This is a genomic window from Marinitoga sp. 1154, from assembly GCF_013363285.1.
Taxonomy (GTDB): domain Bacteria; phylum Thermotogota; class Thermotogae; order Petrotogales; family Petrotogaceae; genus Marinitoga.
Genome location: NZ_LBFB01000020.1, coordinates 1 through 42,528 on the forward strand (window position 1 = coordinate 1; position 42,528 = coordinate 42,528).

The 42,528-nt window shown below is 28.0% G+C and carries 39 protein-coding genes; 8 read left to right on the top strand and 31 right to left on the bottom strand.

Annotated elements, in window-relative coordinates; all coding sequences use genetic code 11:
• Positions 1 to 1,029: AAA family ATPase (locus XO12_RS08595; RefSeq protein WP_175420129.1), on the bottom strand; the 1,029-nt coding region annotated here is incomplete at its 3' end.
• 799 nt (positions 1,030 to 1,828) lie between these two features.
• On the opposite strand from XO12_RS08595, the gene XO12_RS08600 reads away from it, so the two are divergent.
• Together XO12_RS08600 and XO12_RS08605 are read left to right on the top strand one after the other, a co-directional pair.
• Entirely contained in the window at positions 1,829 to 4,000 is a 2,172-nt protein-coding gene (locus XO12_RS08600) for a TIM-barrel domain-containing protein (RefSeq protein ID WP_047265858.1), read from the top strand.
• A 140-nt stretch (positions 4,001 to 4,140) separates the two neighbouring features.
• Positions 4,141 to 4,806 (top strand): HesA/MoeB/ThiF family protein, encoded by a 666-nt coding sequence (locus XO12_RS08605; RefSeq protein WP_052913194.1) that lies wholly within the window; start codon positions 4,141 to 4,143, stop codon positions 4,804 to 4,806.
• Between the two features lie 148 nt (positions 4,807 to 4,954).
• On the opposite strand, the gene XO12_RS08610 is transcribed toward XO12_RS08605, so the two are convergent.
• The 21 genes from XO12_RS08610 to XO12_RS08710 form a co-directional block, all read right to left on the bottom strand.
• Complete coding sequence (locus tag XO12_RS08610; RefSeq protein WP_047265856.1) at positions 4,955 to 6,664, bottom strand: NADH-dependent [FeFe] hydrogenase, group A6; 1,710 nt, start codon at positions 6,662 to 6,664, stop codon at positions 4,955 to 4,957.
• A 46-nt stretch (positions 6,665 to 6,710) separates the two neighbouring features.
• Positions 6,711 to 7,919 (bottom strand): NADH-quinone oxidoreductase subunit F, encoded by a 1,209-nt coding sequence (locus tag XO12_RS08615; RefSeq protein ID WP_047265855.1) that lies wholly within the window; start codon positions 7,917 to 7,919, stop codon positions 6,711 to 6,713.
• Positions 7,920 to 7,931: 12 nt separating this feature from the next.
• Positions 7,932 to 8,351, bottom strand: a complete 420-nt coding sequence (gene nuoE / locus XO12_RS08620; protein ID WP_052913193.1) for an NADH-quinone oxidoreductase subunit NuoE — start codon at positions 8,349 to 8,351, stop codon at positions 7,932 to 7,934.
• 224 nt (positions 8,352 to 8,575) lie between these two features.
• Positions 8,576 to 10,534 carry a peptidylprolyl isomerase gene (locus XO12_RS08625; RefSeq protein WP_047265853.1) on the bottom strand — a complete coding sequence of 653 codons (1,959 nt, stop codon included), beginning with the start codon at positions 10,532 to 10,534 and terminating at the stop codon, positions 8,576 to 8,578.
• A 75-nt stretch (positions 10,535 to 10,609) separates the two neighbouring features.
• Positions 10,610 to 11,584, bottom strand: coding sequence for a thiamine pyrophosphate-dependent enzyme (locus XO12_RS08630; protein ID WP_047265852.1), 975 nt, complete (start codon positions 11,582 to 11,584; stop codon positions 10,610 to 10,612).
• 16 nt (positions 11,585 to 11,600) lie between these two features.
• Positions 11,601 to 12,770: a pyruvate ferredoxin oxidoreductase gene (porA, locus tag XO12_RS08635; protein WP_047265851.1), complete on the bottom strand. Its 1,170-nt coding sequence runs from the start codon at positions 12,768 to 12,770 to the stop codon at positions 11,601 to 11,603.
• A gap of 15 nt (positions 12,771 to 12,785) precedes the next feature.
• Positions 12,786 to 13,094, bottom strand: a complete 309-nt coding sequence (locus XO12_RS08640; RefSeq protein ID WP_047265850.1) for a 4Fe-4S binding protein — start codon at positions 13,092 to 13,094, stop codon at positions 12,786 to 12,788.
• Positions 13,087 to 13,662 (bottom strand): 2-oxoacid:acceptor oxidoreductase family protein, encoded by a 576-nt coding sequence (locus XO12_RS08645; protein WP_047265849.1) that lies wholly within the window; start codon positions 13,660 to 13,662, stop codon positions 13,087 to 13,089. Before XO12_RS08645 ends, XO12_RS08640 begins: the two co-directional genes overlap by 8 nt.
• 26 nt (positions 13,663 to 13,688) lie before the next feature.
• The gene (locus XO12_RS08650; RefSeq protein WP_047265848.1) at positions 13,689 to 15,278 is read right to left on the bottom strand and encodes a glycoside hydrolase family 57 protein; all 1,590 of its coding nucleotides are present in this window, start codon (positions 15,276 to 15,278) and stop codon (positions 13,689 to 13,691) included.
• Positions 15,275 to 16,072: a DUF4912 domain-containing protein gene (locus XO12_RS08655; RefSeq protein ID WP_047265847.1), complete on the bottom strand. Its 798-nt coding sequence runs from the start codon at positions 16,070 to 16,072 to the stop codon at positions 15,275 to 15,277. The genes XO12_RS08650 and XO12_RS08655 overlap by 4 nt, the downstream gene beginning before the upstream one ends.
• Before the next feature lie 151 nt (positions 16,073 to 16,223).
• A complete protein-coding gene (locus XO12_RS08660) occupies positions 16,224 to 16,838 on the bottom strand; it encodes a ComF family protein (protein WP_047265846.1) in 615 nt (204 codons plus the stop codon).
• Positions 16,825 to 18,099 carry a HEAT repeat domain-containing protein gene (locus XO12_RS08665; RefSeq protein ID WP_047265845.1) on the bottom strand — a complete coding sequence of 425 codons (1,275 nt, stop codon included), beginning with the start codon at positions 18,097 to 18,099 and terminating at the stop codon, positions 16,825 to 16,827. Before XO12_RS08665 ends, XO12_RS08660 begins: the two co-directional genes overlap by 14 nt.
• 1 nt (position 18,100) lies before the next feature.
• The gene (locus XO12_RS08670) at positions 18,101 to 18,538 is read right to left on the bottom strand and encodes a hypothetical protein (RefSeq protein WP_175420130.1); all 438 of its coding nucleotides are present in this window, start codon (positions 18,536 to 18,538) and stop codon (positions 18,101 to 18,103) included.
• Positions 18,535 to 19,083, bottom strand: a complete 549-nt coding sequence (locus XO12_RS08675; protein ID WP_047265843.1) for a hypothetical protein — start codon at positions 19,081 to 19,083, stop codon at positions 18,535 to 18,537. The genes XO12_RS08670 and XO12_RS08675 overlap by 4 nt, the downstream gene beginning before the upstream one ends.
• A 1-nt stretch (position 19,084) precedes the next feature.
• Positions 19,085 to 19,327, bottom strand: coding sequence for a DNA-directed RNA polymerase subunit omega (locus XO12_RS08680; protein ID WP_047265842.1), 243 nt, complete (start codon positions 19,325 to 19,327; stop codon positions 19,085 to 19,087).
• 2 nt (positions 19,328 to 19,329) lie between these two features.
• Positions 19,330 to 19,953 carry a guanylate kinase gene (gene gmk / locus XO12_RS08685; protein WP_047265841.1) on the bottom strand — a complete coding sequence of 208 codons (624 nt, stop codon included), beginning with the start codon at positions 19,951 to 19,953 and terminating at the stop codon, positions 19,330 to 19,332.
• Positions 19,950 to 20,243 carry a DUF370 domain-containing protein gene (locus XO12_RS08690; RefSeq protein ID WP_014297016.1) on the bottom strand — a complete coding sequence of 98 codons (294 nt, stop codon included), beginning with the start codon at positions 20,241 to 20,243 and terminating at the stop codon, positions 19,950 to 19,952. The genes gmk and XO12_RS08690 overlap by 4 nt, the downstream gene beginning before the upstream one ends.
• A gap of 59 nt (positions 20,244 to 20,302) precedes the next feature.
• On the bottom strand, positions 20,303 to 21,178 hold the full coding sequence (locus XO12_RS08695; protein ID WP_047265840.1) for a YicC/YloC family endoribonuclease: 876 nt from the start codon (positions 21,176 to 21,178) through the stop codon (positions 20,303 to 20,305).
• Between the two features lie 58 nt (positions 21,179 to 21,236).
• On the bottom strand, positions 21,237 to 22,568 hold the full coding sequence (locus tag XO12_RS08700) for a cell wall metabolism sensor histidine kinase WalK (RefSeq protein WP_047265839.1): 1,332 nt from the start codon (positions 22,566 to 22,568) through the stop codon (positions 21,237 to 21,239).
• A complete protein-coding gene (locus XO12_RS08705; RefSeq protein WP_047265838.1) occupies positions 22,543 to 23,205 on the bottom strand; it encodes a response regulator transcription factor in 663 nt (220 codons plus the stop codon). The genes XO12_RS08700 and XO12_RS08705 overlap by 26 nt, the downstream gene beginning before the upstream one ends.
• A gap of 12 nt (positions 23,206 to 23,217) precedes the next feature.
• Positions 23,218 to 23,667: a hypothetical protein gene (locus XO12_RS08710; protein ID WP_047265837.1), complete on the bottom strand. Its 450-nt coding sequence runs from the start codon at positions 23,665 to 23,667 to the stop codon at positions 23,218 to 23,220.
• Between the two features lie 159 nt (positions 23,668 to 23,826).
• On the opposite strand from XO12_RS08710, the gene hslV reads away from it, so the two are divergent.
• The 3 genes from hslV to ispE are packed head-to-tail and all read left to right on the top strand — an operon-like array spanning position 23,827 to position 25,702.
• On the top strand, positions 23,827 to 24,360 hold the full coding sequence (gene hslV, locus XO12_RS08715; protein WP_047265836.1) for an ATP-dependent protease subunit HslV: 534 nt from the start codon (positions 23,827 to 23,829) through the stop codon (positions 24,358 to 24,360).
• Positions 24,357 to 24,941: an NUDIX domain-containing protein gene (locus tag XO12_RS08720; protein ID WP_047265835.1), complete on the top strand. Its 585-nt coding sequence runs from the start codon at positions 24,357 to 24,359 to the stop codon at positions 24,939 to 24,941. The genes hslV and XO12_RS08720 overlap by 4 nt, the downstream gene beginning before the upstream one ends.
• Positions 24,941 to 25,702, top strand: coding sequence for a 4-(cytidine 5'-diphospho)-2-C-methyl-D-erythritol kinase (ispE, locus tag XO12_RS08725; RefSeq protein ID WP_047265834.1), 762 nt, complete (start codon positions 24,941 to 24,943; stop codon positions 25,700 to 25,702). The genes XO12_RS08720 and ispE overlap by 1 nt, the downstream gene beginning before the upstream one ends.
• Before the next feature lie 164 nt (positions 25,703 to 25,866).
• On the opposite strand, the gene purB is transcribed toward ispE, so the two are convergent.
• Genes purB through XO12_RS08740 form a run of 3 tightly spaced genes read right to left on the bottom strand, consistent with a single transcriptional unit; the run spans position 25,867 to position 29,497 of the window.
• Positions 25,867 to 27,162, bottom strand: coding sequence for an adenylosuccinate lyase (gene purB, locus XO12_RS08730; protein ID WP_047265833.1), 1,296 nt, complete (start codon positions 27,160 to 27,162; stop codon positions 25,867 to 25,869).
• 17 nt (positions 27,163 to 27,179) lie between these two features.
• On the bottom strand, positions 27,180 to 27,833 hold the full coding sequence (locus XO12_RS08735) for an MBL fold metallo-hydrolase (protein ID WP_052913192.1): 654 nt from the start codon (positions 27,831 to 27,833) through the stop codon (positions 27,180 to 27,182).
• 11 nt (positions 27,834 to 27,844) lie between these two features.
• Positions 27,845 to 29,497 (bottom strand): GGDEF domain-containing protein, encoded by a 1,653-nt coding sequence (locus XO12_RS08740; RefSeq protein ID WP_047265832.1) that lies wholly within the window; start codon positions 29,495 to 29,497, stop codon positions 27,845 to 27,847.
• Between the two features lie 198 nt (positions 29,498 to 29,695).
• Between XO12_RS08740 and XO12_RS08745 the strand changes: the two genes are divergently transcribed.
• Both XO12_RS08745 and XO12_RS08750 read left to right on the top strand, forming a co-directional pair.
• Positions 29,696 to 30,982 (top strand): trigger factor, encoded by a 1,287-nt coding sequence (locus tag XO12_RS08745; RefSeq protein ID WP_047265831.1) that lies wholly within the window; start codon positions 29,696 to 29,698, stop codon positions 30,980 to 30,982.
• A gap of 71 nt (positions 30,983 to 31,053) precedes the next feature.
• Positions 31,054 to 33,195: a Tex family protein gene (locus XO12_RS08750; RefSeq protein WP_047265830.1), complete on the top strand. Its 2,142-nt coding sequence runs from the start codon at positions 31,054 to 31,056 to the stop codon at positions 33,193 to 33,195.
• 16 nt (positions 33,196 to 33,211) lie between these two features.
• Here the strand turns inward: XO12_RS08750 and XO12_RS08755 are convergent, their stop codons facing one another.
• The 6 genes from XO12_RS08755 to XO12_RS08780 all read right to left on the bottom strand — a co-directional run bounded on the left by XO12_RS08755 (position 33,212) and on the right by XO12_RS08780 (position 41,815).
• Positions 33,212 to 34,615, bottom strand: coding sequence for a GGDEF domain-containing protein (locus XO12_RS08755; protein WP_175420131.1), 1,404 nt, complete (start codon positions 34,613 to 34,615; stop codon positions 33,212 to 33,214).
• A 110-nt stretch (positions 34,616 to 34,725) separates the two neighbouring features.
• Positions 34,726 to 35,928, bottom strand: coding sequence for an amidohydrolase family protein (locus XO12_RS08760; RefSeq protein ID WP_047265828.1), 1,203 nt, complete (start codon positions 35,926 to 35,928; stop codon positions 34,726 to 34,728).
• A 54-nt stretch (positions 35,929 to 35,982) separates the two neighbouring features.
• A complete protein-coding gene (locus tag XO12_RS08765; RefSeq protein ID WP_047265827.1) occupies positions 35,983 to 37,338 on the bottom strand; it encodes an 8-oxoguanine deaminase in 1,356 nt (451 codons plus the stop codon).
• Positions 37,335 to 38,750 carry a PLP-dependent cysteine synthase family protein gene (locus XO12_RS08770; RefSeq protein ID WP_175420132.1) on the bottom strand — a complete coding sequence of 472 codons (1,416 nt, stop codon included), beginning with the start codon at positions 38,748 to 38,750 and terminating at the stop codon, positions 37,335 to 37,337. Before XO12_RS08770 ends, XO12_RS08765 begins: the two co-directional genes overlap by 4 nt.
• A 33-nt stretch (positions 38,751 to 38,783) precedes the next feature.
• Positions 38,784 to 41,057, bottom strand: a complete 2,274-nt coding sequence (locus XO12_RS08775) for a xanthine dehydrogenase family protein molybdopterin-binding subunit (protein WP_175420133.1) — start codon at positions 41,055 to 41,057, stop codon at positions 38,784 to 38,786.
• A 140-nt stretch (positions 41,058 to 41,197) separates the two neighbouring features.
• Positions 41,198 to 41,815, bottom strand: coding sequence for a hypothetical protein (locus tag XO12_RS08780; protein ID WP_175420134.1), 618 nt, complete (start codon positions 41,813 to 41,815; stop codon positions 41,198 to 41,200).
• On the opposite strand from XO12_RS08780, the gene istA reads away from it, so the two are divergent.
• Positions 41,798 to 42,528 (top strand): IS21 family transposase (istA, locus tag XO12_RS08785; protein ID WP_175420135.1); only part of this gene is annotated, 731 nt, incomplete at its 3' end. The genes XO12_RS08780 and istA overlap by 18 nt on opposite strands.

The following is a 42,528-nucleotide window of genomic DNA, read 5'->3' on the forward strand; positions in this document are numbered from 1 at the left end:
CATTTCTGTTAGTTCCTTTTTGTTGTCTTTGTCTATTTTTACTCCAAGTAATTCTCCTAAGCTAAATAGATTCTGTACTTTTTTGTAATCACTCATTATGTTGTCATCTATTATTTTTTCTGGTGGTTTTTTTGTTCTTCCATATTGTATTATGAAATAAAATACCATATCTGGATTATATACTTTTGCTTTTACTTCTTTATTGAATCTATATCCATTATAATTTTCCTGCATTTCTTTTAATAATTTTTCTGAATATATGTCATAATATTCCAATAATTCTTTTACTTCTTCTTCTTTGAATCCAAGCATTTCATTGAATTCTGGTGCTAATGTTATATTCATTGTTATATTAAAACCACTGGTTAATGAGTCCAGCATTATTGGACTTACACCTGTCATGAATAGTCTTTCTATTATTGTTTCCGTTCCTTTTTTTATTTCTTCATAGAATTTCCTTACAAATCCATGTTTTGTTACGCTGTCTTTGAATAAATCAAGGTTAAAACTCAATAGTTCATTTGCAAAGTGATCATATTCATCTATTAATAAATATATTGGTTTATCTAATATATCAATTGCATTATTCAAAAAAGCTCTAAGTATATCTGCTGGTTCTATATATTCCTTTTCTATTTTTAATTTTACTTTATATCTATTGTTGAAATTTTCAAGCGAAACTATAATGTTATTTTTAAAACTATTTATTAATTTTTCTTTATTTTCTGTTTGTATTCCAGAAAAATTCATTTTTAAAATATAATAATTGTTTTTTAACGATGTTGGATTTTTTCCTATGTATAAGTTTTTAAATAATTCTTCAAATTTCTCTGCATAATTGATATCATAATACTTTGCAAGTGTATCTAAGAACAATGTTTTTCCAAATTTTCTTGGTCTTAAAAACACTATATTTTTTTCATTTAATGATTCTAATTTTTCTATATATTGTGTTCTATCTATGTAATAATAATTCTGCATTATTACTCTTTCAAAATTTTGTTCTCCATATGGTATTTTTTTTCTCATGGCTCACCTCCACATGACATACCTCCGGTAGGGATTAGGATTAAAATTTAATATTTTAAAATAAAAACATTTCAATATTTTCAAAGAAAATATTCACGCCTACGGCGGGTTATAGGTTTAAAATAGATATTAATAAAAAACAGATCTATATTTGCTTTGCAAATATTCACGCTACCGCGGGTAATTTGATGTCTATATCTATTATATCATAATTATTCTATCCCCATCTTTGTAATAATATTACAATGTCCAATTAGTAAAGCAAGCGAAAACTCGCAGATTGTCCGTACACGCTACCGCTGGTATTGGTTTAAATAATTTTGATTTTATAAAAAATTTCTGAGCTACCGCTCTCCTGCGGTGGGCTATTTGTTTAAATTTTTGTTTTCTATAAAATATTAAAAAAACTATTTATCTTAGATTTTTTATAAAAAATCTAAGCGTGAATGAAAGCCGTCAAAAAAACAGGATGTTTTTTTGAGTGAAACTTTTTCATGGATGAAAAATCGATGCGACGGCTGAGAATGAATAATTTTAAGGATTATTAATCGAGCTGTTTGAGTGAATTTGACTTTTTGGATAGTCTTTTAATATAAAAATATATTTGATTCATTTTTATAATTAAAATTATCAGGATAAAATTATTGATTTCTATTCATTTTTGTGATAAGATTGAATTGGGCACCCTTTCTCTTGTTTTTTGGTTCAAGTCAATGTTTTTGCATTGAATCAGGGTGTTCCTTTTTTTATTTGCAAATCTTAATGAAAAAGTATTTTTCTAACAAAAGGAGAGGATAAAATGAAAAAGGCAAAACTTTTAAATTTCACAACATTATACAGATTTGGAAATCCTTTTGAAACAGAAGCTGCTATTGTAGAAAAAAATAATTTGAATTTTGAAGAATCAAAAAACTTAGATTTTTTTGAATTAGAAGAAAATGAAAATCAAACAATTTTAAAACTTAATTTAGAAGATTCTGACAGAATTTATGGTTTAGGGCAAACATTAGGTGGATTAAATAAAAGAGGAAAGTTATACAGATTATACGCCACTGATGACCCTATACACACCCCTGAAAAAGAATCATTATATGGCTCACATCCATTTGTTATTATAGATGAAAAATTCGGTTTTTTTATTGACTATCCATCAGAAATAATTTTTGATATTGGTTATAATAAATTTGATTTAATGGAAATAACAATAAATTCAAAAGATTTTGATTTATACATATTTAACTCAAATAATAATTTAGAAGTAATACAGGAATATTTAAGATTAACAGGGGAACCATATATTCCACCAAAATGGGCCTTTGGTTATCAACAATGTAGATGGAGTTATCCAAATGCAGAAACTATCAAGGAAGTCGCAGAAAACTTTAGAAAAAAAGAAATACCTTGCGATGCAATATATATGGATATAGACTATATGAAAAATTACAAAGTATTCACTATAGATGAGGAAAAATTCCCAAATTTCCCAAATTTTGTTAAAGAAATGAATGCAAACGGTTTCAAGCTTATACCAATAATAGACCCTGGTGTAAAAATTGAAGAAGATTATAATATCTATGAAGAAGGGATTAAAAATGAATATTTTTGTAAAGATATCAACGGAAATTATTTTGTTGCAACGGTTTGGCCAGGACACACACATTTTCCGGATTTTTTAAATCCAGATGTTAGAAAATGGTGGGGAGAAAAATATAAAATATTTACAGATCTTGGAATTACTGGTTTTTGGAATGACATGAATGAACCTTCAATCTTTTTCGTTCCGAAATCATTGAAAAATTATCTTAAAAAGATCAATAAAATGCTAAACAAAGAAATAGGATTAGAATTTTTTATAATAAAAGATGAAGTAAATAAATTATCAAATAATAGAGAATATTATAAAAGCTTTTATCACGAAACACCGCAGGGAAACTACTCAAATGAAAAATTGCATAATTTATATGGTTATTATATGACAAAGGCTACAGTTGAAGGATTTGAAAAACTCATACCAAATAAACGCTATTTGTTATTGTCAAGAAGTAGTTATGCAGGACATCATAGAATCGCAACAATATGGATGGGAGATAATATGTCCTGGTGGGAACACATGCTTGTGAACATAAGAATGCTCATTTCACTTAATATGGCAGGATTTTTCTATACTGGTGCTGATATTGGTGGATTTGGAAGCAATTCATCACCAGAACTTGTTATAAGATGGATGCAATTGGGAATATTTTCCCCATTATACAGAAATCATTCTGCATTAGGAACAAGAAACCAAGAACCCTGGGCATTTGATGGAAAAATCGAAGAAATATTAAAAAATATTATAAGATTAAGATACGGTTTAATTCCTTATTTATATTCTGAATTTTTTAATTCAATTGAAAATTTAAAGCCCTTTATCTCTCCTTTATTCTTATATTTTAATGATGAATTGTCAAAAGATATTGAGGATCAATTTATGGTTGGAAATTCATTAATGGCAGCCCCTGTAATACAGCCAAATGCAAAAGGTAGATTTGTTTATTTGCCAGAAAAGAAATGGTTATATTGGAAAGCATCTAAATTAAATGAACGAAAAATAAAAATTTTTAAACCTGGAACACATTATGTAGAAGCAAAATTAAATGAAATTCCTATATTTATAAAAGAAAATTCATTAATCATATTGAATGAAGACAGTGTTAATTATGTGAATGAAAAAGCTATAAAGGAGTTAACTGTAATAGGATTAGTCACCGATAAAGCTGAATTTACATATTTTGAAGATGATGGAGAAACATATGATTTTAAAAATGGGAAGTATGCTAAAATTAAACTATTAGTTATAAAAAATGAAGAAGATTTTGATTTTGAAGTTGAAAAAGATGAAAATGAAAATTACAATTTAACAATTGAAAAAATTAGATTTGAAATATATGATGGGAATGGAGAAAAATTCATATATACTTTAAAAATATAAATAAAGAATTCTTTTAAAAAGCTTTTTTAATCAAAAAAATTATTACTTTATCATTTTTGGTTGAAAGATTTATGAAAATGTGGTAAAATTAAAGCAAAGGCAATTTTGAAACTCTTTTCCTATAACAGGTGGTGGTTAATATGGAAAGATATTCAAGACATAAAAACTTATATAATAATTTTGAAAAAATTAGAAATTCAAAGGTTTTGGTAGCAGGTGCTGGTGGATTGGGTAGCAATGTTTTAATGAATCTTTCAAGATTGGGTATTGGAGAAATACATATTTTCGATTCTGGTATTTTAGATATGCCAGATCTTAATAGACAAATATTATACGATATTGAAGATCTGGGAAAGAAAAAAGTTTTTGTGGCAAAAGAAAAATTAACAAAAATTAATCCTGATATTGAAATACATATTCATGATGAAAAAATAGAAGAAAATACTATATTGCCTTCTGTAGATATTGCAATAGATTGTTTTGATAATTTTGAAAGCCGAAAAATTTTAGATAAAAAAATACATGAAATTAATATTCCTCTTATTCATGGAGGCGTAGAAAGATTTTTTGGCCAGGTAACGGATATTATACCAGGAAAAACAAAATCGTTAAGAGAAATACTGGGAAATATTGAAGATTCAAAAGAAATAAAATTAGTAGTTCCATATTCAGTATCAATAATCGCATCTTTACAGGTCAATGAAGCAATAAAAATATTACTTGGTGATTATAAAAATGCTCTTATTAACAAAATGCTTATAATGGATTTGACTTTTAATTCTTTTGATATAATTGATCTAAACTAAAAAAGATTCTTTTTAAAGTCACTTTATGAAAAGTCCATATTTTTCACGTGAATATAGTATTAAAATATGATTTAATAAGATTTTCAAATATTTTTGAAAAAAACAAAAAAACTCCGGAGAATTCCGGAGTTTTTTGAATTAAATAGTATTAATTTCGTGCTATATAATGTGTATGTAAATAATGATGTGCAATTTCACTATTTGGTTCTTTGAGAAATTCTTTATATAGCTCTTTTACTGCAGGATTTTCATGCGATTTTCTCAATTTCGAATCATAGTCAATTTCATAAATTGATTCCATTCTCTTTAATAAAACCTCTTCGTTTGTTGGTATTGGTTGTCCTCCTCCACCAATACAACCTCCAGGACAAGCCATAAATTCAACAAAATGATATTCAACTTCACCATTTTTAATTTTTTCAAGTAATTTTCTTGCCGCTCCAAGGGTATTTACAACCGCAACTTTAATTGTTTTCCCATTAATTTCAACTTCAGCTTCTTTTACCTTTGTTAAACCTCTCACGCTAACAAAATCTAATTTTTCCAATTCTTTTCCTGTCAATATCTCATATGCTGTTCTTAAAGCTGCTTCCATAACTCCACCTGATGCGCCAAAAATAACACCTGCTCCAGTTGATATTCCAAATGGATTATCATACTCTTCCTCAGGTAAATTTCTAAAATCAATTCCAGATTCTTTTATCATTTTTGCTAATTCTCTTGTTGTCAGCACAAAATCAACATCTCCTGCAAGCTCTGGCCTATTCATTTCATATTTTTTGGCTGTACATGGCATTATTGAAACAACTACTAATTTCTCTTTTGGTACTCCTAATTTTTTTGCATAATAATGTTTTGCAACTGCACCAAACATTTGTTGTGGTGATTTGGCAGTTGAAAGGTTAGGAAGATATTCAGGATAATTATGTTCAATAAATTTGATCCATCCGGGACTACATGATGTAAATAACGGCAATTTCCCACCTTCTTTAAACCTATGGATAAATTCCGTTCCTTCTTCTACTATAGTTAAATCTGCTGTAAAATTAGTATCAAATACCCTGTCAAATCCAAGAAGTCTTAATGCCGATACCATTTTACCTGTAGAAATTGTTCCAGGTTCCATACCAAAAGGTTCTCCAAGGGCTACTCTTACAGCAGGTGCTGTTTGTACTACTGTAATTTTATCAGGATCATTTAAAGCCTTCCACACACCATCAATATGGTATACTTCATGTAAAGCTCCTGTAGGACAATTCATAACACATTGACCACAATTTGTACAATCAACATTCCCCATACCCTCGTCTAAGAAAGTGGTTACTATTGTATTAGGTCCTCTATTTGCAAATGTGAAAATATTAACTCCTTGTATATTAGAACAAGCTCTTATACATCTTCCACAAACTATACATTTTGTAGGTTCTCTAACTATTGAAAAACTTGAAAAATCAGATGGCAAATTTTTTTCCACAGGTGGAATATCTATTTTTGTAACTCCAATTTCTTCCGCTATAATTTTTAACTCACATGTTGTTGAACGAGGACAGGTTAAACAGTTTAATTCACAGCTTATCCCATGTGAAGCAACTATTAATTGCATTATTGTTTTTCTAACTTTTCTTACTTTTTCAGAATGTGTTTTTATTTTCATACCATCACTTATATTAACAGCACACGATGGAACAAGTGTCTTTGACCCTTCAACTTCAACTACACACAATCTACATCCACCATATGGTTCCATATTTTCTATATAACATAATGTTGGAATTTTTATATTAGCTTTTTTAACCGCTTCAAGTATAGTAATATTTTCAGGCATATCATATTCTCTATTATTAATAGTGATTTTCATAATAACACCTCCGGTGTGATTAACTTTTTTTATTTTTTATTAAAAATCATTTTACTTCTTCATAAAAATATTTCTCCAAAACTGAATAAATAAAATTAACTGATGATTGTCCAAAACCGCACCTTGCTGCAAGCATTATCGATTCTTTTAAATCACCTATTATCTTTTTGTATTCTTCTTTATATCCCTTTCTTTTCATTTTTAATAATATTTCTCTTATATTTCTATTTCCCTCTCTACACGGAAAACAAGTTCCACATGTTTCTTTTACAAAGAATTCAGAAACATTTAATAATATATCCAGTAAATCATGTTTTTTTGAAACTACTATCATCCCACCAGAACCTATAGATGAACCGGATTTTTCCAAGTCTTCATAAGTATATAATACATCTAATTCTTCGTCCTTTAAAATAGATGTTGCTATTCCACCAGGAACTACAAAATTAATTTCATCTTTTGAACCACCCGCTAATTCAATAATATCTTTTACGGTCATACTACCAAATTCGATTTCATATACATCTGGTAATTTAACATCACCATTTATAGAAACTAATTTTGTTCCGCGACTTTTTTCTGTTCCAAGTTTTGAATATATATTATCTTCATATTTCATAATTTCAGCCACAGCAGTCAATGTCTCTACATTATTTACTACAGTTGGTTTATCAAATAAACCTTTTTGAACAGGATATGGCGGTTTTATCCTTGAAAATCCTCTTTTCCCTTCTATAGAATTTATTAATGATGTTTCATCTCCACATACATATGCCCCAGCACCTTTTATCAATTTTAATTCAAAATCAAAACCACTACCCAATATATCTTTACCTAACAACCCTCTATGATAGGCATCTTTTATTGTTTTTTCAAAAATTTCTATAGCATTTGAATATTCACCCCTAATATAAATGTAGCCATAATTTGCCTTAACTGTATATGCTGCTATTATTATGCCCTCCAAAACTTTAAATGGCATATTTTCAAGAAGAAACCTATCCTTAAACGTTCCTGGTTCTCCTTCATCTGCATTACATATTAAAAATTTCACATCACTTTTTTGAGAAAGTGCAAATTGCCATTTTTTCCCAGTTGGAAAACCAGCCCCACCTCTTCCTCTTAATCCTGATTCGGTTATTTTTTTCACAATATTTTCTGAATCTAATTTTAATGAATTTTTCAACCCAATAAATTCATAATTTTCCATTGTTTTATCAAGATCCGATTTTAAAAATATTTTTTCTTTTATCATAACTTCACCACCTTATATACATTCTTTTAAAATTGAAATGGCCTGTTGAGGTGTAAGTTTAGTATAGATTTTATTATTTACTAACATTACAGGCCCTTCACCACAATGCCCCAAACATTCCACAACTTCAAGAGTAAATTTTTTATCCGAAGTAGTTTCTCCCGAGTCTATTCCTAAAAATTCTTTTATAGTTTCAACAACATCCTCGGCACTATTGAGATGACATGAAAGACTATTACAAACACGTATGATATATCTTCCTCTTGGTTCAACATGAAACATTGAATAAAAAGAAATTACACCATACAATTGCGACTTTGGTATTTTTTTTGCTTTAGCAATTCTAATAATCTGTTCTTCTGGAATATATCCATAAGTATCTTGAATATCGTGGAGTTCTTCTAATAATGTTTTTTCATAAAACTTTTCCACTGTATTCACCCCCTTATTTTTATATTACCACTTTATTAAAAATATAACAAATATATTTATAGTTAATAAAAGGAAACTACAAGCGATTATAGTTATTAATGTTTTATTAAAGTGGTTTTTTTTATTTTGTTAATAATTATTAAAAATTACAACTTATCTTTCTACATACATAAATAACAAAAACAGGAGAGCATTAGCTCTCCTGTTAAATTTAAAATTATATACTATTTACTTGTTTCTGTCGCATTTTGAGACTCGTATTCTTTTTCTGCATCTTCTATCATTTTGTCTATACCTGGATATTTTGGATCTAATTTCTTAATCTCTTCTAAATATCCTATTTTTGAGAATGTATTTTGACTGAATGTATCATTGAAATCTATTAATGTTTCAAGTGCCTCTATTCTTGTTTCTGTTGATGCTTTAGAAAATGCTATTCTATTTAAATTAAAATTAATCTCTTTTAGCTGTTGTCCAAAATATTGGAACATCGCATTTGCATCTATATATCGTAAATATTGTTTATATGTATCAATTTTGTTTTCAGAATATTTTAATGCTACTTCGTAATTCTCTGGTGCTTCTTGATAATAGAACTCAACTGTTTTGTTTGAACTCGGATATTCTGCAAATAATTCGTCTAATACTTTTATTCTTTTAGCTTTTAAAACTTCCATTTCTTTTTGTAATTTTACTTTGTTTTCTGCTATTTCCGAATCTGTATAATCTTTTAACTCTTCTTTTATTTCTAAGAAATCTTTAGCATCTTCATATTTAAATCTTTCTTTTAATAATTTTGTATATTCTTCACCCTGTACATTTTTCATTTTTTCACTTAATTCATTATATTTTTTATTTATTTCATCTAATCCTAATTTTAAAATCTCTGGATCAACTGAATCTTTTAATGTTAGGTATTTTGTGAATTTGTCTAACTTTTGATTTAATATATCTTTTAATAGATTTGTTGCATTTATATATATAGCTTCTTCATTTGTGGATGCATCCACTGCAAGTTCATCATTTTCAAATATATATTGCTCTAATGATTTTATAAATTCACGAATTTTTTGTTCATCTTTTGATTCACTCAAAACAACGTATTCATCATATAATTTTAAATCTTCATCTAAGTATTCTAATCCCAATTTTTCATTTTCTTTATATTCTTTTACCCATGTAATAAACTTTTCATCTTTTAATTTCTTTTCTATTTCACTATAAATTTCCGGAAATTTATTCATTATATCTTCTGGATTATTAAATACTTTTTTATCCTGCACTCTTATTATATGATATCCATAGTTGGTTTTTACAGGCCCAACTAATTCACCCACTGTTGCATTAAATGAAGCATCTTCAAACTCTTTCACCATTGTATTATGTTTAAACCATCCTAATTCTCCTCCACTTGTTGCATTTGATGTATCTTTCGAGTATTTAGATGCTGCATCTTCAAAAGTTATTTCTTTATTTTCTATCATTTGTTTTATTTTATTGGCTGTAGCTTCATCAGAAACCAATATATGTTGTGCTTTTATTTCTTCATATTGTTTTTTCAAATCCTCAAAATTATCTTTTAAATATTTTAACCCTTCTTCTTTTGATACTTTTGAAACCTCATTTTTCACTCTGTCTATTATTAGTTGTATCCTGTAAGCATTCTTATAATTTGCTTTTATTATATTTCTTAAATTATCTTCAGATTTATAATAATCTAAATATTTTTTCCATGTATCCTGATTCTCTTTTAACTTTGCTATCTGGTCATCTATAAATTTATTAAATTCAGTTTCAACTTCTTTATCCGTCGGTGCTAAATTGTTTTTATCTGCATAATATTCTATGACTTTTATATCAAATAATTTTTTTACCGCACTATATGATAAGGTTAATTCATCAAATACCGGATCCAATTTTTGTCCATAAGCTGTATACTGTTGTCTCATTTGATTTACTTCATCATTAATTTCATAACTCATTATCCAATATGGATAATCTAATTCTGTACCGTCTTTTGTTAAAACTGCTGTTGCATTGTCTTTTGATGGTGTATTGGAACTCGCTTTTGCTTTTGATGCTCCCAAATATGCTGCAATTGACCACCAGACTATTCCTGCAGTAAATAATACTACAATCACTATAACTATAGCCTTTTCCCATTTAACAAACCAATCTCTCATCTATAAACCCCCTCTATTCCTGCATGTTATTATAATAGCCTAAAAACCGGGGGCTAGCCCCGGTTTTTATTTTTATTATCTTAGGTACATATCTTTTGTTGCTTCTTCAAATTTTAACAATCTTTCCCATCTTGTATCAACATATTTTTGCATTTCTTCTATCATTTCCATATATTCTGGATGTTGAAGAGCTTTTCTAAATCTTCCTATTGACCTGATATATTCTTCGATTGGCTTAAAGTTTCTCGGTTTTCTTGTTATTTTATAAACTCCTCTGTCAATTTCATATAATGGCCAGTACTTTGTTTCAACAGCTAATTTGGTTATAGCTGGACCATCACTTTCAGGAATTCTCCAGAATCTTACACATGGAGCCAATACTGCTATAAATGCTGGACCTTCATGTTTTAATCCTTTTTCAACCTTTGCCATAAAATCAAAAGGATCTGATGTGGATGCAGTTGCAGCATAAACATTTTCATGAGCTCCAATTATTTCTACTATGTTCTTTTTAAACATTACTTTTCCTGTTTTTACTTTTCCAATTGGTTCTGTTGTTGCATCTGCACCTGGAGGTGTTGAACCTGATCTCTGGTTTCCTGTGTTCATATATCCTTCATTATCATATAAAATGTATAAGAAATCGTGACCTCTTTCAATTGCTCCTGATAATGATTGAAGACCTATATCATATGTTCCTCCGTCTCCACCAAATGCGATAAATTTAATAGGTTTATCTGTCTTTAGTCTTCCTCTATTTTTTAATGATCTATATGCTGCTTCAGCACCGGAAATTGTTGCTGCTACGTTTTCAAATGCATTATGTATATATGGTATATTCCATGCTGTAAATGGATATATTGTTGTTGAAACTTCCAAACATCCAGTTGCGGCACCAACTACAGGTTCGTATCCTAAAGCTTTTGCAGTCATTGTTGCCCATTTTGCTACCATTGGTGCATTACATCCCGGACATAATCTATGACCTTGAGTAAATGGCCAATCTTCTTTATCTACCAAATTAATTAATTGTTTCATATTTACAGGCACTATTGTTCACCTCCAATTATTCTTTTAAGCCAAGATATCTTTCATCATTTGGATCTAATTCACCTTTAATTGCTTCTTCGAATGGAATATGTAACATCGCTGGTGTTACATCTCTTCCACCCAATCCATATACGTATGAACCTATCATTGGTTTTTCTTTTGCTTCATATAATGCTGATTTTATTAATGAATATAATGGAGCTTCTTTACCAAATGACATAGCTCTATCAAGAACAACTACTGCTTTTCTTCCATCAAGAACTGATAAAATTTCCTTTTTAGGGAATGGTGTAAATACCCATGGTTTTACCAATCCTGCTTTTATGCCTTTTTCTCTTAATTCATCAACTACATATTTTGCTGTTGAAGCTGCCGAATTTAATACAACCATTACATATTCAGCATCGTCCATTCTATATAAATCAAGGAAATCATATTTTCTTCCTGATATTTTTTCATATTCTGCAAATACTTCTGGTAATGCTTTATAAGCATTTTTCAAACCTTCCTGTTGTTGTCTATGATGTTCAAAATAATAGTCAAACAAGTCCAATGGACCGTGTGTAATCGGATTATCAATGTCCAATAATGGATATTTAGGTTCCCATAATCCAACAAAATTCTTTACAGCTTCATCATCTAAAATTTCTACTCCTTCAACACCATGTGATGTAATAAATCCATCTAAATTTACCATGGCCGGAGTTAATACTTCTTCTCTTTCAGCTAATTTAGTTGCTATAATTGTCATATCATAAGCTTCTTGAGAATTTTCTGCAAATAATTGTATCCATCCTGCATCTCTTACAGCATATGCATCTGAGTGATCACCATGTATATTTATAGGTCCTGATAATGCTCTATTTACAATTGGCATTACAATTGGCAATCTCATTGATGCTGCAATATAAACTATTTCAAACATTAAAGCTAATCCATTTGCAGCTGTTGCTGTCATTGTTCTTGCTCCAGCAGCAGCTGAACCAACAACCGCACTCATTGCTGAGTGTTCTGATTCAACAGGTACCATTACGGTATCTACTGCACCATCAGCTACAAATTGTGCGAAATATTCAACTATTGGAGTCTGTGGTGTTATTGGATATGCAGCCACAACATCAGGATTTATCTGTCTCATTGCATGAGCTACTGCAGCTGCACCAGTTATTGCTAACTTTGTAGGCATTTATATTCAACCTCCTTATTTTAAAAATTCCGTTTCAGGTTTCATTTCAATTGCATTTACAGGACATACCTTTGCACATGTTCCACAACCTTTACAATAATTATAATCAAACCCTATCATTTCTGTTTTTCCATCTTCTTTTACTTTTCCTTCAATTGCCATATCTGGACAATATAACCAGCATTGCATACAATTAATACATGCATCTTTATTCACAATTGGTCTCATTATTCTCCATGTACCTGTATTATATTCTCTTGCTGTAGCTGGTTTATCAATAACTCCTGCAATTGGCATTTCTTTCCAGCTATCGTATTTAGGCATTACCTTTCACCTCCTGATAACCCCTTTCAACTGCTCTGATGTTTGCTTCAACTACTTCTGGTGCAAATTTTTTCTCAAATGTTTTCTTAACCTTTGCTTTTACTACATCTAAAGGAACTATATTTGTTAATTTTACTAAAGCACCTATCATAACTGTGTTAGGAATTCCTCTTTTTATCTCTTCTAAAGCTATATCTGTTGCTGGTATTGTATATATTTTACCACTAAATCCTGTTCTTTCTTTAACTTCTTCAGGTGATAAAACTGTGTTTACTAACATTATTTTATCCTCTGACAATCCAGCTGTTAATTCTGGCAATCCCAACATAGTATCGTCAAAAATAACAACAACATCAGGATTTTCAATTCCACTTCTTATTCTAATAGGAACATCTGCTATTCTGTTGAAAGCTTTCATTGGAGCTCCTGACCTTTCTGCTCCGTATTCGGGGAATGCTGTTGAATATTTTCCTGCCTCAACAGCTGCTTCAGTCAAAAATTGTGAAGCACTTTTTGCACCCTGTCCAGCTCTTCCATGCCATCTGATTTCAAAATATTTTTCTGGCACTCTTATGCCCTCCTTTCAGATATTGATTACATAGTAACATCATTATAATCAATGTTCTCAAAAATTTTATCCACCCACATATAATATTTTAACTTATTTTTTTCAATTTTTCCACTCTCAAGCATTGCATTAAGTTCAAAAAAACGTTTCACATGTGTTTTTATTCTGTTAACGGCATACTCTACGGTTGTACCAGAACTAATAATAAATACCCAATCACTTGATTGTGCCAACATTAGCTCTTTTATCATTAAAGATATTATATTTTTTTCTACATCGCTATATTTTTTATTCATTTTCACCTTTAATATTTCAATCATTTCATAAATTGCAGGATATATCCAATCGTTATTTCCATTTATCCATTCTTCAAAAAAACCATTTATTCCCCACGTTGATCTTGAAGGATTTACAATCTGTACTTCTTCAACCCTCTTTAAAATATTTTTTGGATTTTCCAGTTTCAATTCTTCTGTATTATATACCTTTTCTATTACTTTTTCTAAAAACATAATTCCTTCATACCACCAATGACCAAAAAATTCTGTATCAAAAGCATATACCATTGTCGGTTCTAAATCTGGATATTCCACATTTAACTCCTTTAATTGCTTTAATCTTTTTTGAACAAAATCTTCTGCATTACTTTTTACTGCTGTATAGGCTTCATCTATATCATATAACATTTTATCAAATAGTTCTTTGTCCTTACCTGTTATTTTATGATATTTTATTCCTGTATTACATCTAACACCACTTTTATCTATATAATCTTTTATATATTCATATTCTCTATCAAAACCTATGTCCCGATAAAATTCTCTGTATCTGGGATCATTTAAATATCCAAACTCTGTGTCAAAAATTTCTATATTATTGTCTTTATCTCTTGAAAATACAAAAATACTTGAATTCGTTATGACTGGATTATATACATTATATATTGGATATGGATTACCATATATTAACCCATTTTTTTCAACAAAGGTGTATTCAATTTCGTATTGATTTAAATATATATCTAAACCTTCATAATATCCAAGTTCCGGGAGCCAAAAACCTTTTGGATAAAAACCAAAAGCTTTTTTGAATGTTTCTAAACCATATTTTATTTGAAGCTTTACTATTTCAGGATATTCAGAATATATCGGTAAAACCGCATGCGTCGCAGATGTTGTTATTAATTCCAGATAACCTTTTTCATAATACTCTTTAAATGCATCTAATATATTTTTATTATACATCTTTTCGAATATTTCTAATATTTCTTTAAAGTTATTTTTATAATAATCTGCCATTTTGTGTTTTATTAATTCTTCATCTTTGGTTCTTTCATATTCTTTTTCTGATAATTCTATAATTTTTTTTAGATATCTAACATATTTTTCCTGCAAATCCATACTATTTAACATTTCAATTAAAGTAGGAGAAAAACTCATTACTAATTTAAATTTTATACCTTTTTTTTCAAGATTTTGAAAAACTCTAATCAGTGGAATATACGTTTCTGTTATTGCTTCAAATAACCATCTTTCTTCCATAAATTCTTCATAATCAGGATGTCTAACATATGGCAAATGCGAATGAAGTACAAATATTATATTCCCATTATTCATTTTTTTATCCCCCTATTTAAAGAATAAAGATTCCATACAAATGAACCGCCACCGGATATAGGAGGTCTATTTCCTAATTGAGGCAATACCATATTATTACTCGACAATCCAGGGATTTTTTCAACTATATTTATATTTATCTTTTTTTTCAATTTTCTTTTTTTGTTCGTTTTAGGATTATATATGACCACATTTTCCGCAATATTTATATTTTCTGATGGCATTATCAACCTATTACTTCTAATCAAAGCATTAAAATTTTTTATTTCATCTAAATATCCAATTTCCGCGATATATTCAGCATTTGATCCTGGAATAAAAAAGTAATAACTTTTATATTCTCTCAAATTATCTAAAGATTCATAAATTCTATTTGCTTCATCTATCGCGAAATCTTTATTTGTTACATCATAAAATCTCATTACGATTTTTGAACTTTCAGGTATTTTATCTATTTTTTGTATCATTTCCTTGGAAAAATTCCAAACTGCATATATCCAATTTGCATTAACACTATTTATTATAAAAATGTTTTCATTTAACATTTCTTGATTGTTTTTTATCAGATCAATACCATTAATATGGGGTATTTGATACGATAATTGGTTTGAAGTATCTGTTATCAACCCCTCTTCCTTTAACTGCAACAACTTATTTTTTATTACTTTTATAATATCTTTTTTTCTCATTGATCTCTTTAATTTAATCCCCATATTTTTAGCTATATTTCTTAATTCTTGAATGCTTGGTTCTTCACTCTCCAATAATCTGGATAGTTTTTTGTCTATTATCATTATTTAACCCCCATTTTTATACATAATTTAAATTTCCAACCCTTTAAATTGTATCATATATTTTTTTTTAGCAAACAGGAATAATATAAAGCATTCTCTATGTAACCCATTTTATTCATAAATAATAACGAGATACTAAATTTATTAAAGATTATTGCTTTTTTACATTCCTGCAAAGAACTATGGTAATAACATTGCCATCTAAATTTTTAATAGCCTCATTAACAGTAGCTCCTGTGGTATATACATCATCTATTAATAGATAATTTTTTTCATCTTTTTTTTCAAATATGAATTTATTTTTTACCTGTTTTATTCTTTGATAATAATTTAATGCTTCTATTTGAGTTTTTGTATATCCTTTTTGTATTTTTAAATTATGATTCAATTTAAATCCCGTTAATTTAGAGAATTCTTTTGATATTAAATATACAGGGTTGTATCCTCTTATTTTTAAATGTTTTTTTATGGAAGGTATATAGACAATTTCAGGAAATTCATAAAAATCAATATTATAATATTTATATGTTTTATATAATAATTTTGAGAAAATTTTCGCTAAATGTATATTTTGTTTAAATTTAAATTCTTTTATCAAAGAAGATAACGGTTTCTCATAAACGCCTGCAAAATAAATAATATTATCATTTTCTATAAAAGAAGGGTGAAAAAGCGAGTCTTCACAAGACTCGCATATTATTTTATTTGGTAAAATATCTTTTTTGCAAATTTTACATTTATTTCCAAAAATTTCATTCAAGAACATTTGGCATTACCTCTGGGTTTAATTTCAGCAAAGTTGTAAGAGCTGTTAATTTCAATGTTCCATTTTCAGCTTCATCTTTTAAAATATTAAAAGGCGTTTCCCAAAAATTATTAGCTTTTAAAACTTTTAATATACTTAAGGCATTCTTTCTTAAATTTACTGGAAATTTTTTATTTTCAGCAATTTTAGATACTTCCATTAAAAATTGTTCAGCCTTTAATTTCTTTATTATCTGTAATGCATAATTCTTTCTTTTTACTGATACTGATTCTAAAAATTCTGGAACTTTTTCAAGTAATGTATAATCCAAAAAATGCAAAAGATAATTCACCGGACCATTTAACAACTCATCTTCGACTACCTCTAACAATTCTCTCGCATAATCAACATATCCCATATCATCTTTTTCTGCAGCTAATTTAAATCCAAAATTTTTAATTTTTGTTATTTCACTGTCGATAAATTTCTCTATAGCAAAATCGGGAATTATATCATTTCCACAGATTTTTTTACCTCTGTTCACCAATTCAAATAACAATTCTATATTTGTTTCGTCTTCAATATTTTTAGTAAAAAACGTCTTCGATATTTCACAGGGTAAGCCAGATATATATTTTATTAAAATTATTTTTATTGTTTTATCTGCCTCTTTATAAATATTGCTAAATGTATTATATACAGTTACCGAATCATTTGATTCAAAATAACGCTTTAATATTAATTTTTTTAAGTTTAAAGGTACATCATTTGACAAAACAACTTCGCTAATATTTTCTGTTATATTCAATAATATTTTTATCTGAGGATTTGTTTCACCTATAAATTTTTCCTTCATTTTATCCAAATCTTCGGGATAAAATTCTATAAAAGAGCTTATTAATTGAAAACGCACTTTAAAATCCGGATCTTTTGCAAGTGGATATATATATTCAAAATTCTCACAACCAAGAGAAAGATATAATTTAACGGCTTCTTTTCTGATTGTTGATGAAACATCCTTGAATAATTCTTTTAATATTTCGCAATCCAATCTTCCCATTTTTTCAAGATATTTCAGTGCAGAAATTCTTACATCAGGACTATTGTCTTCAAGCATTTCGTGAATATGTGTAACTTCAACTTTTTGTTTTAATAATTCCTGAATAGATTTTGCTTTTACAGTCGACACTCTGGAGTCCAGAAGTTCAAGATATAACCTCATATTATCCTGCCTTATTTTTTCCTGAAGTATTTTATAAGCTTCTATTATTGGGTTTGCCATTTTACCACTCCCTGGAATATATATTTAAATTATATTCTTCAAAATTAAATTCTAAAAAACTTCCTATTTTATTTATATCAATTTCTTTACCTGTATATAGATATTCATATGTCTTCTTATTATAAACGTCTATATACACTAATTTTAAATAATTAGATATTTTCTCAAGCTGAGCTTTCTCTCCATTTTTTCGTTCAAATTCAAAGTATTTTTTGTATCCAGCATCTTTAAAGGTAACTGTATCTACTTTTATATCATCACGAAAAAATCGAAAAAGATTTATAATGGAATTTTCTACATTTATTTTGTTAAATTCCATCTCTAACACGTTATTAAACATAATAATTGTCCTTGCAAACAGGGCAAGGCCAATTATTGATATTATAGATATCGCTATCATTGAAAATAACGTTTCAATCATTAAAAAGCCTTTTTTCATTTTATTGGCTCCGAAAAATATAATGAAAAATCTTTTCTACCATTTAAAAATCGAAACTCTATTTTCAAATCATCTATAAAATCTTCTGGTGGAGGTACTATGTAGGTTATTTTAAAAAACATATAATCACTCAAATTATTAGAATATTCTTTTTGAGATAATGGATATCCAAACCCAAATTTTAAAGCTAAATTTTTAATACTCAAATTCAAACCAGAATACATCAAAAATATACTTCTATTCTGCGTTGCTTCATCTGTTATTCTATCATTAAACCATGCTATACCAAAATTTACATAGCTATTATCATTTATCTTTAATATTGAAGTACTTACATCCATTATTGTTATAAAACTAAAATTCGGTGTAGAAACATATGTTATATCACTTGAAAACGCAAAATTCTCTTCTTCAAGCCCCAATCTTAAAGCCATGTTCCAATTATTCTCACCAGTTAAAAAGGACATTCCTATATCGAAATTAACAGAAAAAAACACAGCATTTATCAATATAAATAATAATATAATTATATAGTTTTTTTTCAAACTATTTCACCTCAGGTTTATACTCTTCCAGTTTATCTTTGTTTTTTAATCTCACATGACCTTTTTCAATTTCTTTAAAAGCTATAGTAACAAAATTGTTATCAGCTGTTTTTACAAGAGGCTTTGAAGTTGAATCAAACCCTTCTTCTTTTAATATCTGGACTCTTTTTGCTACCATTATTGGAACAACATATTTAAATCCTACTTTATTCATGATTTTATCATAATTAAAATCCATCGACATTCCTATTCCTCCTCAATCTTAAAAAATGAATACTTTCCTAAATGTTCTGTAACCCTTTCTGTTTTTATCTGTTCTGCTATAAATATCGCTATTAACTGATTTATAGCTTCATTTAAATCCTCGTTTACTATTAAATAATCGAATTCATTTATTTTAGATAACTCCCATTTAGCATCGGCCAATCTTATTTTTAAATCTTTTTCTTTTTCTGTTCCTCTATTCATTAATCTTTTTTTCAACTCTGAATATGAAGGAGGGGCTATAAAAATTAATACAGTTTCCTTAGGCATTTTTTTCACTACATTTAAAGCTCCCTGAACGTCTATATCCAGAACTATATTAAATCCTTCGTTTATTTTTTTTTCTATATATTTTTTTGAAGTACCATATTTATGTCCATGTACATTGGCATACTCTAAAAATTCATCTTTTTCAACCATTTCATTAAATGTATTTTCATCTACAAAAAAATAATCCTTTCCATCTGTTTCTCCTGGCCTCGCTGGTCTTGTGGTATATGAAACCGAAAAGGAAAAGCCTTCTAATTTTGCCATAGCTCTTTTAATAATCGAAGATTTACCCACACCACTTGGCCCACTGACAACGTAAAGAATTCCTTTTGTCATTTAGAATATACCTCTCTCCTTATTTTTTCAAGGGCACTTTCTACATCATAAAAATTCTGCATAAATCTTCCACTTATAGTTTCAGGTTGAATAGCACTTAAGATTATATGATTGCTATCAGTTATAACTATAGCTCTTGTTTTTCTTCCATATGTTGCGTCTATTAATTTCCCCTCTTCTTTTGCTATATCCTTTAATCTTTTCAATGGTGAAGATTCTGGATTGACAATTGCTATTACTCTATCTCCAATTACAACATTACCAAACCCAATATTTATTAAACCGTACACAACTTACACCTCCGATATAATTTATATTAATTAGTAAATATTTTTTTATAAATGTATTTTTAATGGATATTTTGAACCTGCTCTTTTATTTTATTTACATGTAATCTCCCATCAATGGATAAAGCCGTTATTTCTTTTAATTTTGATTTAGATGCAATTGTATTGAATTCTCTATGCATTTCCTGAGCTAAAAAGTCTAGATTTTGCCCTACTACTTCAAGATCTGAAGATATTAATTCTCTGAATTTTTTCACATGCATATTTAACCTATCTATTTCTTCTGTTATATCTCCTCTTTCTAAAATAAGAGCTATTTCATATTCAAGCCTTTCCTTATTATATTCTATTTCCAGATCTAGATCTTTTAAGGATTCATTTAATTTTTCTTTATAATAATCTTTCATCTTTGAAGAATATCTTTTTATTTCAGAAGTTATTTCTTCTATTTTATCTATATATGTTATTAAAACTTTCTTTATTTTTTCCCCTTCAGACTTTTGAACTTCAAGAGTTTTTTCTATACTCTTTAAAACAGCTTTCTCAAGACCACTCCATATTATTTCCAGATCATTTTCTTCGATAGAATATCTCATTATTTCCTTGAATCTTATTAGAAGTTCTAAATTTGGCAAATCATTTAAATGAAGATAACTGGCAAGATCATTTAATGCATCAAAATAAGATTTAGCAAGGGCCTTATCTATTTTTATTATATCTTTTGGTTGTAAAAGTCTGATATCTATATAAATATTTAATGACCCTCTTTTAAAATATTTTTTTAGCAAATCATTTATTTTTAACTCCAGTGAAGAGTATATCCATGGTAAATTAACCTTTATATTTAAATGTTTTCCATTTAAAGATTTAATTTCAACAGTATAACTATAATTACCTATATTTTCCTCTATTCTCCCATAACCTGTCATACTTCTCATATTTTCACCTCTTCTTATTATATTATTATACACCAAATTTCTTAAAAAATCAAAATATTTAAGAAAATTTAATCTTAAATGTACTTCCTTTACCCATATCGCTCATAACTTCTATTTTTACATTAATTTTTTCACTTATTCTCCTTGCAATAGATAACCCTAATCCAAACCCTTTTACAGCTCTGGATTTATCTGCTTTATAAAATCTTTCAAAAATTTTTGGTATTTCATCCTTTTCTATCCCAGGTCCTTTATCAATCACTTCTATTGAATCTTCTGATATTTTGACAATAACCTCATTTTCGTTATTTAATTTTGTATATTTTATTGCGTTTTCGAGAATAATCTTTAATAGAATACCTAAGTATTCTTTGTTAGTCTCAATATTGATATCTTTTAGTTCAGCTTTTATATCAACATCTTCATTTTTATACATACTTATCACTTTTTCAACTATTTCTTTTAAATTTACATATTCGAATTTTATTTCTTCTTCAACTTTTGTCAGTAATAATAAGTTTTCAATCATCTCTTTAAGATAGTTGGATGATTCTTTTATATTTTCTATAGATTCCAATAATACTTTTTCATCCTGTTTTCCCCATCTTTCAATTAACTTTATATATCCTATTATGGAAGTAAGAGGTGTTCTTAATTCATGCGACACATCAGAAACAAATTGTTTCTGAAGTTCATACCCTTTATTTATCTTTTCTAACATCTCATTTATATTTTCTGTTAATTTATGAAATTCTATGAATTTTTGTTCTGGAATTCTCTTATCAAGTGTTTCAACATTAATTTCTGCTATTTCCTCAGATATTTTCAACAAAGGTTTTAACGATTTTTTTGCAAAATAATATGATATGATGAAAGAAATTAATATACTAATAAGACTCAAACCAAGAGCTAATGAATTAAACGTGTTTATAACCGCAGTATATTCTAAAGACGGACCACCCATAATCAATTCAGAATCGTTAAATATCTTAGTTCTAATAAATATATAATATATTCCGTCTTTTTCGTATGTTGCATAATTTTTCTTTAAATTATAGATTTTTTCATCCACAATATTATACGGATCATTTAATATTATTCCATCAAGTATAACAACTTTATTTGAAATAATGCTTCTCTTTAACCTTTCAGTATCTTTTAGCATATTCCCCATCATATTTCCTATAGCCCTCCCCATAATATGGGTAGGTTCCGAAATTTTTTCAACCTGCTGTTTCAAGATTATTGCATAAGACTTTATAGACATTTTTTCAACAAAATATCTCATTGAAAATATGACTGTTAATAAAATTATTATTATAACCGTTGTATATATTACAGTTAAATTTACAACAACACTTTTTTTACTCTTCTTTGAAAACGTATCCAACACCTCTCACAGTTTTTATTTTTTTCCCTTCATTGCCGAGTTTTTTTCTTAAATAATTAATATATACTTCTACCAGATTTATATTTTCTGGATCGTCATATCCCCAGATTTCTTCAAGTAATTTTTCTTTTGATATTACACTATTTCTGTTTACAAGCAAATATCTTAACAAATTAAATTCTGTTAATGTAAGATTAATCTCTTTTCCTTTTACTTTAACTTCCATTTTTTCTGAATCCAGCTCTATATTTGATACACTTAACACTTCATGTTTTCCAAGCCTTCTTAGTAGAGCTTCTATTCTTGCCAATAACTCTTCTATTTCAAAAGGCTTCACAACATAATCATCTGCTCCAGTTTTTAAACCCTCTATTCTTGATTTTAAATCTCCTTTTGCTGTAAGCATTATTATTCCAACATTGTGGTCATAATTTCTTATAGAATCTGCAATTTCCATACCATCCATCCCTGGTAACATCAAATCCAGAATGATTATATCAGGTTTAAATTGCTCATATTTTTCCAATCCTTCATTACCATCATTAGCAACATCAACCTTGAACCCCTCATGTTTGAGTTCTAATTCCAAAAGTCTCGAAATACTTTTATCATCTTCTATTATTAATATTTTAAACATACTTACCCCTTCTTAATACGTAAAACCTATATATATTTCTTTTAACGTTGTTTCTAATATCATATATCCCCCAAGTCCCTCTACAAAGAATTTTATTCCATATTTAGTGGAAAAATCCAGGTCTGATGAAATTGGTTGTTCTATAATTATTGAGGCCTCTCTTTTTCCAAATGTAGCCATTACAGAAAATTTTGTCTTATAATCAAGAGTATCAACAATAGTGCTAAAATCAAAAGTTCCCTTTAAATCATATAAGTAATACTTTATAAATGGAAAATAAAATCCGGAATCAAACCCATATTTTAAACTTGAAAAATCTTCAAAGGATAATATCGCATCAAATCGTCCTGTTATATCATTTAATGTTGGAATTACTATATCCAAAGAAAAAACAGACTTTGCTGCATTTACTACATTTAACATTAAAATTACAATTGCAAAAATTAAAAATACCTTTTTCATCTTTTTACCCCCTTTATGCTATAATATTATTTGTTATACAACAAAATTATAATTTATTTACTTTACAAAACAATTAATGTTCGCTTTTAAAGATATTATGGATATAATTATATTATATATTATTATACTTAAAAATTTCTTAGGAACTGAGGTGATACAATGGAATTTAGAGGAACTACAATAATCGGAATAAAGAAAAACGGGAAAACTGTAATAGCAGGTGATGGGCAGATAACTCTTGGAAATACTGTTTTTAAAGGTACAGCACGAAAAGTCAGACGCCTTGGCGAAGGAAAAGTTATAGCGGGGTTTGCAGGTTCTGTTGCTGATGCACTGGCCCTTTTCGAACGATTTGAAATAAAGTATAGAGCAAATGCTGGAAACTTATTAAAAGCTGCTGTAGAACTATCAAAAGATTGGAGAACAGATAAAGTTTTAAGAAAATTAGAAGCTATGTTATTAGTTGGTGATAAAGATTACTTGCTGCTCATTTCCGGTAATGGCGAGGTAATTGAACCAGAAGAAAATGTGATGGCTATTGGTTCTGGTGGACCATATGCTCTTGCAGCAGCAAAAGCTTTGTTAAAAAACACTGACTTAGATGCAAGAGAAATCGCTGAAAAATCTTTGAAAATTGCTGGAGAAATTTGTATTTATACAAATCAAAATATTACCGTGGAGGTTATTGAATGAAAGAAAAAGTTTGGGTAATTGACAATGAAATATTAAATGATATAAACTTTTATAATGGATTTACAATTGTTGAGCAAAATATTTTAGAAAAAATATTTAATAATGCATATTTTATTGATAGAGAAATTGCCGAAAAAGATGAATCAACAAAACAAATAATTCCTTATGTCGTTATCAAGAACAAAAAAAATAAAATATTAGTAGTTCAAAGGACTAAAAAGCAAACAGAAAAAAGATTACATAATTTATATAGTGTTGGAATTGGCGGCCACATTAATCCAATAGATAAAAATAAAAATTCAGAATTAACATTTTATAACGGATTAAACAGAGAATTAAATGAAGAATTATATATTGATGAATTAAAATCATTAGAATACGTCGGCCTTATTTTAGATGATTCTACAGAAGTTTCAAGGGTTCATCTTGGTGTTTTATTTATTGCATATGTTTCTAATGCTGATATTAAAGAAAAAGAAAATTTTAAAGAACTTTGGCTAAACGAAACAGAGTTTAAAGATTTCAATGGAGAATTTGAGGGTTGGTCTAAAATAGCATTAAGAGCCTTAGAGGTGATTTAATGCTTCTAAAAGCTTATGCGAAGGTTAATCTTTTTTTGGATGTTATAGAAAAACGAGTCGATAACTATCATAATATTCTAACGCTTTTCCAAAGTATTCCTTTATATGATGAAATAGATATTGAATTTTCTGAGAAAGAAATTTTTACTTCAACACCTAAATTTAATTTCCCTTGGAATAATAACTTGATAAAAAAAGCAATAGACACCTTTAAAAGTTTAACAGAATATAGTTTTAATTTGAAAATACACTTAAACAAAAAATTGCCAGAAGGCGGAGGTATTGGCGGCGGAAGCGCTGATGCTGCCGCTGTTTTAAGATTTTTAAAAGATGAATATAATATCTCTGATAATGATATTATTGAAATTGGTGCAAAGGTTGGAGGAGACGTTCCATTTTTAATTTTTGGTGGTACTGCTATTGCTGAAGGGATTGGTGACAAATTAACTTTCTTAGAACCTCTAAAATTAAATTTTGAATTTAATTTTCCTGGTATTCATATATCCACACCAGAAATGTATAATGAAATAGATAAAAGTTGGAGTAAATTAACAAGATTCGGCGATCCAATGAAGTTATATGAAGGATTAAAAGAAAGAGATTATATAAAAGTAAAAGAAAATACATTTAATATCTTTGAGCAGGTGGTTTTTCCAAAATATCCAAAATTAAAAAGAATTAAAGAAAATATGGATAAAAATTCTATTATTTCTTTAATGAGTGGGTCTGGTAGCACTATATTTTCAATACAATATATATAAAAATAGTTTTTCCACGAAAAGTGTGGGTAATTAAGAAAAAAATAAATTACCATATTGAGTATTATATGATCGAAAAGATATAACTGCACACAATCTTAAATTAACAAAATCCCCGTTTATGGGGATTTTACTTTTTATTTTGTTCAATTCCAAATTCTCATTTTTTATTTTAAATTGAATCTTTCATATATTGCATCAATATTTCTTAAATAATAATCAGGAGTAAATATTTCATCAAATTCTTCGGGCTTAAATAACTCTTTTATTCTACTATTTTCCCATAATATTTTTTTAAAGTCTTTTCTTTCTTCCCAAGCTTTTAATGCATATTTTTGAACAAATTTATAGCTTTCTTCACGGCTTAGCCCTTTATCTATTAATGATAGCAATACTCTCTGGGAATATACAAGATTATATGACTTTTCAAATGTTTCTTTTATTCTATCTTCATTCACTATAAGATTTTCCATTAAATATTGGGTTTTTTTCACCATATAAAAGGTTATTAGAGTTGCATCTGGTAAAAATACCCTTTCCACAGAAGAATGAGATATATCTCTTTCATGCCATAGAGCTATATTTTCATAACCGGAAACTGTGTAGCTTCGCAACATTCTCGCCATTCCAGTTAACCTTTCACATAATATCGGATTCTTTTTATGTGGCATTGCGGAAGATCCTCTTTGACCTTTTTTAAATGGTTCCTGAGCTTCTAATACTTCTGTTTTTTGTAAATGTCTAATTTCAACAGCTATTCTTTCAATTCCAGCACCAATTAACGCTAATGAAGATAAAAATTCTGCATGTCTATCCCTTGGAACAACTTGTGTCGCTACTGTTTCTGGTTTTAATCCTAATTTATTTAATGCTATTTTTTCTATTTCTGGATCTATATTTGCATAATTTCCTACTGCCCCACTTAATTTTCCATAAGATATATTTTCAATAGATATTTCAAATCGTTTTATATTTCTCTCCAATTCAGCAAGATATGACAACATTTTTAAACCAAATGATGTCGGTTCAGCATGAATTCCATGAGATCTTCCAACTGTGTATAAATATTTATATTTTATTGCTTTTTCTTTTAGAATTTGGGATAATTTTTTCATCTCTTCTAATATTATTTCTCCTGCTCTTTTTAAACCTAAAGACCATGCTGTATCTACTATATCAGAAGATGTTAATCCCTTGTGGAAATATCTTGCCTCATCTCCCATATTATCTGTAATGGATTTAATAAACGCAATTACATCATGATCTACTACACTTTCAATTTTTAAAATTTTTTCTACGTCAATTTTTGCTTGATTCCTGATCTTTTTAGCCGTACCTTTTGGAGCTATATTTTTTTCTTCAAATGCATCTATTACTGATAACTCAATCTCCAACCATCTTTTATATTTTTCTTCTTCTGACCATATTTCTTTTACAGGTGAAAGCGCATATCGATCAATCATTTTTTACCTCCAGAAATTTATTTTTTTAAATTTAAAAATATATTATTCTTTTTTAAATCTTTCAAATAACATATTTCCATATGTCCTGGCATGATTAACACTGTCTCCTCTTTCGATTTTATATATTCATCAAATTTCTTTAATGATTCAAACATAACCTTTTCATCTCCATAAGGCAAATCTGTTCTGCCAATAGAGTCACAAAATATAAAATCACCTGTAAAAATAAAATCACCAAAATCATAAATCATGGAACCCGGTGTATGGCCTGAATAATAAGATACCATAAATTTTAAATCACCAAAATCATAATAACCTTCGTAAATTTCTGTGTAATTTATATTGGTTTCAAACTCTTCACCAAACATATAACTCAAATTTCTGGATTTATCTTTTAACCCTATTATTTCCTTATGAGGAATCATTATATGAAATTTATCAAATTCATTTAGCCCAGCTATATGATCGTAATGCGTATGAGTAACTAAAACTCCTTTATATTTGAAATTTTCTACTTCAAAATAATTAAAAATATGTTGATTCCCACAACCAGGATCCACTATAATTATAGTTTTATTTGATTTAATCACATATGTATTTACTCCAAAAGGTGGCATTATAAATAAATAAACTTCTATATTTTTTTTTCTATAAAAAGGCACTATTTCCATATTTTTTCTCCTTATGAGTTACTTCTTAATCTTTTTAAAATCTCTTTCTTTTTTTCTTTCATATCTTCCATTTTTTTTCTTGCATCCGTTATAATATCTTCAATATCCTGACCATTATGTTCCAATAATCCATAACTCATTGATATCTTATAATCCTTATCTGTAGTTATATTAAATTTCTTTACATATTCCACTAATCTTTTTAATATTTTCTGAGATATTTCTATATTAACAAATCTCAGCAGAATTAAAAATTCATCATCACTGAGCCTAAATATAAAATCCCTGTCTCTGATAGTCTTCTTTACTATTTCTACAAAATCTTTTATCAAATCATTTGATATATTTTCACCAAATGCTTTTTGCACATTTTTAAAATTATCTAAATTTATATAAATTACACAAAAACTCTCATTATTGCTTATTACTCTTTGAAAAATTTTTTCCGCACCTTTTTTATTAAATAATTTTGTTAATTCATCTTTTAATGCTATATCATATAACATATTCTTTTCCTTTTCAATGTTTTCAAGTTTTTTCTTTAAATTAAGTATTTCTTCTTCCTCTTCATTAGCTTTTTTCACCAGCCCTGAAAGTAAATGGGAATAATACTTTATCAATGTATCTATTTCAAAAATAGCTGTTTCTATTTCATCAATTTTTCCATTTTCAATATTACGAATCAATTGTTGTAAGGGTTTTTCTACCTTTCTAGCATTATAATACAGATATGTCGTAAAAACAAATAAAAATATCGCCGTTACCAATAAAGATATAAAAATAATATAATTTTTTGTTTTTATCAATTCAGAAAAATCAATCTCTATTTTTGTCAAAGCAGTTAACGTATAATCTTTATCAGGTCCCCACTTTAAATAAACGAACGCTTTTTCACCATTAAACTTTTCTCTTATAATATAATTTGAACTATTATTAAAATAATCAATATCATCAAATATTAATTTTTCCTCATCATCTAAAAAAGGAGATTCAAATGAAAACGGAATATATGAAATGTTATAAACATATATTCCCTCAATAAAATTAAATTTAACAGAAGATATTTCTTTAAAGAAATTAGGAACAGCTCTATCATTTAATAATATACCCACTTCAAAAATTTCTCCATCGTTTAAAATTTTATACCCATATATACGTGGTAAATTTGTTTTCAATTCAAATGATATCTTTTCTATATATTCTCCATTTTCCTTTAATTTTGTATTTAATTTTTTCCAAAAAGTTGGTACCCTTTTGGATATATCTAATCCTAAATCTTTTTGATAATCCGTCTCTGTAATCACACCATTCTTATTTATTATATAATAATTTATATCTTTAATAAACTGTTTATCTTTAATATACGAACTCTTTAACTTGTTATATTTTTCTGAAAAATTTTTATTAAAGTACATCACATATACTTCATCAAGAAAATTTTTAACAATATTTTCATATTCAACACTATAATAATCCAGATACTTCAAATTACTATTAAAGTATCCATTTACAGATATTACAGATTGTTTTATTGTCGAGTTGTATATTTTTTTAAAAAAAATGTTTACTGAAAATATAATAATTATAATCGTTATTAAAGATAGTAATAATACAATAATAAATGAACGGTTAAACAATAAAGTCCTTATACTTTTTTTGTTCAAAATTCCACCTCCATCCCCTTTTTATTATACAACATTTTTTTCAAAAAAAAAAGATTAATAGAAAGAAAAGTTATAAAAGTTATTACGTCCCCGAAATCCTATTTTGACCTAATTTTAACAGTATTAAGATATATTCCTTGTATAATATGAAATAGAAATAATTTTAATTGAAATAATTTTAAAAAAGGAGTGTTAAGAATGCAAAAGGAAATTATATCGGAAGAAAAAAATGTAAAAAGATATTTGGTAAAATTTGATAAAAAGGATATTGACAACGCTGAAAACCAGATAGTTAGAGAATTAAATCAAAGATACACATTTCATGGATTTAGAAAAGGTAAAGTCCCAAAAAAGGTTATGAAAATAAAATTTGGTGAAGATTTTGTGGAAATGGTTAGAGAAATATTAATAGAAAAGGTTGAAGATGAGTTTAAAGATGAAAAGGTTTTGTTTGGTCCATACATTGAATCATTTGCATTGGATAATGATTCAGCAGAAGTTGAAGTATTAATGCACGAACACCCGGAAGTTGTTTCTACAAAATTCGAAGAAATAAAAGTTGAAGTTCCAACGGAAAAAGAAGTTGTTGAAAAATTTGTAGAAGATAGAATAAAAGATTTACTTGAAGAAAATCCTATTTTAGAAGAAAAAGTTGAACCAGCAGAGATCGGGGATCTTGTTAAAGTAAAATATACAGTTTTAAATGCAGAAGGTAAAGAATTATTTAAAGATAAAGAAAGTGAATATGTGTTATACGAAGAAGATAAAAGACCTATGGTTACAGATTTAATTGGAAAGAAAAAGGGAGATTATGTTGAAATCAACAGAGAATTTGAAGATAAAAAATATTTATATCAAATAAACGTTGAAGGAGTATATAAAAGAATTGTTCCTGAGTTAACTGATGATATTGCTAAAACATTAGATGCTGAAATAAATTCTGTACTTGAATTAAAAGAAAAATTATCTAAAGAAGGAGCAGATTCATTTAAAGTATGGAAAGATGATTATATAAAGAATTACATCTTGGCTGAATTACACAAATACGTTGAAGTTGATGTATCAGACGAAACAATTGATGATTTTGTTGAAAAAACATTAGAAAGAATTAAACAAAATGGAAAATACGAAGAAGAATTAGAAAAACACGGCGGAGAAGAGGCATACATAAACGAATTAAAAGAACAAGCTTTAAAATCCATAAAAGAAATGACAATAATAAATAAAATTGCAGAAGAAAATAATATAAAAGTTGAAGAGAAGGAATTAAATGAAGCAATACACTCATTCGCACACATGTATAGGCTTCCACATGATAAAGCTAAAGAAATTATATATTCAAATGCAGAAATCTTAGGAAACTTAATGTGGGATATTTTAAGTAAAAAAGTTGCCGAACATATCGCAGAAAAAGTTGAAATAGTTGAAGTTGAAAATTTTGAAGAAAAGCAAAAAAATGAAGAAGAGGAAAAAGAAGAAAATTAATTTCAATTAATAAAACAGGGATATAATCCCTGTTTTATTATCATTAGAAGAAATATTAGAGGTGATTTAATATGAATATTATAAATATAATTTCAAAAGACTTAAACGTTAAAGATTGGCAGGTAAAAAATACAATCGAACTATTGAGTAATGGTAATACTATACCTTTCATAAGCAGATATAGAAAAGAGGCTACTGGAAATCTTACTGAAGAAGAAGTTAGAAAAATTTCTGAGTTATATCAATATCAAACAGAATTAGAAAAACGAAAAGAAAGTATTATCAAGTCAATAGAAGAACAAGGGAAATTAACTGAAGAGTTAAAAAACAAAATTCTGAATGCTACAAAATTAAGTGAGGTAGAAGATCTTTATTTACCTTATAAAAAAAGAAAAAAAACAAAAGCAGATATAGCTATTGAAAATGGCTTGGAACCTTTGGTTCAAAAAATTTTTTTACAAAAAATAACAAATATAGAAAAAGAGGCCAATGCATTTATTAATGATAAGGTTAAAACACTTGATGAAGTTTTAGAAGGGGTAATGTATATAATAGGACAATACTTTGCACATAATGAAAAAATAAGAAAAATCCTAAGAAATGATTTACTGAAATTTGGAAAAATAGAAAGTTATAAAAAAAAGAAATTCTTAGAAGAAAAAACAAAATATGATATGTATCATGAGTTTTCGCAGGAAATACATAAAATACCAAATTATAGAGTGTTATCAATTAACAGAGGAGAAAAAGAAGGAGTTTTAACTGTAAAATTATCTCTTGATGAAAAGTATATAAATAAATTATATAAAGAGTATTTAACAAAATTTGAAGAAAATAACAAAATAATAAAAGAAGGGTTAGATTATGGATTTAAAAATATGTTGTTTCCATCTATTTCAAATGAAGTTAGAAATATTCTAACTCAGCGTGCAGAAGAAAAATCTATTGAATTATTTTCTAAAAATTTAAAGGAATTATTGCTTACTCCTCCATTGAAGAATAAACGAGTATTAGCAATTGATCCTGGATATAGAACAGGGTGTAAGGTTGTAGCTCTTGATGAATCTGGAAAATTTTTAGAAAATAACACTATATATCCAGTTCCTCCAAAGAATGATTTTGAAAATGCCGAAAAAATTGTTTTAGAATTAATTAAAAAGTACAATTTAAATCTTATTGTTATTGGCAATGGCACAGCTTCAAGAGAAACACAAAAGTTTATAGTTGATACTGTTAAAAAACATAATTTAAATTTAAAATACATATTTGCAGATGAATCAGGTGCTTCAGTATACTCAGCTTCAAAATTAGCAGTAAAAGAATTCCCAGATTTAGATGTTACTGTAAGAGGTGCTATTAGTATTGGCAGAAGAATACAAGATCCTTTAGCAGAATTTGTAAAAATAGACCCAAAATCTTTAGGAGTAGGACAATATCAACATGATATGAATCAAAAATTATTAAAAGAAAAGCTTGAAAATACTGTTGAACATGTTGTAAATCTCGTTGGAATTAATTTAAACACTGCATCTTCTGCTCTATTACAATATATTTCTGGTATTACTCCAAAACTGGCAGAAAATATTGTAAAATTTCGTGAGGAAAATGGACCATTTAAAGAAAGAAAAGATTTATTAAAAGTAAAGGGCTTTGGCCCAAAATCCTTTGAACAGGCTGCAGGTTTTTTAAGAATATTTGATGGAAATAACCCTTTAGAAATCACCGGAATTCATCCAGAAAGTTATAAGAAAACTGAAGAATTATTAGATTTTTTAGGTTTTAAAAAAGAAGATATTTTAGATAATGAAAAATTAAATTTAATAAGAGAAAAGTTGAATAATATAAATATTCAAGAATTATCTGAAAAATTAGGAATAGGTGAATATACATTAAAGGATATAATTTCTGAATTACAAAAACCTGGTAGAGATTTAAGAGATGAATTGCCTCAACCAATATTGTATGAAGATGTTTTAACATTGGAAGATTTAAAAATCGGAATGATTTTACAAGGAAGAGTTACAAATATAACAGATTTTGGAGCTTTTGTTGATCTTGGTATTAAAGAAAATGGATTAATACATAAATCTAATATTTCAGAAAAGTTTATAAGGCATCCTTCTGAAGTTTTAGGTATAAATCAAATAGTAACTGTGGAAATCTTAGATATAGATAAAGATTTAAAGAGGATTAATTTAAAATTGAGGTCGTAAAAAAAACACCGGGATTTTATTTTGTCCCGGTGTTTTTTATCTTTTTCATTTGATACATTAGGTCATCTACTTTTTTCATATTTTCCTTTAATGAGAGATTTATATCAATTTCAGTTAAACCAAAGGATATATCTATTGGAAATTCCGTTCTCTTTAACTTTCGTTTAATCCTTTTCATAACTTTTTCTGAATTTTCAAATGTTGTATTCGGAAAAACTATAACAAATTCGTCCCCACCATATCTCGCAAAAACATCTGATTCTCTAATATTAGAAAATACCGTCTCAGAAAATACAGTTAAGCACATATCCCCATAATCATGTCCATATTTATCATTTATTTTTTTAAAATTATCTATATCTATAAAACTCAAAATCACTCTCTCTTTGTATCGTTTACTTCTATTATATATTTTCTTCAAATATTCTTCTAAAAAGGATCTATTATATGCTCTTGTTAAATGATCTCGAATCGATATTTCATAATATTTTGTTTTTTCATTATGTAATTCTTTATATAATTTATTAAATCTTATTACAGATTGAATCGTATATGTAACCTCATCTAAAAACTTAAAATCAAAACTATTAAATTTACATTCTTCAGGTCTTTCATACAAAATTGCTCCATATGCTTTTCCATTTTCATTTCTTAAAGGAACACCATAAACGCTATAAGGTTTTGGCTTTGAACCTATATGAAAAATTTTATACCCATATGGCAGTTTAAAATTCAAAGAATTAGGTATATATATCCTTTTATTGTAATTAATAATATATGATGTTAAAGATTTATCGGCTATTGAATATTTTTTCCCAGTTAGATTAATTCCATCTATTATCCCAAATTCAATATATATTTTATCTCCCTTCAATATTGAAATCGCTAACTCATTGACTATATTATATTCTTTTAAAATAAGGTGAATATTTTCATATATTATTTTACTGTTGAAATTTTCTTTTGATAGTTCTCTAAAACTCAATTCACCTATTTTTTTTGATATTTCAAGATATTTATAATCAAGTAGTTTTATTTCATTGGTTACATCTAAAACTGTAATTATATAATATTTTTCATTATCTATAATTACTCCCTTAAATTTAAATTCAAGAAATTTACTATTAAATTCTTCAACATGCGTAAATGTCATGTCTGTTTTCGAGAAACGAAATATAGTTATAGAATCAAATAAATCTTTTAATTTTCTCAAATGGGTATTTTTTTCCAGATATTTCTCGTAATTGAAATATATATCTACAGGAGATGTTTTTTCCATATCCGTATCAAATAATCTGGCAAGTATTTTATATGATTTATTAATATATTTCACTTTTCTATCATTTACTATTAATATCCCCATATTATTATCTTCAAAGTATTTTTCAAACAGGAAATTTTTCATCTTTTCATTCATCATTAACATCCCCCTGAATATTATAAACACGTGCAAATTCACCAATATTAAATCACTTTTATGTAAAAATAAAAAACGAAAAGATTAATTTTTTGTGAATTTTACTACAATCATTACTTTAGTACATTTATAATTTTTCCTTTAAATATTACATATTCAGGTTTTTCATGATTTCTAAATGCTTCAAGTTCGTTATTTACATTTAATACAACTAAATTTGCTTCATTCCCAACATCTAATTTAAATTTTTGTATTCCCATACATTCTGCCGCATCTATAGTTATCATATCATATAATTTTTTAATTTCTTTTTCTGTTGTCATCCATAATATATGTGAAGCTAAAAAACCTACTTCAAGCATATTATTTCTTCCATACGGATAATATGCATCTGAAATATCATCCTGTCCAAGTGCAATTAAAGCTTTTTCTTCAATCATTTCCTTTACCCTTGCGTGCAATGGCCCAGTATGGGGATCAGTTATTAAACCTATTTTTGCCTTTTTTAGTAAATTTATTAGTTTAATTAGGTATGGTGTTGGATACATTGACATTGCTCTTGCGTGATGAGCTAATACCTTTCCTTCCCATGATTCTTCTATTGTTTTAATAGCAAGCATTTCAAGTGTTCTTAATCCCGGATCTCCTGCATCATCTACCAGCATTGACACTTGTTTATTATATTTTTTAGCAATTTCAAACATTTTATCTATATGTATTTTTTCATCTTTTTCAGTCAATTCAATCCAAGGTATTCCACCAACAATATCAGCACCTAATTTTATTGCTTCTTCTACTAATTTATATGCTTCAGGTTCTTTTACAATTCCATCCTGAGGAAATGCAACTATTTCAAGATGAATTTCGTCCTTAAATTCATCTTTTACTTTTAAAAGAGCTTTAACTCCTTCTAATTTTGCTTTACTATCAACATCTGCAAATGCTCTGATGTGCATTACTCCATTTTCTATTGCTAACTTAATAGCTCTTCTTACATTTGGTATTATCCATTTTTCATTATAATTTTCTTTTATTTTTGCAGCTAATTCTATAGCAGACATTGCTTTACCCATATTTTCACCATGATAATCTTTCAATGCTTTTTCATTCATTTGCATTAATGTATATACTTTACACAAATGCAAATGTGGGTTAACAAAAGACTCCGTTACTAAATTCCCTTGAGCATCTATGATTCTTCTTGATTTTGTAGTTAGTTTATCTGAAATTTTAATAATACAACCATCTTTTATGCCAATGTCCTTTAACTTTTTATAATTCCTTAATTTTGCATTTTTGATTAAAATATCAAACATTTTATCCCCCCTAACAGAAATCTTAGAAAAGATGCGGCATATGCCGCATCTTTTCTATAAACTATTTATAACTTTTTTTGATATTTCATTATGTCTTTCTATTAATTTCGGCAATTCTTCATCTAAAATTTTTCCATCTTTTATTCTTATTTCTCCATTTATAACATTTAAATCAACCTGTTTTCCATCACACATTAAAACAGCTCCCAACGGATCATCAAGGCCACCTGCAAATTCCAATCTATTTAAATTGAATCCTATAAAATCCGCCGCTTTACCGATTTCTAGACTTCCTATATAATCATCCATTCTTAATACTCTTGCTCCACCAACAGTTCCTAATCTCAATGCTTCTCTCACTGTTAATGCATCTGCACCATATTTTACCCTTTGTAATAACAGAGCATTCCTAATTTCTGCAATCATATTATTTGTATCATTACTTGCACTTCCATCTACTGCTATTCCTATTCGCATTTTATCTTTCATATTTATAACTGGAGCAATTCCAGAACCAAGCCTCATATTTGAAGATGGACAATGTGCCATACCAACATCATTTTGTGATAACTTTTCTATATCTGATTCATTTAACCATACAAGATGAGCAAACCATGCACGAGGGTTTAACCAACCTAATTCTTCCATATAATCTACCGGTCTCTTTCCAAACTTTTCCATACAATACTCTTCTTCATCAAGTGTTTCTGCAACATGCGTATGCATTAATACATCATATTCTTCTGCAAGTTTAACAGTTTCTTTCATCAAATCTGCTGTAACAGAAAAAGGAGAACACGGTGCCAATGCTATTCTCAACATAGAATATTTTTCTGGATTATGATATTTTTCAATTACTCTTATACTCTCTTTTATTATTTCCTTTTCTGTTTGCACAACACTATCAGGTGGTAAACCTCCATCTTTTTTGCTCATTGACATACTTCCACGAGTTGGGTGAAAACGAATTCCTGTTCTTATGGCTCCTTCTATTTCTGCATCTATTGCCTCATTTAAACCATATGGATATAAGTATAAATGGTCCGTAGTAGTTGTAACTCCCGTCTTCATCATTTCATAATTTGCTATAATTGAACTTATATAAAACCCTTCTCTATCAATATTTTTCCATCGTTCATATAAGAATACAAGCCAATCAAATAATTTTGCATTTTGAGCTCCTTTAACATTTCTTGTTAAAGACTGATATAAATGGTGATGAGTATTTACAAATCCTGGCATTATAAGCATATCTTTACAATTTATAATTTCATCTGCTGTCATATCAGGATTACCAGTTCCTATATCCTTTATAACGTTATCTTCAATATAAATGTATGCATTTTTCAATTCTGTATTTTCATTATCGAATGTTGCAAGATATGATATATTTTTAAATAATTTCTTCATTTTTCAAGCCACACCTTCCTTAAAGTTGCTTTATGTTCCTCTCTATATTGTTCCAGTAATTTGTTAATTTCATGAACCTTTTTTTGATGTTTTTCCCAGTATTTTTGTTCTTTCTGTGCATCTAATTCTTCTATCGTTTTTCCTTGTTGTTCAATCCATGTATAATATTTCAAATTATGCCATCTTTCTCTATTATATTTATCACCTTCAAATATTCCGGATGTTTCCTGATATAAGAATATTCTTTCAACCCTTGATTTTGCTTCTGCTCTGTCTAATTTACCATACGTTTCTGTCATTTGTTCCATTACAGAATGGTATCTGGCAATATTATCAGTAGCAACAACAAATATATTGTCACCGGATTTTAGATTATAAAATTTAGCCATTTTTATAGCACCAATAACATTTGCAACTCCTGAAATACCAAACTTATCTGAAATATATTCCACCATTTCCGAATCCACAAATTCTTTTAAGAATTTTTTTCCTTCTTCATCTGTCAATACCTGTAACATCTTTTTGCTATCAACATCATCTACTAAAACAACTGCATCGTTATTCATAACATTGTGTATCCAGGTAACGTGTTTATCTCCAATTCCCTGTATATCATGTCCTCCATACCCATTTAAAGCAATTGTTGGACATTGGACCGGTTCCATGGCCACTATTTTAACTTCTGGAAATTCCTGTTTTACTCTATCACCACTGGCAATTGTTCCTGCAGAACCAACCCCTAAAACAATTGCCGAAATTCTTTCATTTCCTATATGATATCTTTTCACTGTTTCAATCATAGTATTTCCAGTAACATAATAGTGGAATCTATAATTCGCAAATTCTTCAAATTGGTTTAATATTCTTATATGTTCAGGATCATTTTGTTTCAGTTCTTTTGTTTTATCATAAATTTCTTTAACATTTGATTCGCATCCAGGAGTTGCTATAACATCAGAGCCATATTTTCGAATTATATCAAATCTCTCCTGGCTCATTTCTTCCGGTAAAATTACCAAGGAATCATAATTCATTCTTGAACTGACAAAAGCTCCGCCTATACCGTAATTTCCCGTTGAAGGCCATACCAATTTATGAATTGAGGCATCTACTTCATGAGTTATTGTTTTTTCCATTAATACCGAATATGTTGCTCCAACTTTATGACTTCCTGATGGAAAATCCTTGGCATATAAAACTATAATATTTGCATCAACACCTGTTAATTCTTTTGGCATAACAAAATACCTTATCTCATTATTTTCATCCTTCCAAGATATATTAAATAAATTAATTGGATGAAGTGGATCCTTTTTTTTCATTTCTATAGCTCTTTTTCTGATTTCTGGATCAATTTTTTCTGGATGTAACATTTCTTCGTATGTTGGACCCACGATCGGCACTCTTTTCATTCTATAACTACCCCCTTATTCTGTCTTTTAGTATTATTTTTCATTTATCAAAGATATTACATTTTCCATAGTTATTGGTATTCTTGAAATTCTTCTTTTTATGGCATTTGAAACCGCATTTGCTATTGATGGTGGAGCACTCATCAATGAAGGTTCTCCAATCCCTTTTGCACCAAATGGTCCATATGGAAACTCTTCTTCCACTATATCAGGTATAATCTCTGGAATATCTTTTATAGTAGGAATAACGTAATTATTAAAATTTGATGTAATAATTTTTCCGTTAACCTGTTTTATTTCTTCCATTATTGCATGTCCCATACCCTGAACGGCACCACCTTGAATCTGCCCTATTACTCCATCGTAATTTATTGCCTTACCAATATCATGAGATATCCACATTTTTATAACTTCGACTTTTCCAGTTAACATATCCACTTCTACCAATGAAAGTTGTGTGGAATATGTATAAGTTACATATGCTTCCCCTATACCATTTTCCATATCAAAATTTAATTTCGGAGATTTAAACCAACCCGATTCATTTAATTTTACATTCGCATCATTCGCCATTTTTGCTATCTCTTCAAATGAATATTCTTTATCTTTTATTTTATATGTTCCTAAATTTATTTTTATATCTTTTTCTTCAACATCAAATTTTTTACATAAAAATTCTATTATATTCCTTTTTATTTTTTCGGCTGCATCTTTTGCTGCATTTCCGCTAAATACCGTTGTTCTTGAAGCCACTGTAGGGCCACTATCCTGTACTATAAACGTGTCTGTTTGCAATACATTTATTTTTTCAAGTTTTTGCCCTAAAACCTCCGAAACAATCATTGAAATTGCTGTTTTAGCTCCTTGACCAATTTCTGTACCACCAAACATTATGTTTATAGTTCCATCAGGAAAAACATGAACTTCTGAATTTGAAGCATCAAGATGCTGTCCTCCAGCTCCTAAACTTACGCCATATATAATATGAGACCAACCTAACCCACGCTTTTTCAATTTATTACTTTTATTAAATTCTTTTATTTCTTTTTTTAAATTATCATAATTAGACAATCTTTTAATATTCTCAAGGGTTTTTTTCGCTCCTACAGAATATTCCAATTTGTGACCGGTAGATGTTTCATCACCAACTTCAAGAGCATTTTTATATCGTATATCCCATGGATCTATATTTAATTTTTCTGCAGCCTCATCCATTATAGATTCAATAGCAAATAACACCTGAGGAGAACCAAATCCTCTAAAAGCTCCACATGGAACCTTATTTGTATATACTCCATAAACATCCACATATACATTTGGAACTTTATATGCCCCCGCTGAATGAGTTAATGTCCTATACATAACGATAGGAGATAATGTAGAATAAGCTCCCATATCAAGGTATGTTTTGCTTTTTAGCCCTATTAATGTTCCATCTTTTTTAAAAGCTGCTTTATAGTATGATTTTGATGGATGTCTTTTACTTGTTTCTTTTATATCGTGTTCTCTTTCATATATCAGTTTTACTGGTCTTCTTGTTAAATAAGAGAGTAAAGCAGCTTTTGATGCAATATATGAAGGAACATCTTCCTTTCCACCAAATCCCCCACCTGTTTCCATTTGAATAACATCCACTTTATTAAACGAAATATTTAATATTTCAGAAACATCTTCCTGAACATAAAACGGACATTGCATTGATGCATAAATCTTCATTACATCTCCATTATAATATGCTACAACTCCCTGTGTTTCCAGATACGCCTGCTCCTGGTAATCTGTTTCAAATTCTTTTTCTATTACTAAGTCAGCATTTCTAAAAACTTCATCAACATTTCCTCTTCTGATTTTTTTATGAAATGCTATATTTGTTTTTTCATTATTTACTTTTATTTCATCTTTAATGGCATCTTCAATTGTAAACACTCCAGGAAGTTCTTCAACTTCAAAATGTATTTTTTCAATAGCTTCTTCAACAGCTTCTTTTGTTTCTCCTGCTATTAATGCTATTGAATCATGCTCAAATCTGATTTTTTCACCAATTGGTATTAAAAATCTCATATCTTTTGTAATAACACCAAATTTATTTGTTCCAGGTACATCTTTATATGTCGCTATTTTAACAACTCCTGGAACCTTTTCAGCTTCAGTAATATCTATGCTTTTTAATATTCCATGTGGAATATTTGAATAAACCACACCAGCATACAACATTCTATCAAAATATAAATCCGGTGTATACAATGATTCACCATACGCCTTTTCTTTCGCTTCTATTCTTTGTGCAATTTTTCCTACAATTTTCATTGTATCCCTCCAAAAAAGATTTACGTAATATAAATTCTACTTTAAATTTTACCTTATTTTATCCTTTTTTTAATAACTCGTTTTAAAAAGATTTATAACCTTTTTTGTTTATAAATCCATTTAAATGCGTCAAACCGTCTTTATTCAAGAACATACAACAGAACATTTGTTTTTTCATTATCTTCTTCTAAAAACCCCTTATTTAAGAATTTATTTTTAATATGCAGCTCTTCTGGAATCATAATATTAAGATATGATTTTTCTTTTTTTAAATATTGATATATTGAAAAATCCAATGCTGTTTCAATATCTCCCGAAATAAAAGATATTGATAATGTGTTATTTTTTTGCAAATATTCGCTTAAAATAACTAAGGTTTCAATTTCCCCTTCGCTTTCTTTTATAAATATTTCTTTCCTATCAAAAATATATTTTAATAGTTCTACATCAAATTCTATAAATGTCCAGGCAAATGAAATATAATTAAAATATTTGTATTCAATAGAATTAAATATATAATTTTTTATTTTTTCAAAATCTTCAGCAATTTTAAAATTTTCATCTGATAATTCATTATATTTTTTCTCATTGAAATACAGCCATTTATATTTCGAAAAAACAACAAATTGTAAATGGTAAAATAAAAAAGAACAAAAAGAGGAAAATAAAAATGAACAAAAATGTACAAAAAGGATAAAGAAATAATGGTATCCTTCTTTTTTGAAAGGAGGATACCAAAGATGGAGAAAGTAAAACAACAACTAGAAATAATAAGGATGATGGGAATGAAACCAAATTTTTCTGAATTAGGAAGAATATATGGATATGACAGAAGAACAATAAAAAAATATTGGGAAGGATATGAAGGGAAACCAAAAAAAAGAAATAAGAAAAGCAAATTGGATAAATATTTAAAGAGGATAGAAGAATTGTTATCAATAAAAGGAATTACAATACGAGCAGTATATGAAAAATTAAAAGATGAAGGACTAAATATAGGAACATATTCTAATTTTAGAAAGTATGTTAAAAGAAAGGGGTTGATAGAAAAGAAAAAGGCAAAGGGACATCCGAGATTTGAAACGTTACCAGGAGTACAAGCACAAGTTGATTGGAAAGAAAATATAAAGTTGTATTCAAGAAGTGGAGAAGAATTTGAAATTAATGTGTTTAATTACAAATTAGGCTATTCGAGATACTGCTATTTTGAACTCAGAGAAACAAAAACACAACAAGATGTATTTGAATGTTTAATAAACGCATTTAAAAAAACAGGAGGTGTTCCACAAGAGATATTATTTGATAATATGAGAACAGTAGTAGATATAACAGAAAAAGGAAGAAGAATAAATTATAAAATGAAAGCATTTGCAAAAGATTTTGGATTTAAAATCAAATTATGTAAGCCAAGACATTCATATACTAAAGGGAAGGTTGAATCAGCAAATAAATTCATATCTTGGATATTAGC

Excerpts from the sequence above, each read along its gene's own strand:
- XO12_RS08720 (WP_047265835.1), top strand. The coding sequence starts at position 24,357 with ATGAAAGAAAAAGTTTGGGTAATTGACAATGAAATATTAAATGATATA.
- XO12_RS08735 (WP_052913192.1), bottom strand. The coding sequence starts at position 27,833 with ATGGAAATAGTGCCTTTTTATAGAAAAAAAAATATAGAAGTTTATTTA.
- XO12_RS08745 (WP_047265831.1), top strand. The coding sequence starts at position 29,696 with ATGCAAAAGGAAATTATATCGGAAGAAAAAAATGTAAAAAGATATTTG.
- XO12_RS08770 (WP_175420132.1), bottom strand. The coding sequence starts at position 38,750 with ATGAAAAGAGTGCCGATCGTGGGTCCAACATACGAAGAAATGTTACAT.
- XO12_RS08660 (WP_047265846.1), bottom strand. The coding sequence starts at position 16,838 with ATGTTCTTGAATGAAATTTTTGGAAATAAATGTAAAATTTGCAAAAAA.
- XO12_RS08710 (WP_047265837.1), bottom strand. The coding sequence starts at position 23,667 with ATGAAAAAGGTATTTTTAATTTTTGCAATTGTAATTTTAATGTTAAAT.
- XO12_RS08750 (WP_047265830.1), top strand. The coding sequence starts at position 31,054 with ATGAATATTATAAATATAATTTCAAAAGACTTAAACGTTAAAGATTGG.
- XO12_RS08650 (WP_047265848.1), bottom strand. The coding sequence starts at position 15,278 with ATGAATAATGGGAATATAATATTTGTACTTCATTCGCATTTGCCATAT.
- XO12_RS08705 (WP_047265838.1), bottom strand. The coding sequence starts at position 23,205 with ATGTTTAAAATATTAATAATAGAAGATGATAAAAGTATTTCGAGACTT.
- purB (WP_047265833.1), bottom strand. The coding sequence starts at position 27,162 with ATGATTGATCGATATGCGCTTTCACCTGTAAAAGAAATATGGTCAGAA.
- XO12_RS08610 (WP_047265856.1), bottom strand. The coding sequence starts at position 6,664 with ATGAAAATCACTATTAATAATAGAGAATATGATATGCCTGAAAATATT.
- XO12_RS08775 (WP_175420133.1), bottom strand. The coding sequence starts at position 41,057 with ATGAAAATTGTAGGAAAAATTGCACAAAGAATAGAAGCGAAAGAAAAG.
- hslV (WP_047265836.1), top strand. The coding sequence starts at position 23,827 with ATGGAATTTAGAGGAACTACAATAATCGGAATAAAGAAAAACGGGAAA.
- XO12_RS08765 (WP_047265827.1), bottom strand. The coding sequence starts at position 37,338 with ATGAAGAAATTATTTAAAAATATATCATATCTTGCAACATTCGATAAT.
- XO12_RS08680 (WP_047265842.1), bottom strand. The coding sequence starts at position 19,327 with ATGTCGATGGATTTTAATTATGATAAAATCATGAATAAAGTAGGATTT.
- ispE (WP_047265834.1), top strand. The coding sequence starts at position 24,941 with ATGCTTCTAAAAGCTTATGCGAAGGTTAATCTTTTTTTGGATGTTATA.
- XO12_RS08670 (WP_175420130.1), bottom strand. The coding sequence starts at position 18,538 with ATGAAAAAAGGCTTTTTAATGATTGAAACGTTATTTTCAATGATAGCG.
- XO12_RS08755 (WP_175420131.1), bottom strand. The coding sequence starts at position 34,615 with ATGATGAATGAAAAGATGAAAAATTTCCTGTTTGAAAAATACTTTGAA.
- XO12_RS08760 (WP_047265828.1), bottom strand. The coding sequence starts at position 35,928 with ATGTTTGATATTTTAATCAAAAATGCAAAATTAAGGAATTATAAAAAG.
- XO12_RS08615 (WP_047265855.1), bottom strand. The coding sequence starts at position 7,919 with ATGATAAAAGAAAAAATATTTTTAAAATCGGATCTTGATAAAACAATG.
- XO12_RS08625 (WP_047265853.1), bottom strand. The coding sequence starts at position 10,534 with ATGAGAGATTGGTTTGTTAAATGGGAAAAGGCTATAGTTATAGTGATT.
- XO12_RS08695 (WP_047265840.1), bottom strand. The coding sequence starts at position 21,178 with ATGAGAAGTATGACAGGTTATGGGAGAATAGAGGAAAATATAGGTAAT.
- XO12_RS08640 (WP_047265850.1), bottom strand. The coding sequence starts at position 13,094 with ATGCCTAAATACGATAGCTGGAAAGAAATGCCAATTGCAGGAGTTATT.
- gmk (WP_047265841.1), bottom strand. The coding sequence starts at position 19,953 with ATGACAAAAGGAATTCTTTACGTTGTCAGTGGGCCAAGTGGTGTGGGT.
- XO12_RS08600 (WP_047265858.1), top strand. The coding sequence starts at position 1,829 with ATGAAAAAGGCAAAACTTTTAAATTTCACAACATTATACAGATTTGGA.
- XO12_RS08665 (WP_047265845.1), bottom strand. The coding sequence starts at position 18,099 with ATGGCAAACCCAATAATAGAAGCTTATAAAATACTTCAGGAAAAAATA.
- XO12_RS08655 (WP_047265847.1), bottom strand. The coding sequence starts at position 16,072 with ATGATAATAGACAAAAAACTATCCAGATTATTGGAGAGTGAAGAACCA.
- XO12_RS08605 (WP_052913194.1), top strand. The coding sequence starts at position 4,141 with ATGGAAAGATATTCAAGACATAAAAACTTATATAATAATTTTGAAAAA.
- porA (WP_047265851.1), bottom strand. The coding sequence starts at position 12,770 with ATGCCTACAAAGTTAGCAATAACTGGTGCAGCTGCAGTAGCTCATGCA.